50 protein-coding genes and 1 pseudogene (2 of these 51 only partly in view) are annotated in these 56,780 nt (G+C 71.7%); 28 read left to right on the top strand and 23 right to left on the bottom strand.

Going from position 1 to position 56,780, the window contains the following annotated elements:
- On the top strand, nucleotides 1–996 hold the end of the coding sequence (locus ACIBG6_RS14870) for an ATP-binding protein (RefSeq protein WP_399222989.1). Its footprint begins 1,719 nt before the window's first position; the window shows 996 of its 2,715 coding nt (coding positions 1,720–2,715); its start codon lies beyond the left edge, outside the window; the stop codon is at nucleotides 994–996.
- Nucleotides 997–1,106: 110 nt separating this feature from the next.
- On the opposite strand, the gene nucS is transcribed toward ACIBG6_RS14870, so the two are convergent.
- Entirely contained in the window at nucleotides 1,107–1,778 is a 672-nt protein-coding gene (nucS, locus tag ACIBG6_RS14865; RefSeq protein ID WP_329621151.1) for an endonuclease NucS, read from the bottom strand.
- Nucleotides 1,779–2,006: 228 nt separating this feature from the next.
- Between nucS and ACIBG6_RS14860 the strand changes: the two genes are divergently transcribed.
- A complete protein-coding gene (locus ACIBG6_RS14860; RefSeq protein WP_351215273.1) occupies nucleotides 2,007–2,399 on the top strand; it encodes an SCO5389 family protein in 393 nt (130 codons plus the stop codon).
- A gap of 106 nt (nucleotides 2,400–2,505) precedes the next feature.
- Here ACIBG6_RS14860 and ACIBG6_RS14855 read toward each other — a convergent pair whose 3' ends face one another.
- A complete protein-coding gene (locus ACIBG6_RS14855) occupies nucleotides 2,506–3,540 on the bottom strand; it encodes an LLM class flavin-dependent oxidoreductase (protein ID WP_399222988.1) in 1,035 nt (344 codons plus the stop codon).
- Between the two features lie 198 nt (nucleotides 3,541–3,738).
- On the opposite strand from ACIBG6_RS14855, the gene ACIBG6_RS14850 reads away from it, so the two are divergent.
- Nucleotides 3,739–4,071: an ATP/GTP-binding protein gene (locus ACIBG6_RS14850; RefSeq protein WP_317599198.1), complete on the top strand. Its 333-nt coding sequence runs from the start codon at nucleotides 3,739–3,741 to the stop codon at nucleotides 4,069–4,071.
- 18 nt (nucleotides 4,072–4,089) lie between these two features.
- Here the strand turns inward: ACIBG6_RS14850 and ACIBG6_RS14845 are convergent, their stop codons facing one another.
- From ACIBG6_RS14845 to mce, 7 genes are all read right to left on the bottom strand, one after another.
- Entirely contained in the window at nucleotides 4,090–4,923 is an 834-nt protein-coding gene (locus ACIBG6_RS14845) for an ABC transporter permease (protein WP_399222986.1), read from the bottom strand.
- Entirely contained in the window at nucleotides 4,920–6,134 is a 1,215-nt protein-coding gene (locus ACIBG6_RS14840) for an ATP-binding cassette domain-containing protein (RefSeq protein ID WP_399222985.1), read from the bottom strand. The genes ACIBG6_RS14845 and ACIBG6_RS14840 overlap by 4 nt, the downstream gene beginning before the upstream one ends.
- A 132-nt stretch (nucleotides 6,135–6,266) precedes the next feature.
- Entirely contained in the window at nucleotides 6,267–7,046 is a 780-nt protein-coding gene (locus ACIBG6_RS14835; RefSeq protein WP_399222984.1) for an ABC transporter permease, read from the bottom strand.
- Nucleotides 7,047–7,048: 2 nt separating this feature from the next.
- Entirely contained in the window at nucleotides 7,049–8,017 is a 969-nt protein-coding gene (locus tag ACIBG6_RS14830; RefSeq protein WP_399222983.1) for an ABC transporter ATP-binding protein, read from the bottom strand.
- A gap of 77 nt (nucleotides 8,018–8,094) precedes the next feature.
- The gene (locus ACIBG6_RS14825) at nucleotides 8,095–9,030 is read right to left on the bottom strand and encodes a cellulose-binding protein (RefSeq protein WP_399222982.1); all 936 of its coding nucleotides are present in this window, start codon (nucleotides 9,028–9,030) and stop codon (nucleotides 8,095–8,097) included.
- A gap of 114 nt (nucleotides 9,031–9,144) precedes the next feature.
- Nucleotides 9,145–13,677 carry a polarized growth protein Scy gene (scy, locus tag ACIBG6_RS14820; RefSeq protein ID WP_399223364.1) on the bottom strand — a complete coding sequence of 1,511 codons (4,533 nt, stop codon included), beginning with the start codon at nucleotides 13,675–13,677 and terminating at the stop codon, nucleotides 9,145–9,147.
- Between the two features lie 213 nt (nucleotides 13,678–13,890).
- A complete protein-coding gene (gene mce, locus ACIBG6_RS14815; protein WP_024755277.1) occupies nucleotides 13,891–14,343 on the bottom strand; it encodes a methylmalonyl-CoA epimerase in 453 nt (150 codons plus the stop codon).
- A 138-nt stretch (nucleotides 14,344–14,481) separates the two neighbouring features.
- Between mce and ACIBG6_RS14810 the strand changes: the two genes are divergently transcribed.
- Both ACIBG6_RS14810 and meaB read left to right on the top strand, forming a co-directional pair.
- Nucleotides 14,482–15,690, top strand: a complete 1,209-nt coding sequence (locus tag ACIBG6_RS14810) for an acetyl-CoA C-acetyltransferase (protein ID WP_399222981.1) — start codon at nucleotides 14,482–14,484, stop codon at nucleotides 15,688–15,690.
- A gap of 24 nt (nucleotides 15,691–15,714) precedes the next feature.
- Complete coding sequence (gene meaB, locus ACIBG6_RS14805) at nucleotides 15,715–16,671, top strand: methylmalonyl Co-A mutase-associated GTPase MeaB (RefSeq protein WP_399222980.1); 957 nt, start codon at nucleotides 15,715–15,717, stop codon at nucleotides 16,669–16,671.
- Nucleotides 16,672–16,749: 78 nt separating this feature from the next.
- Here the strand turns inward: meaB and ACIBG6_RS14800 are convergent, their stop codons facing one another.
- From ACIBG6_RS14800 to ACIBG6_RS14785, 4 genes are all read right to left on the bottom strand, one after another.
- Nucleotides 16,750–17,226, bottom strand: coding sequence for a MarR family winged helix-turn-helix transcriptional regulator (locus ACIBG6_RS14800; RefSeq protein ID WP_399222979.1), 477 nt, complete (start codon nucleotides 17,224–17,226; stop codon nucleotides 16,750–16,752).
- Nucleotides 17,227–17,331: 105 nt separating this feature from the next.
- A complete protein-coding gene (locus tag ACIBG6_RS14795; protein ID WP_399222978.1) occupies nucleotides 17,332–18,117 on the bottom strand; it encodes an AIM24 family protein in 786 nt (261 codons plus the stop codon).
- Nucleotides 18,114–18,764: an AIM24 family protein gene (locus tag ACIBG6_RS14790; protein ID WP_399222977.1), complete on the bottom strand. Its 651-nt coding sequence runs from the start codon at nucleotides 18,762–18,764 to the stop codon at nucleotides 18,114–18,116. The genes ACIBG6_RS14795 and ACIBG6_RS14790 overlap by 4 nt, the downstream gene beginning before the upstream one ends.
- Entirely contained in the window at nucleotides 18,764–19,402 is a 639-nt protein-coding gene (locus ACIBG6_RS14785; protein WP_399222976.1) for an AIM24 family protein, read from the bottom strand. The genes ACIBG6_RS14790 and ACIBG6_RS14785 overlap by 1 nt, the downstream gene beginning before the upstream one ends.
- A gap of 107 nt (nucleotides 19,403–19,509) precedes the next feature.
- Here ACIBG6_RS14785 and ACIBG6_RS14780 point away from each other — a divergent pair, with 107 nt between their 5' ends.
- The 7 genes from ACIBG6_RS14780 (at nucleotide 19,510) to ACIBG6_RS14750 (ending at nucleotide 26,260) form a co-directional block, all read left to right on the top strand.
- A complete protein-coding gene (locus ACIBG6_RS14780) occupies nucleotides 19,510–19,854 on the top strand; it encodes a DUF3817 domain-containing protein (RefSeq protein ID WP_399222975.1) in 345 nt (114 codons plus the stop codon).
- Entirely contained in the window at nucleotides 19,851–20,144 is a 294-nt protein-coding gene (locus ACIBG6_RS14775; protein WP_382868101.1) for an MTH1187 family thiamine-binding protein, read from the top strand. The genes ACIBG6_RS14780 and ACIBG6_RS14775 overlap by 4 nt, the downstream gene beginning before the upstream one ends.
- Nucleotides 20,145–20,298: 154 nt before the next feature.
- Entirely contained in the window at nucleotides 20,299–21,021 is a 723-nt protein-coding gene (locus ACIBG6_RS14770) for a hypothetical protein (protein ID WP_399222974.1), read from the top strand.
- Nucleotides 21,022–21,053: 32 nt separating this feature from the next.
- Nucleotides 21,054–21,713: a DUF4166 domain-containing protein gene (locus ACIBG6_RS14765; protein WP_399223363.1), complete on the top strand. Its 660-nt coding sequence runs from the start codon at nucleotides 21,054–21,056 to the stop codon at nucleotides 21,711–21,713.
- Complete coding sequence (locus tag ACIBG6_RS14760; RefSeq protein ID WP_399222972.1) at nucleotides 21,710–22,390, top strand: TetR/AcrR family transcriptional regulator; 681 nt, start codon at nucleotides 21,710–21,712, stop codon at nucleotides 22,388–22,390. The genes ACIBG6_RS14765 and ACIBG6_RS14760 overlap by 4 nt, the downstream gene beginning before the upstream one ends.
- 90 nt (nucleotides 22,391–22,480) lie before the next feature.
- Nucleotides 22,481–24,295 (top strand): glycosyltransferase family 2 protein, encoded by a 1,815-nt coding sequence (locus ACIBG6_RS14755; protein WP_399222971.1) that lies wholly within the window; start codon nucleotides 22,481–22,483, stop codon nucleotides 24,293–24,295.
- A gap of 3 nt (nucleotides 24,296–24,298) precedes the next feature.
- Complete coding sequence (locus ACIBG6_RS14750) at nucleotides 24,299–26,260, top strand: galactose oxidase-like domain-containing protein (RefSeq protein WP_399222970.1); 1,962 nt, start codon at nucleotides 24,299–24,301, stop codon at nucleotides 26,258–26,260.
- Nucleotides 26,261–26,278: 18 nt separating this feature from the next.
- On the opposite strand, the gene ACIBG6_RS14745 is transcribed toward ACIBG6_RS14750, so the two are convergent.
- Both ACIBG6_RS14745 and ACIBG6_RS14740 read right to left on the bottom strand, forming a co-directional pair.
- Nucleotides 26,279–27,307, bottom strand: a complete 1,029-nt coding sequence (locus ACIBG6_RS14745) for a glycoside hydrolase family 6 protein (protein ID WP_399223362.1) — start codon at nucleotides 27,305–27,307, stop codon at nucleotides 26,279–26,281.
- 76 nt (nucleotides 27,308–27,383) lie between these two features.
- Complete coding sequence (locus ACIBG6_RS14740; RefSeq protein ID WP_399222969.1) at nucleotides 27,384–28,376, bottom strand: DUF5937 family protein; 993 nt, start codon at nucleotides 28,374–28,376, stop codon at nucleotides 27,384–27,386.
- Nucleotides 28,377–28,466: 90 nt separating this feature from the next.
- Between ACIBG6_RS14740 and ACIBG6_RS14735 the strand changes: the two genes are divergently transcribed.
- From ACIBG6_RS14735 to ACIBG6_RS14720, 4 genes are all read left to right on the top strand, one after another.
- Nucleotides 28,467–29,765 carry an MFS transporter gene (locus ACIBG6_RS14735; RefSeq protein WP_399222967.1) on the top strand — a complete coding sequence of 433 codons (1,299 nt, stop codon included), beginning with the start codon at nucleotides 28,467–28,469 and terminating at the stop codon, nucleotides 29,763–29,765.
- Nucleotides 29,766–29,807: 42 nt separating this feature from the next.
- Nucleotides 29,808–30,317: a MarR family winged helix-turn-helix transcriptional regulator gene (locus ACIBG6_RS14730; RefSeq protein WP_399222966.1), complete on the top strand. Its 510-nt coding sequence runs from the start codon at nucleotides 29,808–29,810 to the stop codon at nucleotides 30,315–30,317.
- A gap of 87 nt (nucleotides 30,318–30,404) precedes the next feature.
- The gene (locus ACIBG6_RS14725; protein WP_399222965.1) at nucleotides 30,405–30,737 is read left to right on the top strand and encodes a DUF3817 domain-containing protein; all 333 of its coding nucleotides are present in this window, start codon (nucleotides 30,405–30,407) and stop codon (nucleotides 30,735–30,737) included.
- An 84-nt stretch (nucleotides 30,738–30,821) separates the two neighbouring features.
- Complete coding sequence (locus tag ACIBG6_RS14720) at nucleotides 30,822–32,522, top strand: methylmalonyl-CoA mutase (protein ID WP_399222964.1); 1,701 nt, start codon at nucleotides 30,822–30,824, stop codon at nucleotides 32,520–32,522.
- Nucleotides 32,523–32,616: 94 nt separating this feature from the next.
- Here the strand turns inward: ACIBG6_RS14720 and ACIBG6_RS14715 are convergent, their stop codons facing one another.
- Nucleotides 32,617–33,249 (bottom strand): TetR/AcrR family transcriptional regulator, encoded by a 633-nt coding sequence (locus ACIBG6_RS14715; protein ID WP_399222963.1) that lies wholly within the window; start codon nucleotides 33,247–33,249, stop codon nucleotides 32,617–32,619.
- Between the two features lie 321 nt (nucleotides 33,250–33,570).
- Here ACIBG6_RS14715 and ACIBG6_RS14710 point away from each other — a divergent pair, with 321 nt between their 5' ends.
- The 4 genes from ACIBG6_RS14710 (at nucleotide 33,571) to ACIBG6_RS14695 (ending at nucleotide 37,865) form a co-directional block, all read left to right on the top strand.
- A complete protein-coding gene (locus ACIBG6_RS14710) occupies nucleotides 33,571–34,548 on the top strand; it encodes a tetratricopeptide repeat protein (protein ID WP_399222962.1) in 978 nt (325 codons plus the stop codon).
- A gap of 606 nt (nucleotides 34,549–35,154) precedes the next feature.
- Complete coding sequence (locus ACIBG6_RS14705; protein WP_399222961.1) at nucleotides 35,155–35,823, top strand: DUF6230 family protein; 669 nt, start codon at nucleotides 35,155–35,157, stop codon at nucleotides 35,821–35,823.
- A gap of 106 nt (nucleotides 35,824–35,929) precedes the next feature.
- On the top strand, nucleotides 35,930–36,499 hold the full coding sequence (locus ACIBG6_RS14700; RefSeq protein WP_399222959.1) for a DUF6114 domain-containing protein: 570 nt from the start codon (nucleotides 35,930–35,932) through the stop codon (nucleotides 36,497–36,499).
- Nucleotides 36,489–37,865, top strand: coding sequence for a hypothetical protein (locus ACIBG6_RS14695; RefSeq protein WP_399222958.1), 1,377 nt, complete (start codon nucleotides 36,489–36,491; stop codon nucleotides 37,863–37,865). The genes ACIBG6_RS14700 and ACIBG6_RS14695 overlap by 11 nt, the downstream gene beginning before the upstream one ends.
- Before the next feature lie 79 nt (nucleotides 37,866–37,944).
- Here the strand turns inward: ACIBG6_RS14695 and pyk are convergent, their stop codons facing one another.
- The 3 genes from pyk to pta form a co-directional block, all read right to left on the bottom strand.
- Entirely contained in the window at nucleotides 37,945–39,375 is a 1,431-nt protein-coding gene (pyk, locus tag ACIBG6_RS14690) for a pyruvate kinase (RefSeq protein WP_399222957.1), read from the bottom strand.
- A gap of 82 nt (nucleotides 39,376–39,457) precedes the next feature.
- The gene (locus tag ACIBG6_RS14685) at nucleotides 39,458–40,702 is read right to left on the bottom strand and encodes an acetate kinase (RefSeq protein WP_399222956.1); all 1,245 of its coding nucleotides are present in this window, start codon (nucleotides 40,700–40,702) and stop codon (nucleotides 39,458–39,460) included.
- Nucleotides 40,699–42,792 carry a phosphate acetyltransferase gene (pta, locus tag ACIBG6_RS14680; protein ID WP_399222955.1) on the bottom strand — a complete coding sequence of 698 codons (2,094 nt, stop codon included), beginning with the start codon at nucleotides 42,790–42,792 and terminating at the stop codon, nucleotides 40,699–40,701. The genes ACIBG6_RS14685 and pta overlap by 4 nt, the downstream gene beginning before the upstream one ends.
- 352 nt (nucleotides 42,793–43,144) lie before the next feature.
- Between pta and ACIBG6_RS14675 the strand changes: the two genes are divergently transcribed.
- The 7 genes from ACIBG6_RS14675 to ACIBG6_RS14645 all read left to right on the top strand — a co-directional run bounded on the left by ACIBG6_RS14675 (nucleotide 43,145) and on the right by ACIBG6_RS14645 (nucleotide 51,342).
- Complete coding sequence (locus ACIBG6_RS14675) at nucleotides 43,145–44,170, top strand: ATP-dependent 6-phosphofructokinase (RefSeq protein ID WP_329621115.1); 1,026 nt, start codon at nucleotides 43,145–43,147, stop codon at nucleotides 44,168–44,170.
- Between the two features lie 274 nt (nucleotides 44,171–44,444).
- A complete protein-coding gene (locus ACIBG6_RS14670; protein ID WP_399222954.1) occupies nucleotides 44,445–45,464 on the top strand; it encodes a helix-turn-helix domain-containing protein in 1,020 nt (339 codons plus the stop codon).
- Nucleotides 45,465–45,890: 426 nt separating this feature from the next.
- Complete coding sequence (locus tag ACIBG6_RS14665) at nucleotides 45,891–46,880, top strand: TauD/TfdA family dioxygenase (protein WP_399222953.1); 990 nt, start codon at nucleotides 45,891–45,893, stop codon at nucleotides 46,878–46,880.
- 69 nt (nucleotides 46,881–46,949) lie between these two features.
- Entirely contained in the window at nucleotides 46,950–47,717 is a 768-nt protein-coding gene (locus ACIBG6_RS14660) for a TSUP family transporter (RefSeq protein WP_317599253.1), read from the top strand.
- A gap of 32 nt (nucleotides 47,718–47,749) precedes the next feature.
- Nucleotides 47,750–48,823 carry an alpha-hydroxy acid oxidase gene (locus ACIBG6_RS14655; protein ID WP_399222952.1) on the top strand — a complete coding sequence of 358 codons (1,074 nt, stop codon included), beginning with the start codon at nucleotides 47,750–47,752 and terminating at the stop codon, nucleotides 48,821–48,823.
- 31 nt (nucleotides 48,824–48,854) lie between these two features.
- Nucleotides 48,855–49,979, top strand: coding sequence for a PLP-dependent aminotransferase family protein (locus ACIBG6_RS14650; protein WP_399222951.1), 1,125 nt, complete (start codon nucleotides 48,855–48,857; stop codon nucleotides 49,977–49,979).
- Nucleotides 49,980–50,031: 52 nt separating this feature from the next.
- The gene (locus ACIBG6_RS14645; protein WP_399222950.1) at nucleotides 50,032–51,342 is read left to right on the top strand and encodes a benzoate/H(+) symporter BenE family transporter; all 1,311 of its coding nucleotides are present in this window, start codon (nucleotides 50,032–50,034) and stop codon (nucleotides 51,340–51,342) included.
- A 26-nt stretch (nucleotides 51,343–51,368) separates the two neighbouring features.
- Here the strand turns inward: ACIBG6_RS14645 and ACIBG6_RS14640 are convergent, their stop codons facing one another.
- The 4 genes and pseudogenes from ACIBG6_RS14640 to ACIBG6_RS14625 all read right to left on the bottom strand — a co-directional run.
- Complete coding sequence (locus tag ACIBG6_RS14640) at nucleotides 51,369–52,109, bottom strand: tyrosine-protein phosphatase (RefSeq protein WP_399222949.1); 741 nt, start codon at nucleotides 52,107–52,109, stop codon at nucleotides 51,369–51,371.
- Nucleotides 52,110–52,217: 108 nt separating this feature from the next.
- Nucleotides 52,218–52,826 (bottom strand): helix-turn-helix domain-containing protein, encoded by a 609-nt coding sequence (locus ACIBG6_RS14635; RefSeq protein ID WP_399223360.1) that lies wholly within the window; start codon nucleotides 52,824–52,826, stop codon nucleotides 52,218–52,220.
- Nucleotides 52,827–52,971: 145 nt separating this feature from the next.
- Nucleotides 52,972–53,667, bottom strand: coding sequence for a response regulator (locus ACIBG6_RS14630; protein WP_399222948.1), 696 nt, complete (start codon nucleotides 53,665–53,667; stop codon nucleotides 52,972–52,974).
- A gap of 620 nt (nucleotides 53,668–54,287) precedes the next feature.
- A pseudogene (locus ACIBG6_RS14625) lies at nucleotides 54,288–55,892 on the bottom strand (ATP-binding protein); the annotation flags it as partial.
- A gap of 151 nt (nucleotides 55,893–56,043) precedes the next feature.
- Here ACIBG6_RS14625 and ACIBG6_RS14620 point away from each other — a divergent pair.
- On the top strand, nucleotides 56,044–56,780 hold the 5' portion of the coding sequence (locus tag ACIBG6_RS14620; protein WP_399222947.1) for a cation:dicarboxylate symporter family transporter. It continues 676 nt past the right edge of the window; 737 of the gene's 1,413 nt are visible here — the first part of the coding sequence; it begins with the start codon at nucleotides 56,044–56,046; the stop codon falls past the right edge of the window.

Below are 56,780 nucleotides of genomic sequence, written 5' to 3'. Positions count from 1 at the left end.
CGCCGGGCGCTCGCCCTCGTCGCCGACCTCTCCGGAGAGCACGGCACCCCGGTCGCTGCCCGCGCCGAGGAGCCCGTCTCGCCGCCGCGCGGCACGCCGGCCGTGCGGCGCACCACCGCCCGGCCTCCGGTCCCGCTGCCGGAGCCGCCCACGGCCCCGCTGCCCGGCGGTCCCGTCCGGGGCCCGGCGGTTCCCCCGGCCTCCGCGATCCCCGCGTTCCCGGACTTCGCCGACGAGGGCCCGACGCTCATCACCCGCCCCGACACCGTCCAGGGCGGCGGCCGCCCGGGCCTCAAGGGGGGCATCCTCACCGGCGCCCGCCGCAACCTCGCCGCCGTCGGCGCGGGCGCGCTCCTGGTGGCCGTCCTCGGCACCGTCGTCACCCTCGGCGCCACCTCCGGCAACGGCGAGGACCCCGCCACGAACCGCGTCACCTCCGACAGCACGGCGACCGAGGACAGCGGCGGCACCGACGACGGCCTCGACGACGAGCCGCCGGCCGAGGGCGAGGCGGGGGAGGGCGGCGAGACGGGCGAACCCGGCGAGACGGGCGATCCCACGCACTCCGGCTCCCCGAGCCCCTCGGGCTCCGACGGCACCTCGCCGTCGAACGCGCCGACGAGCCCCGGCAGCACCGGTTCCCCGAGCTCGTCGGGCACCTCCGAGTCCCCGTCCTCGTCGTCCTCGGCGCCGTCTCCGTCGGACAGCCCGACGGGCACCACCGCCCCCACCACGACCCGGCCGCCGTCGAGCCCGTCGGCCACCTCCGGCGGACCGCGTCCGACGACGTCGAGCCCGACTCCGCCGACGACCCCGCCGACCACCCCGCCCCCGACGACGACCCCGCCGACGACCACGCCCCCGACGACCACGCCGCCGGCGACGACCAGTCCTCCGGCGGAGGAGAACTCCCCGAGCAACTCCGCCTCGGCGACCCTCGGCGGTGGCCCCTCGGTCTCCGACAGCCCCGCCTCCTCGGAGACGACGACCGCCTGACCCGTGTACGGAGACGGGGACGGCCCCGGGCGCGCTCACCGCACCCGGGGCCGTCCCCGTACTCGTACCGCCTCGTGCCGCTCAGGGCCGTTTCGTAGCTCGTGCCGGGCTCAGAAGAGCCGGAGCTTGTCGTCCTCGATGCCGCGCATCGCGTTGTAGTCGAGGACCACGCAGCCGATGCCGCGGTCCGTCGCGAGCACCTTCGCCTGCGGCTTGATCTCCTGCGCCGCGAAGACGCCCTTCACGGGGGCCAGGTGCGGATCGCGGTTGAGCAGCTCCAGGTAGCGGGTCAGCTGCTCGACGCCGTCGATCTCGCCGCGCCGCTTGATCTCCACCGCGACCGTCCCGCCGTCCGCGTCGCGGCACAGGATGTCGACCGGGCCGATCGCCGTCGGGTACTCGCGGCGGATCAGGGTGTACCCCTCGCCGAGGATCTCGATGCGGTCGGCGAGCAGCTCCTGGAGGTGGGCCTCCACGCCGTCCTTGATGAGACCGGGGTCCACACCGAGCTCGTGCGACGAATCGTGGAGGATTTCCTCCATCGTGATGATCAGTTTCTCGCCCGCTTTGTTGATCACGGTCCAGATGCCCGCATCGCCGTCGGCACCCTCCTTGAGCGTGCACGGCGGGGACATCCAGTTGAGCGGTTTGTACGCCCGGTCGTCCGCGTGGATCGAGACGCTCCCGTCGGCCTTGATCAGGATCAGACGGGGCGCGGAGGGCAGGTGGGCCGTGAGTCGACCCGCGTAGTCCACGGAGCAACGGGCAATGACGAGACGCATGGTCGGCAACGCTACAAGACGGGCGCTCTTCCGCGCGATTCGGGCATCATCCTGAGCCGAACACCCGTCGGTTATCAGCCTGTTGTGTTCCCAATCTTCTGGTGCGACCAGGTCTGCGCGCTTACCGTGGAAGCTGGAGGTCGTCGTCCGTGCACGCTGCGTGGCGCACGGCCCGGCCTTCGTCCCTGCCCGCAAGACCCCGTCCGCGGGGTCGCGAGAGGAGAACCCATGTCGCTCGACGTCTCACCGGCACTGTTGGAACAGGCCGAGCGAGGCGAGGTCGACGAAGCCGACTTCGTCGACTGCGTCCGGACCTCCCTGCCCTTCGCATGGGAGATGATCAGTTCTCTGGTGGCTCAGCTGAAGGTCGACGGCGGAGAGTTCGCCGACAACCAGACGCCGCCGCCGAATGAGCAGGCACGTGGTCAGCTGCTGCGCGCGCTCGCGAGCGATGCCATTCGTGGCGCCCTGCAGCGGCACTTCGGGGTGCGTCTCGCCTTCCAGAACTGCCACCGCGTGGCGGTGTTCCCGCTGGACCCGTCGGTGGACGAGCGGCTCGCCCGCTTCACGTCCGTACGGGGGCAGCTGCTCAACCAGTCGCCGGAAATGCGCGACTGCTGAGACATGGTGCTGCCGCTCCGCATCGCGGGAGACGTGGTCGACGCGTGCCGACGCGCGTCGACCGCGCAGAGATGCCGGAGCGGCAGCACAAGCTCTCCGCCGGGCCTCAGACAAGGAGGGGGAGGACCTCGGCGCCGAGCCGCCGGACGTTCTCCTCGGTCGCGGCGAGGTCGCCCGAGCCTTCCGCCAGCAGAGCGAAGCGCGTGATGCCCGTACGCTCCGCCGTCGCCGCGAGCCGGTCGGCCGCCAGCCGGGGGCTGCCCACCGGGTGCAGCCGGCACAGCAGCTCCGTGTACGCCACGGGGTCCCGCATCGCCCGGTGCCGGCCGTCGACCGTCACATGCGCGTCGAGCCCCTGCCTCAGCCAGCCCGGCATCGCCTTCACCAGCGCCTCGGCCGCGTCCGCGCCCCGGTCCGCGAGCTGGACCACCCCCGCCGAGACGTGCCCGGCGCCGATCCGCGCGATCTCGTCCGGGTCCCGCCCGGCCTCCCGCGCACAGCGCGCCCAGGCCGCGACCATCTCGGCCTTGTCCTCGTCGCCGCAGTGCATCCCGAGCAGCATCGGAAGCCCGCGCTCCGCGGCGAGCCGCACGCTCTTCGGCGAGGTGCAGGCCACCACCACCTCGGGACCCGCCTCACCGCCGATCAGCTCGTCGGCGCGGGGTACCACCGCCACCTCGCGGAAAGCGAATCGTTCCCCCTCGGCGCCGACCCGGGGCTCGCCCAGCCATCGCAGCAGCAGGTCGAGCGATTCGGGGAAGCCCCCCTCGTACGCTGCCAGACCCGCGCCGAACACCTCCAGGTCGACCCAGGGACCGCCCCGGCCCACCCCGAGGGTGAACCTGCCGCCCGACGTGAGGTGCAGCAGCGCCGCCTGCTCGCCCAGGGCGACCGGGTGGACGGTCGGCAGCACACTCACCGCCGTGCCCACTCTCAGCCGCCGGGTGCGCCCGAGGAGCAGCGCGGCGAGCGTCACGGCCGACGGGCAGACCCCGTACGGCACGAAGTGGTGCTCGGCGAGCCAGACGGAGTCCAGCCCCGCCTCCTCGGCGACCTCGGCGGTCCGCACCGCCCGGTGCAAGGCCTCTCCCTGTCCCTGGCCCGGGAACTGGGCGGCCAGAACGAACGTACCCACGCGCATCGCCTTCTGCCTCCTTGCGGCCGACGCGTATCTCCCCTCGCACTGGCAACAACGTCTGACACGTGCCAAAGGCAACGGCCGTTCATGAAGTTCTTGCGATTTTCGGCTAAGCCGCCACGGACGGGGCCCGGGGCACCGTGTCGCGGCCCGTAGGCTGGATGGAACGGTCCGTGTTCCCAGACCCCGTGAGGTGTGCCCGTGTCCCCGCGCCACAACCGTTCCCGAGGCGGCGATAAGCCCGAACAGCAGCAGCCGGGCGAACCCGGCGACCGGTACGGCGGGGCGCAGCGCAGCGAGACCTGGCAGGGCGAGGAATGGTACGTCCGCCTCGTCGCCGGAGCGAGCTCGCCCGGCAAGCGCTACCGCTGCCCCGGCTGCGACCAGGAGATCCCGCCCGGCGCCCCGCACGTCGTCGCGTGGCCCGAGTACGGGGGCGTGGACGACCGGCGCCACTGGCACAAGGCCTGCTGGAACGCGAAGGACCGCCGCACCAGCAGGGTGCAGCGGTCCCGGAACGCGCCGAGGTACTGACGTACCAGGGAGCCGTCCTTACACGTCGCGGCTGTTCAGCAGGGCGTAGGCGCCGGCCAGCGCCGCGGCCGCGGCGCCGCCCATGATCAGCAGCGGCTCCCAGCCCGCCGGGCCGCTGTCGCCGAACGGCGGGCGCTCGCTGTACAGCGCGATCATCTGCGAGGGGATCGCGTAGGTGAAGAGCGCCTCCTGCACGGACCTGAGCGCCTCGGAGAACATGAACAGCGCCGCCACCAGCGGGAGCAGCAGCAGGCCGATCATCACGGTGATCGCGCCGGCCGAGTGCCGGATGAGCGTCCCGAGCGCCAGCGACAGCAGACCGAGCAGGGCCAGGTAGGCGCCCGCCCCGACCGTCGCCCGCAGCCACTCGCCGGACGTGGGTTCCCGCGCGTCGACCATGGCGACCTGGGCCACCGCCACCAGCGTCGCGAAGACGGTGGTGACCGTGAAGACCAGCAGGAAGAAGACGATCGCCTTCGCCGTCAGCACCCGCGCACGGGTCGGGCAGGCCGTCAGGGTGGTGCGGATCATGCCGGTGCCGTACTCGGAGGCGATCGTCAGGACCCCGAGCGTGATCACGCAGATCGACGCGGGAAGCATCCCGAAGAAGCCGAAGCCGAGCGCGGACTCCTCGCCCATCGGCGCCTCGGAGGCCGAGGCGATCGCCGCCACCCCCAGGCCGATGGCCAGCATCAGCAGGATCATGACGCCGAGGGTCCAGATCGTCGACCGGACCGAGCGGATCTTCGTCCACTCGGAGGCGAGGGCGTCACCGAGGTGCGCCCTGCGCATCGGGATGGGGGAGACGTAGGAGTGCGACGCCGGAGCGTGGTGGTGGGCGGGGGCGGTCATCGGGCGTCCTTGGTGGTGTCGCTCGGCTGCGGGGTGCCCGGCTGCGGAACGGCCGGAGCGGTCGGCGGCGCGGCCGGAGGGGCCGGCTGCGGCGTGGCGTACGGGCTGGGCGCGGGCGCCTGCGGAGCCCCGGGTACGGGCGCCTGCGGAGCCCCGGCGTACGGGTTCTGTCCGGGCGGCGGCGGGGCGTACCAGCCCTGCTGCGACACCTCGGCGGCCGCCGGCTGCTGCGTCGGCATCCCGTACCCCGGCTGTCCGGGCTGAAGCGGCGCCTGGAGGTGGGCGAGCCGGTCGTCGGTGGAGCGGTAGTCCACCGCGCCCTGCGTCATCCGCATGTACGCCTCCTCCAGGGAGGCCTGGTGCGGGGACAGCTCCCAGAGCCGTACGTCCGCGCCGTGCGCGAGGTCGCTGATCCTCGGCAGGGGCAGACCCGTCACGCGCAGCGCGCCGTCCGGCTCGGACAGCACCTGGCCGCCGGCCTCCATGAGCGCCGCCGTCAGCTTCTCCCGCTGCGCCGGCTCGGTCTGCGGCGTCCGCACCCGGGCGAAGTCCGCGGAGTTCGCCGAGATGAAGTCCGTGACGCTCATGTCCGCGAGCAGCTGCCCCCGGCCGATCACGATCAGGTGGTCCGCCGTCAGCGCCATCTCGCTCATGAGGTGGCTGGAGACGAAGACGGTCCGGCCCTCGGAGGCCAGCTTCTTCATCAGGTTCCGGACCCAGAGGATGCCCTCCGGGTCCAGGCCGTTGACCGGCTCGTCGAAGAGCAGCACCTGCGGGTCGCCGAGAAGCGCCGCCGCGATGCCGAGCCGCTGGCCCATGCCGAGCGAGAAGCCCTTCGAGCGCCGCTTCGCCACGTCCTGGAGGCCGACGACGCCGAGGACCTCGTCGACCCGCTGCGCCGGGATGCCGGCCAGCTGGGCGAGCGACAGCAGGTGGCTGCGCGCGCTCCGGCCGCCGTGCACGGCCTTGGCGTCGAGCAGCGCGCCGACCTGCCGGGGCGCGTTCGGCAGCTGCCGGAAGGGGTGGCCGCCGATCGTCACGTGACCCGCGCTGGGCCGGTCGAGCCCGAGGATCATGCGCATCGTCGTCGACTTCCCGGATCCGTTGGGACCCAGGAAGCCGGTGACCACACCGGGCCTCACCTGGAAGGAAAGGTTGTACACGGCCGTCTTGGCGCCGTAGCGCTTCGTCAGGCCGACTGCCTCGATCATTCTCCAGCCCCATCGACAGGTCGTCGCATCCATGTCGGGGCGTGGCGGCCGTCGGCCGGAGCCCCCCGTATGAATGAGGAGCTTATCCAGCCGTTGACGGTTCCGGCGAAGCGGAAGAGAAGCGAAAGCGACTCAGGCGTCGCGCTTCTTCATCACCAGGTAGCCGCCGAGGAGCGCGGCCACCACCCAGATCAGCATGATCCCGAGCCCGCCCCACGGGCCGTACGGGGCCTCTTCCGTGTTCATGGCGTCCGGGACGACCTGCATGATCTTCGCGCCGGCCTGGTCCGGGAAGTACTTGGCGACCTCCTTCGCCTTCGGCACCGCCGACAGGATCTGGGAGATCAGGAAGAAGAAGGGCACCAGGATGCCGAGCGACAGCATCGAGGAGCGCAGCATCGCGGCCACGCCCATGGAGAACAGCGCGATCAGGCACATGTAGAGACCGGCGCCGATCACCGCCCGCAGCACGTTGTCGTCGCTGATCGAGGCCCGGTGCTCGCCGAGCAGGGCCTGCCCCAGGAAGAAGGAGAGGAAGCTCGTCACGAGGCCCACGAGCAGCGCCAGGCCGCCGGCCACCGCGATCTTCGAGAAGAGGAAGGTCGCGCGCTGCGGTACGGCGGCGAGCGAGGTGCGGATCATGCCGGAGGAGTACTCGGTGCCCACCACCAGGACGCCGAAGACGACCATCGCCAGCTGACCGAGGATCATCCCGGAGAAGCTGACGAAGGTCGGGTCGAAGGTGAGCTGCTCGGCCTGGCTCAGATCGTCGAAGGTGGAGTTGAGGAGCGCGCACAGCGCCGCGCTCATCGCCACGGTGACGAGGAGGGCGCTCGCCAGCGTCCAGACCGTCGACGACACCGTCCGGATCTTGGTCCACTCGGACTGGAGGACCGCGGTTGCCGCTGCCATCTTCAGGCTCCCTCGGAGGTCGAGCCCCACCGGGGGCCGGGCGCCGACACGGCGCCGTGTACGTCGGTGCCGTGCGCGTGGTACTCCACCGCACCGGCCGTCATCTGCATGAACGCTTCTTCGAGGGAGGCGCGCTGCGAGCTCAGCTCGTGCAGGACGAGCTGGTTCGCGGCCGCCAGTTCGCCCAGCTTCTCGGTGGTCGTCCCGTCCACCTCGAGGGTGCCGTTGCCCGCCTCGACCGCCACGAACCCGTTGGCGTGGAGGACGTCCCGCAGGCGCTCCTGCTGCGGTGAACGCAGCCGCACATAACTCCGCGAATTCTGCTGGATGAAATCCGCCATCGACGTGTCGGCCAGCAGCTTTCCCTGCCCGATCACGATCAGATGATCCGCCGTCAGCGCCATTTCACTCATCAGATGGCTGGAGACGAAGATCGTCCGGCCCTCACCGGCCAGCGCCTTCATCAGATTGCGGATCCAGTGAATTCCCTCGGGGTCCAGACCATTGACGGGTTCGTCGAACATCAGGATCTCGGGATCGCCGAGCAGCGCCGAGGCGATACCGAGCCGCTGCCCCATGCCGAGGGAGAAACCCTTCGACTTCTTCCGTGCGACAGGCGTCAGACCCACCAGATCGAGCACCTCGCCGACCCGGCTCTGCGGGATCCGGTTCGACTGCGCGAGGCACAGGAGGTTGTTGTACGCGGAACGCCCGCCGTTCATCGCCTTGGCGTCGAGCAGTGCGCCGATGTACTTGAGCGGCTCTTCGAGGTCCCGGTAGTGCTTGCCGTCGATCCGGACCGTACCGCTGGTCGGGTTGTCGAGATCGAGCATCATCCGCATCGTCGTCGACTTGCCCGCCCCGTTCGGCCCGAGGAAGCCGGTGATGACGCCCGGCCGGACCTGGAAGGAGAGATGGTCGACCGCTGTCTTCGTCCCGTAGCGCTTGGTCAGGCCCTCAAGCTCGATCATGCGTACCAACCTAAGGGCGCACAAAACCCTCCGCCACCGGAATGACGGAGGGTTCAGCGCGGTGCTACCGCTGGGTGTTACCGGGTCTGCTGGGCCGGGACGCCGGCCGGGCGCTCGTCGTCGATCGGGGAGCCGGCCGCCGCGACCGCGGCACCCGTCAGGGTCGCCAGCATCTCGCGGACGTTGGTCAGCTGGGCGTTGATCGAGTCCCGGCGGTTCGTCAGCGCCGCGAGCTCGCGCTCCGATTCGCTGCGGATCCGGTCGGCCTTCGCGTTCGCGTCGGCCACGATGTCCTCGGCCTGGCGCTGCGCGGTCTCCACCGTCTGACGGGCGCGGCGCTCCGCGTCCGTACGCAGCTTCTCGGCCTCCAGGCGGAGCTGCTCGGCGCGGTGCTCGATCTCGGCGAGGCGCTTCTCGGCCTTCGCCTGACGCGAGGCCAGGTCCCGCTCCGACTGCTCGCGGCGCTTCGCCAGGTTGGTCTCGAAGTCCGCGGCGGCCTGGGCGGCCTTGGCGCGGGTCTCCTCGAAGAGGGCGTCCGCCTCCTCGCGCTTCGACTGCGCGTCCTTCTGTGCCTCGCCACGCAGCGAGTTGGCCTCGCCCTGCGCCTTCTCGACGATCCGGACGCCCTCGTCCTCGGCCTTCGACTTCCGCTCGGCCGCGAAGGACTCCGCGTCGTTGCGCACCTGCTGGGCGGCCGACTCGGCCAGCTCGCGGTGCTGCTCGGCCGCGCGACGGGCCTCCTCGCGGAGATCCTTCGCCTCCTCCTCGGCGAGCCGGAGGATCTTCTCGACACGGGCACCGAGGCCGGCGTACGACGGCTCCGCGTCGGTGACCTGCGCCTGGGCGTTCTGCGTTTCGAGGTGGAGTTCCTCGATGCGCTTCTCCAGCGAGGTGATGCGGGACAGCGCGCTGTCACGGTCGGAAACGAGCTTGGTAATGCGGTCGTCCACCTGACCGCGGTCGTAACCGCGCCGCACGAGCTCGAAGCCGAAGGGGGAGGAAGTGTCGCTCATGGGTTTCCTGTCGAATGAGACCGGTGAGGTGTTAGAGGGAATCCTAGGGGCCGAAGCGGCGTGTCATCGAGCGTATGCCCGTTTGATCTGGAGAATGTCCAGCCTTTTGAGTGGCTAGCCGTCCTGGGACTTGCCACTCGAACGAGTGGCCCCCGTCGATGCACCCGCCTTGAGCCCGTCCTTCGCCCCCGCCGACGGCGTCTCGAAAGACTCCAACGCCTCCAGCACGTCCTGGACACGGGAGATCTCGGCATTGATGTCCTCGCGTCGGCGCACGAGCACCTCCAGCTCCCGCTTGCCCTCCGCGACGGTCCTCTCGGCCTCGGCCTCCGCGTCGGCCCGCAGCTGCTCGGCCTCCGCCTTGATGCCCTCGGCCTCCGCGACGAGCGACGCCTTCTTCTGCTCGGCCTCCTTGAGGAGCGCCTCCGCCTTCCGCACCGCCGCGATACGGACCTTGCTCGCCTCGGAACTCGCCTCGGAGACGAGCTCCTTCGCCTTCTCCTCCGCCTCGGTGCGCTGCTCCGTGGCGGCCTTGACCAGCTTGTCGACGCGCTCGCCGGCCGTCTTCATCTGCTCGGCCGTCTCGCGCCGCGCCCGGTCGTGGAGTTCCTCGATCTCACCCTCGACGCGGCCCCGCAGCTCCTCGGACCGGTCCCTTATGGCCGTCGCGTCGCTGCGCGCCCCGACGAGCAGTTCGTCGGCGTCCGTACGGGCCTTCTCCACCAGCGAGTTGCCCTCGACGATCGCCTCGGCGACGATCCGCTCGGCCTCCTTGCGGGCCGCGCCGACCATGGTGTCCGCCTGCGTCTCGGCCTCGGTGGTGGCGCGCAGCGCCTCCTCCTGGGCCTTGGCGATGAGCTGGTCCGCCTGCTCGGCAGCGTCCGAACGCTTCCGCGCGCCGGCGTCCCGGGCCTCGTCCAGCGTCCGGTCCGCCTCCTCGCGGGCCTCCGACCGCATCTGCTCGGCCGCCGCCTCGGCGTCCGCCTTCACCTGCTTCGACTCCGCGCGGATCCGCTCGGCGTCCTGCCGCGCGGCGCCCACCGTCGCGGTCGCCTCGGCCTCCGCCTCGGCCTTGTGGCGCTCGGCCTCCGCGACGGTCCGGCCCGCCTGCTCGGCGGCCTCCGCCGCGACCCGCTCGGCGTCGGCGCGCGCGTCCGCCGTGACCGCGTCGGACAGCTCGCCCGCCTCACGGGTGATCCGCTCGGCCTCGCTCGTCGCCTCGGCGATGAGCGCGTCGGCCTGCTCGGCGGCGTCGGAGCGGCGCTTGTCGGCGGCCTTGCGGGCGTCGTCGAGGACCTGCTCGCCGTCGGCGAGGGCCGCCGTCCGCAGGGCCTGGGCGTGCGCCTCCCCGTCGATCTTGACCTGCTCGGCCTCGGCGCGGAGCCGCCGAGCGTCCCGCTCGGTCGTCTCCATGAGCTCGACCGCCTCGGCGGTGAGCCGCTCGGCCTCGCTCGTCGCCTCGGCGATGAGCGCGTCGGCCTGCTCGGCGGCGTCGGAGCGGCGCTTGTCGGCGGCCCTGCGGGCGTCGTCGAGGACCTGCTCGCCGTCCGCGAGGGCCGCCGTCCGCAGCGCCTCCGCGTGCGCCTCCCCGTCGGCCTTGACCTGCTCGGCCTCGGTACGGAGCCGCCGCGCGTCCTGCTCGGTGCTCTCCAGGAGTTCGGCGGCCTCGGTGGTGAGCCGCTCGGCCTCCGCCGTCGCCTCGGCGGTGACGCGCGCGGCCTCCGCGAGTGCCTCGGCGGTGAGCCGCTCGGCCTCGCTCGTCGCCTCGCCCACGAGGGTGTCGGCCTGCTCGGCGGCGTCGGAGCGCCGCTTGTCGGCGGCCTTGCGGGCGGCGTCGAGGACCTGCTCGGCCTCGGCGCCGATCCGGTCCGCCTCCGCGCGCGCCTCGCCGACCACCGTCTCGGCCTTCTCGGCGGCCTCCGAACGGATCCGGTTCGCGTCGTCCCGGGCGTCCGCCCGCGTACGGGCCGCGTCCTGCTCCGCCGAGGCGAGCGAGTCCGTCACCTCGGTCCGTACCCGCTGCGCGTACTCCGCGGTGTCCGACCGCAGCTTCTCCGACTCGGCGATCGCGTCCCCGACCGTCCGCTCGGCCAGCGCCTTCGCGGCGTCCGACTCCTCCTGGGCGCGCGCCCGGGTGCGGGAGGCGTCCTCGGACGCCCGCTCCCGCTCCTCGTACGCGTCGGTCCGGACCCGGTCCGCCTCCTCCTGCGCCTCGGTGCGCGTCCGCTCGGCCGCGTGCTCGGCGGCGCTGCGCAGTCCGGCGATCTCCTCCTCGGCCTGCTCGCGCAGCCCGGCCACCGAGTCCCGCACCTCCTGGGCGGCTCGCGAGGCGGCGGTGACCATCTCGGTCGCCCGCGCGTCCGCCTCCTCGACCAGGCGCTGCGCCTCGGTCTGGGCGTCCTCGACGCGCTTGCGGGCGGCGGCGAGGAGCTCCTCGGACTGCTCGCGGGCGTGCTCGCGCTCGCGGCCGGCCTCGGAGCGGGCCGACTCCAGCGTCTCCTCGGCCTCGCGGCGGCGCCGGTTGGCCTCCTCCTGCGCGGCGGCCAGTGCCTCGGCGGCCTCGGCGGCGACCCGCTCGGCGGCGGCCGCGGCCTCCGCCCGCACCCGGTCGGCGGTCTCCTGCGCCTCCGACTTCAGGCGCTCGGCCTCCTCGCCGGCCTCCGTGCGGAGCCGTACCGCGGCGTTCTCGGCGTCGGCGCGGGCGGTGGAGGCGTCGGCCGACGCCTCGGTCCGCAGCCGCTCGGCCTCCTGCTCGGCCTGCTCCTGGAGCGTACGGATGCGCTCGGCGGCCTCCGTGCGGAGCCGCTCCGTCTCCTCGGCGGTCTCGCGCCGGATCCGCTCGCTCTCGGCGCGGGCGTCGGTCAGCTCCTGCCCGGCCGCCGCCACCTTCGACTCGGCGTCGGTGTGCAGCCGGGTCAGCTCCTCGGCGGCCTCGGCGCGGCGGGCCTCGGCGGCCCGCTCGGCGTCCGCGCGCAGCCCGGCGGCGGCCGCCTCGGCGGCGTCCTTGACCGCCTCGGCCTGCTCCTCGGACTCGGCGCGCAGCCGCTCGGCCTCGGCGCGGGTGCGCTCCAGGGTCTCCTCGGCCTGCGCGCGGAGCGTCTGGGCGCGCTCCACGGCCTCCGACTTGACCCGCTCGCTCTCGGCGCCGGCCTTGGTGCGGAGCTCCTCGGCGTCCGTACGGGCCTTGGTGAGCAGCTCCTCGGCGGTGCCGGCCGCCTCCTCGATCTGCTGGAGGGCCTCGCGGCGGGCCTCGCCGCGGATCCGCTCGCCCTCCGCGACGGCCTCGGCGCGCAGCTGCTCGGCCTCGCCGCGCAGCCGGCGGGCCTCCTCCTGGAGCTCGACCGTCTTGGCGCGGTACTCCTTGGTGTCGTCCTTCGCCGAACCGAGCAGCTCGTCGGCCTGCTCCTCGACCCGGGCCCGCAGCCGGTCCATCTCGGCCTCGGCCTCGCGGCGGACCCGCTCGGCTTCCTCGGCGGCCTTGCGGGTGGTCTCGCGGGCGTCCTCGGACGCCTTGGTGAGGATCTCCTCGGCGTTGCGCGCGGCCTTGGCGAGCGCGGCGGCGGAGTCCTCGGCCACGGCCGTACGGGCCTTCTCCGAGGCCTCCGTGACGAGCTGCTCGGCCTCGGCGGTCGCCTCGCGGAGCTTCTCCTCGGCCTCGGCCTTGAGGGCCTCGGCGTCCTTGGTGGCCTCGCCGACCAGCCGGGCGATCTCCGCCTTGGCCGTGCGGGTGCGCTGTTCGTTGACGGACTCCGCGGAGGCGAGCTGCTTGGCGGCGGCGTCCTTGGCCTCCGTGAGGGCCTTCTCGGCCTCGGCGCGGGCCAGCCGGAGCTTCTCCTCGGCCTCCTGCATGCGCTGCTCGGCGGCGCGGGACAGCTCGGTGGCCTGGCGGCGGGCCTGGTCCGTCTCGGCGGTGGTCGTCGAGCGGAGCTGCTCGGCGTGGCTCGTGGCCTCCTGGGCCTGGCTGGAGGCGGCGCCGAGGAGTCGCTCGGCGTCCTTGCGGGCGCGCAGCAGGATCGCTTCGGCCTCGGCGCGCGCGGCCTCGGCCTCGCTGCCGACGCGCCGGCTGGTCTCCTCGGCGAGCCGGGTGGCCTCGGCGCGGGCCGCGGCGAGCGACTGCTCGGCCTCGGCGCGGGACTCCTCCATGAGGCGGCGGGCCTGGGACTCCGTACGGGCGCGCAGCTGCTCGGCCCAGGCGACGTTCTCATTGACGTGCGCCTCGACGGTCTGCCGGCGCTCGTTGAGCTCCTGGTCCAGCTGTTGGCGGCGCTGGACCGCTTCGTTGTGCAGCTCGGCCTGGAGCCGGGACTGGTGCTCGGCGTGCTCCTGGAGGATGCGCTGCGTCTGGGCGCGGGCCTCGCGCAGCTCGCGCTCGGCGTCCTGACGGAGCTGCTCGGCCTGCGCCTGCGCGTTGCGCAGCAGCTGCTCGGCCTGGTATCCGATGTCCGCGCTGTCGTACGCGGGCCGGGACGCGATGGTGCGGCGCGCCTCGTGGAGCTTGGCACGCAAGACCTCGACCTGGTAACCGAGGTCCTCGGCGTGCTGGACGGCCTTCTCCCGCTCGGTCTTCAGCCGGTCCATCTCGGCTTCGAACCGGGCGAGATGGTCGTCTTCAGCTCGGTGGCTCTCCTGGCGTTCGTAGCCCCGCACTGCGCGGTCCATCCTTCCCCGAGCTCTCCGAGCAGGGGAGACCCCAACCCTGTCCGCAACTCCAACGAGCACCGTCCTCACCGACTGAGGACGGATCCCGGGGAATCGTGGCAGATCGGACGACCCCGACATCCCGACTTCGGTGCCACGTGGAGCAGCCCCGACCGGCCCCGGCCCGGAGCCGCCCACTCTACCGGGCCAGGAATCCGGAGGTCAGTGCTCCGCTGAGGAGTGGTCAGCGGACGGCTTCGCCGAGGTGACCAGTTCCGTGAGGACGCCGTGGCAGTCCTTGGGGTGCAGGAAGGTGATGCGGGAGCCCATCGAGCCGATGCGCGGCTCGTCGTAGAGGACGCGGACGCCCTTCTCGCGGATGTCGGCGGCGTCGCCGTCGACGTCCGCGGTGCCGAAGGCGATGTGGTGCACGCCCTCGCCGTTCTTGGCGAGCCACTTGCCCACCGCCGAGTCCTCCCGGGTCGGCTCCAGGAGCTGGAGGTAGGAGGCGCCGCCGTCCGAGGTCTCGTTGATCTTGAGCATGGCCTCGCGGACGCCCTGCTCCTCGTTGACCTCGGTGTGGAACACCTCGAATCCGTACGTCGCACGGTAGAACTCGACAGTCTTGTCGAGGTCGAAACAGGCGATCCCGATGTGGTCGATTCGCGTCAGCATGCCCCCTAGTCCATCGCCAGGAGGGCGGTTACGCAACGTGCGCGCGATCACACCGGCTGGCCGGTGACCGGGCAGCGCGCGCCTCAGTACATTGGCGGTAAACCCTCGTTCACTCCTCATCCCTAGGGGCCGTGCCTCATGTCTGGAACGACCGGTACCACCTCAGTGATCGTCGCGGGCGCCCGCACGCCCATGGGTCGCCTCCTCGGCTCGCTCAAGTCCTTCTCGGGCGCGGACCTCGGCGGCTTCGCGATCAAGGCCGCCCTCGACCGTGCGGGCATCGGCGGCGACCAGGTGCAGTACGTGATCATGGGCCAGGTGCTCCAGGCGGGCGCCGGGCAGATCCCCGCACGCCAGGCCGCCGTCAAGGCCGGCATTCCGATGAACGTCCCGGCCCTCACCATCAACAAGGTGTGCCTGTCGGGTCTCGACGCGATCGCGCTCGCCGACCAGCTGATCCGCGCGGGTGAGTTCGACATCGTCGTCGCCGGCGGCCAGGAGTCGATGACCAACGCCCCGCACCTGCTGCCGAAGTCCCGCGAGGGCTTCAAGTACGGCGCGATCGAGATGCTCGACGCGATGGCGTACGACGGTCTCACCGACGCCTTCGAGAACATCGCCATGGGCGAGTCCACGGAGAAGCACAACACCCGCCTGGGCATCAAGCGCCCCGAGCAGGACGAGATCGCCGCCCTCTCGCACCAGCGTGCCGCCGCCGCGCAGAAGAACGGCATCTTCGAAGCCGAGATCACCCCGGTGGAGATCCCGCAGCGCAAGGGCGAGCCGGTCGTCTTCTCCAAGGACGAGGGCATCCGCGCCGAGACCACCGCCGAGTCCCTCGGCAAGCTCCGCCCGGCCTTCGCGAAGGACGGCACCATCACCGCCGGCACCTCCTCGCAGATCTCCGACGGCGCCGCCGCCGTGGTCGTGATGAGCAAGGCCAAGGCCGAGGAGCTGGGCCTGGACTGGATCGCCGAGATCGGCGCCCACGGCAACGTGGCCGGCCCGGACAACTCGCTCCAGTCGCAGCCGTCCAACGCGATCCGGCACGCCCTGAAGAAGGAGGGCCTGACCGCCGAGAACCTCGACCTCATCGAGATCAACGAGGCCTTCGCCGCGGTCGCCGTCCAGTCAATGAAGGACCTCGGCGTTACCCCCGAGAAGGTGAACGTCAACGGCGGCGCCATCGCCCTTGGCCACCCCATCGGCATGTCCGGCGCCCGTGTGGTGCTGCACCTCGCCCTGGAGCTCAAGCGGCGCGGCGGCGGCGTCGGCGCGGCGGCCCTCTGCGGCGGCGGCGGCCAGGGCGACGCGCTGATCATCCGCGTCCCCGGCAACGGCAAGTAGTCCCGCACCTAAGGAGCAGCGCACATGGTGGACGTCCCCGAACTCGTCGCCCAGGCCCGTGAGGGCAGGCCGCGGGCCGTGGCACGGCTGATCTCGCTCGTGGAGGGGGCGTCCCCCCAGCTCCGCGAGGTGATGGCGGCGCTCGCGCCGCTGACGGGCGGCGCCTACGTGGTGGGTCTGACGGGCTCGCCCGGCGTCGGCAAGTCCACGTCGACCTCCGCGCTCGTCTCCGCGTACCGGAAGGCGGGCAAGCGGGTCGGCGTCCTGGCCGTCGACCCGTCCTCCCCGTTCAGCGGGGGAGCGCTGCTGGGCGACCGGGTCCGGATGTCCGAGCACGCCTCCGACCCGGGCGTCTACATCCGCTCCATGGCCACCCGCGGCCACCTGGGCGGTCTCGCCTGGTCGGCGCCGCAGGCCATCCGCGTCCTGGACGCGGCGGGCTGCGAGGTGATCCTCGTGGAGACGGTCGGCGTCGGCCAGTCCGAGGTCGAGATCGCCTCGCAGGCCGACACCTCGGTCGTCCTCCTCGCGCCGGGCATGGGCGACGGGATCCAGGCCGCGAAGGCGGGCATCCTGGAGATCGGCGACCTGTACGTGGTGAACAAGGCCGACCGGGACGGCGCGGACGCCACCGCCCGGGAGCTCAACCACATGCTGGGCCTGGGCGAGGCGCGGTCCGCCGGTGACTGGCGGCCGCCGATCGTCAAGACGGTCGCGGCGCGCGGCGAGGGCATCGACGAGGTCGTGGAGGCCCTGGAGAAGCACCGCGCGTGGATGGAGGAGCACGGGGTGCTGGCGGACCGCCGCCGGTCCCGTGCCGCCCGCGAGGTCGAGACCATCACCATCACGGCCCTGCGCGAGCGCATCGGCGACCTGCACGGCGACCGGCGCCTGGACGCGCTGGCCGAGCGGATCACCGCGGGCGAGCTCGACCCGTACGCGGCCTCCGACGAGCTGGTCGCGAGCCTGACGGGCAACTGAGTCCCCGTACGCGAGAGGGCCTCCCCGGAGTCGGATCCGGGGAGGCCCTTTCGTACGCGTGTATGTCAGGTGTGTCGGTTACGGCTTGCCGCGGCGCCCGCGCAGCTGCTCCGCGATCGGCCTCAGGGACTCGTGGAGGTCACCGAGGGCCTCGGAGCCCATCTGGTCGATGAAGTGCCTGCGCACCGAATCGACGTGGTGCGGGGCGACCTTGCGCATGGTCTCCATGCCGTCGTCCGTGAGGACGGCGTACAGCCCGCGCCGGTCGGACTCGCAGTTCTCGCGCCGTACGAGTCCGGCGTTCTCCATCCGGGTGATCTGGTGGGAGAGCCGGCTCTTCGACTGGAGGGTGGCCGTGGCGAGGTCGCTCATGCGCAGCCGACGGTCCGCCGACTCCGAGAGGTTCACCAGGATCTCGTAGTCGTTCATCGTCAGGCCGAAGGGCTGGAGATCCCTCTCCAGCTGGTGCATCAACATCCTGTTGACGTCCAGGAACGTGCGCCACGCGCACTGCTCGCCGTCGGTGAGCCACGGGGTGGCCGTCTCGGTCTCCATATATGGATTCTACCTAAGAAGTTGAATACTTGACGATGTCTGGGTGTGTGACGCGGCGCGCACCGGCGCAGACGTTCGAGGGCGTCACACTCCGCAGACTACCGCTCACAGCCCGAAGCGCCGCTGGAGGTCGCCGAGCTGGCCGGGAAGGCGCGGTACCGAGCCCGGTACGGCCTGGCCGGAACCGTGCGCTCCGTGCCCGCCCGGCACGCCCGCCTGCGCGGGCGGTCCGCCGATCGCCCGGTCCGGCATGAGCAGCTCCGTCGACTGGAGCAGGACCGTGCCCGCACCGACGAACTCGAACTGGTGCTCCTCGCCCGAGGTGCCGCCGATCCCCGTCAGGGCCCGTACGCCGCCCATCACGCCCGTCATGTAGCCGTGGTCGTAGTGGTGGCACGGCGAGGGACAGTCCGCCCAGCCGACCAGCGCCTGCGGGTCCACCCGCATCGGCGGCTCCATGAAGACCACCGGGCCGTTCGACGCGGCCACGAACTTGCCCGTACCGATCAGCGTCACGAAGCCCGGCACGATCGACTGCTTCAGCGCCAGCGTGGGCTGATAGGCGAGGAGGTTGCCCGAACGGATCGTCAGGTTGCCCTGGTCCAGGTCGAACGAGTTCACGTCGAAGGCCCGGTCCGCGAGCAGCATCTTGCCGCTGCCCTCCGCGACCACCCAGTCGCTCGCGTGCAGCGGCGAATGGAACGACGTACGGACCAGCCGGTCGAGCCGCCCGTGCCCGATGCCGTTGAACTCGATCCGCCCGTAGTAGGCGATCATCTTGCCCTTCTGCAGGAACCACTGGGAGCCCTTGAGCTCCACGCAGAAGGTGTACGCGTTCACGTTGTCGTCCGACGGAAGCGTCGTCGGGTCGTGGATCACCGGGGTGCTCACAGCTTCTCCTCCGAGGCCTGGACGTACACCGCGCCGCTGCCGCTCAGCTCCAGCTGGAACGCCTCGCCCGAGCCGCGCCCCACCATGTCGCGCCAGCCCAGCGCCGTGGAGAGCTTGTTCCGTACGTCGCCGTGGTGCGCCACGTACGCCTGCGGGTCCACGTGGACCGGGCGGCCCGGGGCGATGGGCAGCTCGATGACCCCGCCGTGCGCCATGACGGCCACCGAGCCGTGGCCCTTGAGGGTGGTGGTGAAGAGGCCCTGGCCGGTCACCTGGCCGCGGACCATGCCCATGACCCCGCCCTGCGAACCCATGAACATCGTGCCCTGCTCCAGCGTGCCGTCGAAGGCGAGGAGCCGGTCGGCCTCGACGTACAGGGTGTCGCCCGTCAGCCCGATCACCTGGATGTGGTGGCCGCCGTGCCCGAACATCACCGTGCCGTTGCCCTCGACGCTCATCAGCGGCGTCGCCTCGCCGGCCGCGCGGCGGCCGATCATCGACATCACGCCGCCCTGACCGCCCGCCATGTTCGGCGTGAAAGTGACGTCGCCGCGGTACGCGAGCATCGCCCCGCGCTGACTGAACATCCGCTGCCCGGGGATGACGGTCGCCTCGACCATCTTCGCGTTGATCTCGCGGAACGGCATCAGACGTCGCCCCCGATCGTGTTCCGCTCGCTCGGCTGGACGTACACGAGGCCGTCCCCCTCGAAGCGGATCTGGAAGGCCTCGCCGCCGCCCTCGCCCATGAGGGTGCGGAAGGTCACACCGGACTGGAAGTGCTGCTGGAGGTCGCCCTGGTGGGCGATGTACGCGCCGGGGTCGACCTGGAGCGGGTACTGCGGGGTCACCCGCAGCACGACCGCCGGGCCGTCGGACATGATCGCCGCCTGCCCGGTGCCCTCGACGGTCGTCGTGAAGAGACCGTTGCCCGTCGCGCCGCCGCGCATCCCCGTGAAGGTGGTGCCGGTGCGCAGCCCCGCGTCGGTGCAGAGCAGATTGCTCGCCTCGACCCAGAGCTTCTCGCCGTGCAGGGACACGAGGTTGATCTCGGAGGCCCGGTCGGCGAACCAGCAGGTGCCTTGCCCGCGCACCTCCATCATCTCCATCTGCTCACCCGTGAGCCGGCGGGTGACCATGCCGCGCAGGCCCTCACCGCCACCGCTCATCTTCTTGAACGCCATCTGGCCGTCGTAGGCGACCATAGAGCCGTTCTTCGCCTTGACGGAGTCGCCGGTCACGGAGACCGCGAGCACCTTGCTGCCTTGGAGTCGGAACGTTGCCACCCGCTGAAGGTACTGGGGACCCGGATAAAGAGACAGCAAAGTCGGCGTGCACAATGAACGGGCCCTTGTGCATCCGTTCACAAGATCGAACGAAGGTGACCCCCTCCGTGGACATCAAGACTGCTTCCTCCCTCCACCGGCTCCGGCTCGTCTCCGCGCCGGAGGCCGTCTCGTTCCTGCTTCTGCTCGTCTGCTCGGTGCTCAAGCGGACGACGGACTTCAACGCGGTGCCGGTCATGGGCGCGGTCCACGGCGTGCTGTTCATCCTGTACGTCCTCTTCTGGCTGGACGCCTGGAACCGCACCAAGTGGAGCTTCGGCACCGCCGCGCTCTACTTCGTCCTCTCGGTGCTGCCCTTCGGCGGCTTCTACGCCGAGCGGAAGCTGAAGCGCGAGGCCACCGACGCGGTCGCCGCCTCCCGCACCGGCGCCGGGGACGCGGTGAAGGCGTGATCGTCGCGTTCTCGGTGACTCCCCTGGGTGTGGGGGAGGAGGTCGGCGAATACGTCGCCGACGCCGTCCGGGTCGTCCGCGAGTCCGGGCTTCCGAACCGCACCGACGCCATGTTCACCTCGATCGAGGGCGAGTGGGACGAGGTGATGGACGTCGTGAAGCGCGCCGTCGCCGCCGTCGAGGCCCGCGCGCCGCGCGTCTCGGTCGTCATGAAGGCCGACATCCGGCCCGGCGTGACGGACGGTCTGACCTCGAAGGTCGACACGGTGGAGCGCCACCTCGGCGCCTGACGCCGAAGCGAGACAGTCGAGACCCCCGGTCCTGGTCCAGGGCCGGGGGTTTCTTGTCGTCACCCGGTTGAGCGAGTGCTCAAAATCGGCTACCTTCACTCGCGGGCAGTTTTGAGCGGTTGCTCAAGATGCCGGATGAGCAGGGAGAACAGCGATGGGTCTCTACATCGAGACGCGGGTGCGCGCGGACCTGGAGACGCTCTGGGAGCGCACGCAGGAACCCGGCCGCCACCAGCGCTGGGACCTGAGGTTCACGGAGATCTCCTACCTCCCGCGCGCCGAGGGCGAGCCGCAGCACTTCCGGTACGCGACCCGAGTCCTGCCCTTCCTGGCCGTCGCCGGCACCGGTGTCTCCGCGGGGGAGCGCCACCGGGCCGGCGGCGACCGGGTCTCCGCCCTCCGCTTCTCCTCGCCGCACCCGCTCTCGCTCCTCGCCGAGGGCAGCGGCTACTGGCGCTACGTCCCCACGCCCGACGGCGTCCGCTTCCTCACCGGCTACGACTACCGGCCCCGCTGGGGCCGTCCCGGCCGCGTCGCCGACCGGCTCGTCTTCCGGCCCCTCATGGGCTGGGCCACCGCCTGGTCCTTCGACCGGCTGCGGCTCTGGTGCGAGCGGGGCATCACCCCGGAGCGCTCCCGCAACCGCTGGCTGCGCGAAGTCACCGTCCGGATCCTGCTCGTGGCCGTGCCGTGCGCGGTCGCCTCCCTGCCGCTCGGCGCGCTGTCGCTCGCCGCCGTGCCGCTCACCGTTCTCGGGCTCGCCGCCGCCACCCTCGTACCGCCCTCGCCCCTCACCCCCGCGGCCCGGCGCTGTCTGCGCACCCCGCCCGCCCGCAGCCGGGAGCCCCGACTCCTCGCCACCCTGGAGCAGCCGTGACCGCGAGCCACCCTTCGATCTTCCGCACCGTCATGGGGGACGCCGCCTTCGAGCGGCTCCACCCGGAGCTCCAGCGGCGCTTCTCGGTGGGGCTCGCGAGCGGGGAGCTGTGCGTCGGACGGGGCGTCATGGACCGGATCTGGCACGGCAGGGCCTTCGTGAAGCCGTTCCTCGCGGTCGGCGGACTCCGCAACATCCTGCTGCCCCGCACCGGCCGGGACGTCCCCTTCGTCATCGAGAACGTGCCGTACGCCGACTCGTACGGACGCGAGACCGTCACCTTCGTCCGGACCTTCGCCCTGCCCGGCGGCCCCCGGCGCTTCGACGCCACCATGGTCCACAGCCCCGAGCGGGACTGCGTCCTCGACTACCTCGGCACGCACCAGCACCTCGCCAGCGATCTGCGCCCGACCGCCGAACCCGACGGCTCGCTCCTCATCACCTCCGGCGAACACCGCTTCCGCGAAGGCCCGTTGGACGTGCGCGTCCCCGAGCTTCTCGGCGCCCGGGCCGAGGTCCGCGAGTCCTTCGACGAGCGCACCGGCCGCTTCCGTATCGATGTCCGGGTGGTGAACCGGTACGTCGGCCCGCTCTTCGGGTACGAGGGGTCCTTCACCGCCGAGTACGCCGACGTAGGCTCCCTCGGGGTGCGCGCGGGGCTGCGCCCGGTGCGCGAGGAGGTACGGGCGTGAGCGGGAAGGCTGTCGTCGCGGTGAAAGGCCAGGACGCCCGGAGTCAGGAGACCCGGGACAAGCTGCTCGAAGGCGCCCTGCGCACCCTCGTCGAACAGGGCATCGCCAAGGCCTCCGCGCGGGCGATCGCGACCACCGCCGGAGTCAACCAGGCCTTGGTCTTCTACCACTTCGGCTCCGTCGACGAGCTGCTCGCCGCCGCCTGCCGGCACGGCGCGGAACTGCGGGTCGCCCGCCACCGCGAGCGGCTCCGCTCCGTCGGCAGCCTCTCCGAGCTGCTCGCCTTCGGGCGCGAGATGCACGCCGAGGAGCGGGACGCCGGGCACGTCGCCGTCCTCGGCCAGCTGCTCGCCGGGGCCCAGACGCAGCCCCGGCTCGCCCCGGCCACCGCCGCCGGGCTCGACCTGTGGGTCGCCGAGATCGAGCAGGTCCTCGTCCGGGTCCTCGCCGGGACCCCGCTCGCCGAGTTCACCGACCCCGCCGGGCTCGCCCGCGCGGTCGCCGCCTCCTTCGTCGGCCTCGAACTCTACGAGGGCGTCGACCCGGTCGGCGCGGAGGCCGCGCTCACCGCCCTGGAGCAGCTCGGCGCCCTGATGGCCGCCGTCGAGGAGCTGAACCCGGTCGCCCGGAAGGCCGTCACGTACACACTGCGTCGACAGGGAGGGCGCAGCCGGTAAGGACGCCCACTCGGACTACTCCAGTCGACACGCCGAACGATGTCCCCTTTCGTTGGGGTATCGACCAGTTCGACGACAGCTGGAGGCACCGTGCGGCAGGGAGGCTACGACTACGACACCTACAGCCGACTCGCCGGTCCGCTCACGGAACCGGACCCGGCGGCGTACACGGTGCAGTACCGGAGTCTGCTCGCGAAGGAGCCGCACCGAATACGGGCCGTCCTGCTCATGTGCCTCGCGCCGCTCCTGTCGGCGCTGCTCCTCGCCTATCTCGTCTGGCCGAGCCACTGGACCGTCCGCGAGGGCGGCGATCGCTGGCTTGTCCACCTCGACACCGTGATGCTCGTGTCGATCGGCCTCATCTGCTTCTTCATGCTGGTGAACGTCGCGTCGATCGCCCACGCCACCATGGTCGCCCGCGACCCGATACCCGTCCGTGCCGAGCCGGGCACCCGCGTCGCCTTCCTCACCACGTACGTCCCGGGCAAGGAACCGCTCTCCATGGTCCGCGGCACCCTCGAAGGCGCCGTCCGGCTGCGGCACGACGGGCCGCTGGACGTCTGGCTCCTCGACGAGGGGGACTCCGCCGAGGCCAAGGCGCTCTGCGCCGAGCTCGGCGTACGCCACTTCACCCGCGCCGGCGTCCCCGAGTGGAACCGGCCGAAGGGCGTGCACAAGGCGAAGACCAAGCACGGCAACTACAACGCCTGGCTCGCCATGCACGGAGACGCCTACGACGTCTTCGCCTCCGTCGACACCGACCACGTCCCGCTCCCCGACTTCCTGGAGCGGATGCTCGGCTACTTCCGCGACCCCGACATCGCCTTCGTCGTCGGACCGCAGGTGTACGGCAACTACACCAACATCGTCACCAAGGCCGCCGAGTCGCAGCAGTTCCTCTTCCACGCCCTCATCCAGCGCGCCGGGAACCGGTACCGCGCGCCCATGTTCGTCGGCACGAACAACGTCGTCCGGATCTCCGCCCTCAAGCAGATCGGCGGCCTGTACGACTCCATCACCGAGGACATGGCCACCGGCTTCGAACTGCACCGCAGGAAGAACCCGGGCACCGGCCGCTTCTGGCGCTCCGTCTACACCCCCGACGTGCTCGCCGTCGGCGAGGGCCCCGCCTCCTGGACCGACTTCTTCGCGCAGCAGCTGCGCTGGTCCCGGGGCACGTACGAGACGCTCGTCAAGCAGTTCTGGAAGGCGCCCTTCCGTACTCCGCCGGGCCGCTTCCTCAACTACACGCTGATGCTCGTCTACTACCCGATGACGGCCGTCAACTGGTTCGTGGGCATCCTCAGCGGCGTCCTCTACCTCTGGTTCGGCGCCTCCGGCACCCAGGTCTCCACCTCGGTGTGGCTGATGATCTACAGCGACGCCGTCGCCCTCCAGATCGGGCTCTACCTCTGGAACCGGCGGCACAACGTCTCGCCCCACGAACCCGAGGGCTCCGGCGGCCTCGCCGGCATGGCGATGTCCGCGCTCTCCGCGCCCATCTACCTCAAGTCCCTCGGCTCCGCGGTGCTGCGCACCCGCGGCCGTTTCGTCGTGACCCCCAAGGGCGGCGAGGCCAGCCCCGACCGGATCGCCACCTTCCGTATCCACCTCTTCTGGGCGGCGATCCTCATCGCCTCGCTCGTGGCCTCCGTCCACTACGGCCACACCCACGCGGCCATGCGCACCTGGGCGTCCCTCGCGCTCGTCATCGCCCTGGCCCCGGTCACCCTCTGGGCGTGGACGACGGTACGGGCCCGGCGTATGCAGCGCGTCCGGGACCGCGCGCGGGCCCGTGCCCGCAGCCGCGGCCTCGCCGACGCCCGCGAAGCGGTCACGGTCCTCCCGCCCGCCGTCCCGCCCACCCCGGCCGCACCGGCTCCGACGACGACCGGAGGGAATTGACCCATGGCCCACCGGCCGTCGAAGAAGTTCAAGAAGACCCTGCTCGGCAGCGGGGCCGTCGTGCTTCTCGCCGCGCTCAACGCCCCCGCCGCCGTCTCCTTCGCGGAGGAGAAGTACCACGCGTACAAGATCGCCCAGCCCGGCTACAAGAAGCAGTTCGGCTCCTGGGCGGAGGTGGACGTCCCCGCCGAGTACCGCATCAACGCCATCCACGCGGCCCTCCTGCACACCGGGAAGGTGCTGCTGATCGCCGGCTCGGGCAACGACCAGAAGAACTTCGACGCGGGGACCTTCGAGACCATCCTCTGGGACCCGGCGAAGAACACCTTCAAGAAGATCCCCACCCCGGTGGACTTCTTCTGCTCCGGCCACACGCAGCTCGCCGACGGGCGGCTCCTCGTCGCCGGCGGCACCGCCCGCTACGAGGTCCTCGAAGAGGGGGTGGAGAAGGCCGGCGGCGGCATGCGGGTCAAGAACGAGAGCCCCGACAAGGCGGTCACCCTCAAGAAGGGCACCGTCTTCCGCTCCCCGTCCGGGATCGAGTACCTCTCCACGTTCGACGTCACCGTCCCCAAGGCCAAGCGCGAGTTCGAGATCTCGTACTCCAAGAGCGGCCAGATGAAGCCGTGGAAGACCAAGGTGACGGCGGCGGAGGCGCGGGTCTTCGTCGAGGCGCGGAAGGCGGGCCCGCAGGCCCTCACCACCGAGGCCGCGCAGTACGAGGTCGTCGGCCTCAAGGGCGAGGCGGCCGACGACGTCTACGGGCTCGCGCAGAAGCTCACCACCGAGAAGCAGGACTTCCAGGGCATCAAGGGCGCCTACGAGTTCGACCCCCGGGCCGAGAAGTACATCCCGGTGGCCCCCATGAAGGACGCCCGCTGGTACCCCACCCTCCTCACCCTCGACGACGGCAGGGTCCTCGCCGTCTCCGGGCTCAACGACGTCGGCGACGTCGTCCCCGGCGACAACGAGATCTACGACCCGAAGACCAAGAAGTGGTCCGAGGGCCCCTTCCGCTACTTCCCCACCTACCCCTCCCTCTTCCTCACCCAGGGCGGCAAGGTCCTCTACACCGGCTCCAACGCCGGCTACGGCCCCGCCGAGAAGGGCCGCGAACCCGGCCTGTGGGACCTGAAGAAGAACTCCTTCACCAGGCTCGGCGGACTCACCGACCCCGACCAGCTGGAGACCTCCGCCTCCCTGATGCTGCCGCCCGCCCAGCACCAGAAGGTCATGGTCCTCGGCGGCGGCGGGGTCGGCGAGTCCCCGAAGTCCACCGCCCGCACCTCGATCGTCGACCTCTCCAAGGACAGCCCCGTCTTCACCGACGGGCCCGCGCTCCCGCAGGGCACCCGCTACCTCAGCAGCGTCCTGCTCCCCGACGACACCGTCTTCACCAGCGGCGGATCCGAGCAGTACCGGGGCCGCAGCGGCAGCGACATCCTCAAGGCGCAGTTCTACGACCCGAAGGCCAACGCCTTCACCGAGGCCGCGGAACCCACCGTCGGCCGCAACTACCACTCCGAGGCGCTGCTGCTCCCCGACGGCCGGGTGGCGACCTTCGGCTCCGACCCGCTCTTCGACGACGAGGACAACACCAAGCTCGGTACGTTCGAGCAGCGCATCGAGGTCTTCACCCCGCCCTACCTCCACCAGGCGGGCACGGACCGGCCCGCCCTGGGGGAGGGCCCGCAGGAGCTCGACCAGAACGGCCGCGTCACCTTCAGGGCCGCCGACGCCGGGCGGATCGTCGAGGCCCGGCTGATGCGGCCCAGCGCAGTCACCCACACGACGGACGTCGAACAGCGCTCGGTGGAGGTCGGCCTGACGAAGGCGCAGGACGGGAAGACGGTCACCGTCGACGTACCGCAGGACCGCACGCTCGTGCCGCCCGGCTGGTACATGCTCTTCGTGACGGACGCGGACGGCATCCCGAGCGAGGCGAAGTGGATCCAGGTGGAGTGAGCGCACCCTCCGGGGTGGCTAGGTCTTCGCCCTCCTGGCGAGGCCCAGGGCGTACTCCGGCCACCACGTCCCGGCGGCCGGTCCGCCCCGGCACTGACCGTCCGAGTCGCCGGGGCGCTTGATCCACAGATAGGCGTCGACCAGCTCGTCCCCGGTCCGGTCCGTCGGCGGTACGCCGAGGGCCCGGCCCGGCGGATTGCACCAGGCCTCCGCCCGGTCACCCGGGAGGGGGCCGACGCCGTTGCGGCTGGTGTCCACCGTGAAGTGGGCGCCGCCGAGCAGCCCCGACAGCGTCGAGCCGAAGCCCTTCACCGTGTCGTTCGTCTGGAAGTTGGAGACGTTGAGCGAGAAGCCGTCGGCGCGGGCGACGCCCGCCCGGCGCAGCGGCTCCACCAGCTTGCCCGGGTCGTCGATCCACGCCGGGTTCCCCGCGTCCAGGTAGACCCGGGTGCGCGGCTGCCGCTTGAGCCGCTCGATCGCCTCGGCGAGCAGCCCGTAGCGCTCGTCGTGGTACTGCGCCGGTGTGCAGCCGTCCACGAGGTGCGGCACCGCGTCCGGCTCCAGGACGACGATCGCGGGGGAGTCGCCGATCGCGGAGGCGAAGGAGTCCACCCAGTTCCGGTAGGCCCGCGCGTCGTGCGAGCCGCCCGCCGAGTACATCCCGCAGTCGCGGTGGGGGATGTTGTACGCGACGAAGACCGGGGTCCGGCCCTCGGCCGCCGCGCCCCTGACCGCGCGCGTGACCTCGGGGACGGGGTCGTCCCCGGCCGGCCAGTCCGCGACCGGCCGCTCCGCGATCCGCTTCAGGATCTCGGCGTCCTCGGTCCTGCCCTGCGCCTCGTACGTCCTGACCTGCTTCGCCGCGTCGCTCTCCGGGTCGACCCAGAAGGGCGAACCGGCGGAGGGGGCCGGCGCCTCGCCCGAGGCCTCACCGGCCGCGGAGGGCGGGCCGACCGGAGTCTTCGGGCGCTCGTCCCCGGAGCATCCGGTCAGGAGCAGCGCGGAGACGAGGGTCAGGGCGGCGGCGGTGACGGTGCGGCGGGACATCCGGCCCCCAGGGTCGGGTACGGCGGGGCGTATGGGCACGGGGATCAGGACAATCGGCGCCATCGTCACATGACGGTCAGTCGGTTCCGGGCTGCGACACCGCGATCCCGAGCGGCGTCCGCTCGTACAGCACCTGGTGGCCGTAGCGCCGGGAGGCGAGCAGCCCCGCGTCCCGCAGCACTGACAAGTGCGAGGAGACGGAGGAGGGCGCGAGGCCCAGCCGGTGCGCGAGCGCCGTCGTCCCCGTCGGCTCGTCCAGGGCGCACAGGACGTCCGCCCGGGCACGGCCGAGCAGCCGGGCCAGCACCTCGGGCGTACGCTCCCGGGGCTCGGCCCACAGCCCGCCGATCCCGCGCGCCGGATACGCCACGGTCGGCTGCCACGGCGGATCGAAGCCGCTCACCACATCGGGCCAGGTGAAGACCGACGGCATGAGGACGAGGCCCTGCCCGTCCAGCGGACGGTCGTGCTCCCCTGCGTAGGCGACCTGGAGGGTGGCGGTCTCGGCGGCCCAGGCGAAGGCCGGGTGCAGCTCGCCCAGGAGCCGTTCCAGCCCGCCCTCCGCGAGCCGGCGCGAGTGGTACGCCACGTCCGCCTCCAGGAGCGCCCGCAGCCGGGGCCACTCGGGAGCGATCAGCGTGTCCCAGGCCGCCTCCAGGAGGACGGTCAGCCGCCGCACTCCGTCGGCCGGATCGGCGAGCAGCCGCCGGCCCTCCGCCGTATCGGCCGCCCCCGGGGTCTCGGCGAGCGCCCGCTCGAAGTCGACGCGCGCGAGGGCCGGGTCGGTCTCCCGTACCGCGGCGATCTCCTCGTCGAAGGTGGCGACGGGCCCGATCGGCGGCGGGTAGAGGAAGTCCGGGCTGTGCCCGCGGAGCGGCATGAGGAGCTGGAGCGGCCCGAGGTCGAGATCCCGCGCGGCGCCCGCGATCCGCCGCATCCACGGCAGGTGGTAGCTCTGCTTCCCGGGCCGCGCGAGGACCCGCACGGCGGAGTGCGTCTCCCAGAGCGGCGAGATCGCGAACCGGATCCGCAAGGGGTCGGCCTCGCCGAAGCGCAGGTGGTACGGCACGGGGACCTCTACCTCCGCTCGCCGGACCCGGAACATTCGTGTGGAGCCGAAAGTCTAGGGCGGGGCGCCGGTCGGCGGCACGCTGCGACCATGCCGAAGCCCGCCTCCCAGGGCACGCCGGTGCCCGTCACCCCTGTGCCCGTCACCCCTGCGTCCGCCACCTCCGTGCCCGCCACGCCCGTGCCCGCCGCCCCCATCGACCGCCCCGGGTACCGGGCCGTGTTCCGGGTGCGGGAGTTCCGGTTCGTCTTCGTGGCGCACCTCTTCTCGCTCCTCGGGGTCGTCGTCAGCGAGCTGGCCCTCACCGTGCTCGTCTACGACCTCACCCGCTCCCCGCTCCTCTCCTCCCTCACCTTCGCCCTCGGTTTCCTCCCCTACCTCCTCGGCGGCACCCTCCTCGCCGGTCTCACCGACCGCCTCCCGCCCCGCCGGATCCTCGTCGTCTGCGACCTCGTCTGCGCCGCCTGCGTCGCCGTGATGGTCGTCCCCGCGACCCCCGTCGCCGTCCTGCTCGCCCTGCGCTGCGCCATCGCCGTCGTCTCGCCGGTCTTCAACGGCACCCGGATGGCGACCCTCGCCGACATCCTCGGCGAGGGCGACCTCTTCGTCCTCGGCCGCTCCCTCCTGCGGATCGTCTCGCAGAGCGCCCTCCTCACCGGCTTCGCCGTCGGCGGCGTCCTCCTCACCGTCGTCCCGCCGCGCGGCGCCCTCGCGGTCACCGCCGTCACCTTCCTCGTCTCGGCGCTGGTGCTGCGCCTCGGCACCGCCCGCCGCCCCGCCCGCGCCGCCGCGTCCGCCGGCAGCGGGCTCTCCGGCACCTGGGCCGTCCTGCGGAACCGGCGCGTGCGTGCCCTGATGCTGATGTTCTGGGTGCCGCCGCTCTTCGCCGTCGTACCGGAGGCGCTCGCCGCCCCCTACGCCGACGAGATCGGCGTCTCCACCGCAGCCCTCGGTCTGCTGATGTGCGCGCTGCCGGTCGGCACGATCGCCGGCGAGCTGTTCGCCGGTTCGTTCCTCTCCGCCGCGACCCGCTCCCGGATCGTGCTCCCGCTCGCGGTGACGGGCGTCCTCCCGTATCTCCTGTACGCCCCCGAGCCCGGCGTCGCCCTCGCGGTCGTCGCGCTCTTCCTGGCGGGCGCCACCGGCGCGTACACCCTCGGTCTCGACGCCTGGTTCGTCGTCGCCGTCCCCGAGGAGCAGCGGGGGAGGGCCATGACCCTGATGACGGCGGGCATGATGACCGTCCAGGGGATCGGCATGGCGGGCGCCGGGATCGCGGCCGAGTTCGTCCCCGTGCACACGGTCGTCGCGGGCACGGGCGTCGTCGGCACGCTCTGCCTCCTCGCCGCGGCGGCGGAGCTCAAGGCCTCCGGGGCGACCGAGAAATGAGACGGGGCTGACCGCCCAGTGGCCCATGGGTAAGGTCGACGCGTGCCGAAGCCGCTCAGTCTCCCCTTCGATCCCATCGCCCGCGCCGACGAACTCTGGCAGAGGCGCTGGGGCCCGGTCCCCGCGATGGCCGCGATCACCTCGATCATGCGCGCCCAGCAGATCCTGCTCGCGGAGGTCGACGCCGTCGTCAAGCCGTACGGGCTGACGTTCGCGCGGTACGAGGCCCTGGTCCTGCTCACCTTCTCCAAGGCGGGCGAGCTGCCGATGTCCAAGATCGGCGAGCGGCTGATGGTGCACCCCACCTCGGTGACGAACACGGTGGACCGGCTCGTGAAGTCCGGTCTCGTCGACAAGCGCCCGAACCCCAACGACGGCCGGGGCACCCTCGCGACGATCACCGAGAAGGGGCGCGAGGTGGTCGAGTCCGCGACCCGCGACCTGATGGACATGGAGTTCGGGCTCGGTGCGTACGACGCCGAGGAGTGCGGCGAGATCTTCGCGATGCTCCGCCCGCTGCGGGTGAGCGCGCACGATTTCGACGAGAGCTGAGCCGCGTCGGACGAGTGCCGAGCCGCGCGTCCGGCGAGAGCCGACCCGCGCGAAGATCGCCCGGAACGTGCCGTTACGCTCGACGGCATGAAATCCAGCGTGCTGACCCGTTACCGCGTCATGGCCTACGTGACCGCCGTCATGCTGCTCGTGCTGTGCACCTGCATGATCTTCAAGTACGGGTTCGACATGGGCGAGGACGTGACCTTCGCGGTCTCCCAGGCCCACGGCGTCCTCTACATCATCTACCTCGTCTTCGCCTTCGACCTGGGCTCCAAGGCGAAGTGGCCGTTCGGCAAGCTCCTGTGGGTGCTGCTCTCCGGGACGATTCCCTTCGCCGCCTTCTTCGTCGAGCGCAAGGTCGTCCGCGAGACGTCGCCGCTGGTCACGGACGCTTCCCCGGCCGCAGTCAAGGCCTGACGGGGCCGGTCGGACACCGCCGTACGGATGCGTACGGCGGTCTCCCATCGACATTTACTAGGACGTCCTAGTAAATTCGAGTGCATGGACGCTCACGGCATCGAGGAAGGCCGCCGTCGCTGGCAGGCCCGTTACGACAAGGCCCGCAAGCGGGACGCTGACTTCACCACGCTCTCCGGCGACGCCGTGGAGCCCGTCTACGGGCCCCGGCCCGGCGACACGTACGAGGGGTTCGAACGGATCGGCTGGCCCGGCGAGTACCCCTACACCCGGGGACTCCACGCGACCGGCTACCGGGGCCGGACCTGGACCATCCGCCAGTTCGCGGGCTTCGGTAACGCCGAGCAGACCAACGAGCGGTACAAGATGATCCTGGAGGCCGGCGGCGGCGGCCTCTCCGTCGCCTTCGACATGCCGACCCTCATGGGCCGCGACTCCGACGACCCGAAGGCCCTCGGCGAGGTCGGCCACTGCGGTGTCGCCATCGACTCCGCCGCCGACATGGAGGTCCTCTTCAAGGACATCCCGCTCGGCGACGTCACCACCTCGATGACCATCTCCGGGCCCGCCGTGCCCGTCTTCTGCATGTACCTGGTCGCCGCCGAGCGCCAGGGCGTCGACCCGGCCGTGCTCAACGGCACGCTCCAGACCGACATCTTCAAGGAGTACATCGCGCAGAAGGAGTGGCTCTTCGAGCCCGAGCCCCATCTGCGCCTCATCGGCGACCTGATGGAGCACTGCGCCGAGGGCATCCCCGCGTACAAGCCGCTCTCCGTCTCCGGCTACCACATCCGCGAGGCCGGGGCGACGGCCGCGCAGGAGCTCGCGTACACCCTCGCCGACGGCTTCGGCTACGTGGAGCTGGGCCTCTCGCGCGGCCTCGACGTCGACGTCTTCGCCCCCGGCCTCTCCTTCTTCTTCGACGCGCACCTCGACTTCTTCGAGGAGATCGCCAAGTTCCGCGCCGCCCGCCGGATCTGGGCGCGCTGGATGAAGGAGGTCTACGGCGCCAAGACCGACAAGGCGCAGTGGCTCCGCTTCCACACCCAGACCGCCGGTGTCTCCCTCACCGCCCAGCAGCCGTACAACAACGTCGTCCGTACGGCGGTCGAGGCCCTCTCCGCCGTCCTCGGCGGCACCAACTCCCTCCACACCAACGCCCTCGACGAGACGCTCGCGCTGCCCAGCGCGCAGGCCGCCGAGATCGCGCTCCGCACGCAGCAGGTGCTGATGGAGGAGACGGGCGTGGCCAACGTGGCCGACCCGCTGGGCGGCTCCTGGTACGTCGAGCAGCTCACCGACCGCATCGAGGCCGACGCCGAGCGGATCTTCGACCAGATCAAGGAGCGCGGCCGCCGCGCCCACCCGGACGGGCAGCACCCGATCGGGCCGATGACCTCGGGCATCCTGCGCGGGATCGAGGACGGCTGGTTCACCGGCGAGATCGCCGAGTCCGCCTTCCAGTACCAGCAGTCCCTGGAGAAGGGCGACAAGCGGGTCGTCGGCGTCAACTGCGCCCACGGCTCCGTCACCGGCGACCTGGAGATCCTGCGGGTCAGCCACGAGGTCGAGTGGGAGCAGGTCCGGGTCCTCGGCGAGCGCAAGGCGCGCCGCGACGACGCCAAGGTCCGGGCCTCGCTCGACGCGATGCTCACGGCGGCCCGGGACGGCTCGAACATGATCGTCCCGATGCTGGAGGCCGTACGCGCGGAGGCCACCCTCGGCGAGATCTGCGACGCCCTGCGCGACGAGTGGGGCATCTACACGGAGCCCCCGGGCTTCTAGTCGGCGCGTACGAGTACGGCAAGGGCGGTACGGGGACTCCCGTACCGCCCTTGCCGGCGTACCGAGGTGACGTACTACGCGCGCCGCCCGGCACTCATGGGCCGAGGGCCGCCACCGCGCCGAGGCCGCCCACGAGGAGGGCCGAGAGGCGGGTCACCCACGCCTCGTCGACCGGTTCGGCGCTCACCAGGGCGCGGTGGACGACCGCCCCCGCGATGACGTCGAAGATCAGGTCGTCCGTGGCGTCCACGGCCACCGGATCGCGGTCCGCGGGGAGTTCGCCGCGCTGCTGCGCCCGCCGGCGGCCCGCCAGGACGAGCCGTTTCTGGCGGTCGACTATCGAGGCGCGGATACGCTCGCGCAGCGGTGCGTCGCGGGTCGACTCGGCCACCACGGCCATCAGGGCCGTCTTGGTCTCCGGGCGTTCGAGGAGCGCCGCGAACTGGAGGACGACATGCTCGATGTCGGCCTGGAGGGAACCAAGGTCGGGCAGTTCGAGTTCGTCGAAGAGGACGGCGACGGCGTCCACCACGAGCTCGTTCTTGTTGGCCCAGCGGCGGTAGAGCGTCGTCTTCGCAACCCCGGCGCGGCCGGCGACGTCCCCCATCGTGAGCTTGGACCAGCCGAGGTCGACCAGGGCGGCGCGGGTCGCCTCCAGGATGGCCGTGTCGGCCTCGGTGGAGCGGGGGCGTCCGGTTCGGCTGTTGCGGGGGGTACTGCTGCACATGGACGTCGACCATACCCGTCGGTAGGTACGGCGCCAGAGGCGCGTGATGTGAGGCAGTTCACCGAGCGGATCGCTCCCGCGCCCTCCCCGCCGATCCTCCCGGAGAGTTACGCTACGACCTGTAGCGAAAGGCTTTGAGCGGCCCTAGCGACAACCATGTGCCGGGTGGGGACCCGGCGGAGCACCGGGTGGGGATCCGGTGCGGAACGAAGACGAAGAACCGTGTCGCCCGGGCGTCTCGCACACCGGCGGGAGACCCCCGGGCGCCACGGTTCAGCCATGACTTACCGGTTACGCGCGCGGAAGGGGGAGGATGTACGCATGCAGCCCCGAAACATGTCCATGAGCGGCGTCGTCGACCTCGCCGCGGTGAAGGCGGCCGGAGAGGCCAAGACCAAGGCGGAGCAGGTCCGGGCCGAGGCCGCCCGGCAGGGTGGCCCCGCCGCGGTGCCCCCCTCCGCCCTGGTGATCGACGTCGACGAGGCCGGCTTCGAGCGCGATGTCATCCAGCGCTCCGCCGAGGTCCCGGTCGTCCTCGACTTCTGGGCCGAGTGGTGCGAGCCGTGCAAGCAGCTCGGCCCCCTCCTGGAGCGCCTGGCCGTCGAGTACAACGGCCGCTTCCTGCTCGCGAAGATCGACGTCGACGCCAACCAGATGCTGATGCAGCAGTTCGGCATCCAGGGAATTCCGGCCGTTTTCGCGGTGGTCGCCGGCCAGGCGCTGCCGCTCTTCCAGGGCGCGGTGCCCGAGGCCCAGATCCGGGAGACCCTCGACCAGCTGATCCAGGTCGGCGAGGAGCGCTTCGGTCTGACGGGTATCGCCGTGGCCGGGGGCGCGGACGGCGACGCCGAGGGCTCGGCCGCCGCCGAGCGTCCGGTCGGCCCGTACGACGCCCTCCTCGAAGCGGCCATGTCCGCGCTCGACGCGGGTGACCTGGCCGGCGCCGTCCAGGCGTACAAGAACGTCCTCGCCGACGACCCCGCCCACCCGGAGGCCAAGCTGGGCCTGGCCCAGGCCGAGCTTCTCGCCCGGGTGCAGGACCTCGACCCCGCCGCCGTACGCAAGAACGCGGCGGACGCCCCGGCCGACGTCGCCGCGCAGATCGCCGCCGCCGACCTCGACCTGGTGGGCGGCCATGTCGAGGACGCCTTCGGGCGCCTCGTGGAGACCGTGCGCCGCACGGTGGGCGAGGACAGGGACGCGGCGCGGCTGCGGCTCCTGGAGCTTTTCGAGGTGATCGGCGTCGACGACCCGCGTGTGACGGCGGCCCGCCAGGCCCTGGCCCGGGTGCTTTTCTAGGACCTCGCCCCGGGGTCTTCCCGACCCGCCGGATCGTCCGACGATTTGGCGACACAGCGACAAACAGCGGCCGCGCTTTACCAAAACTTGGTAATCGCGGCCGCTGTTACTTGCAGTAAATCGAACCGAGGATTCTGTCCGGCTTCATCCGGCGATCTGCTGATATTGGGTATCACCCGACCGCACCCTGTGTGCCCGTTCGGCGCCACCCCGCCATGCCCCGGTTATCCACCCGTTACTAGCGAGTAACGAACCCCCTTGTGCGACGGCCCGGAATCGACCACGATCGGCGACGCTCGGTCCGAAACCGCACACCCCCCGGCAACCAACCGGGAACGCGGCGAGGGTCCCCACCGGGCGGGTCGGTGCCCAGGCGCCGGCCGTGGACAGGGGGGTTCCCGCTCTCACCGAACGGGGCCTGTCCAACCCGGCCACGCGCACAGCGTGGCTCATGGTTGTCGCTCGGGGGTGATCGCCGGTGATTCGGACGCGCATCGCGCCGCCTGATGCCTCGGTGCTTCCCTTCCCGAGGACGTAGCTCTTCTCCCATCCCGGGACGGGCCCCCGGCCCTTCCGGAGATGTACGTCCGAGAAGGAGGAATTCTCATGAAGTCCCAGGTTCGTGGCGGTACCAGATGGAAGCGGTTCGCCGTCGTCATGGTCCCGAGCGTGGCCGCGACGGCCGCGATCGGCGTCGGTCTGGCCCAGGGTGCGCTGGCCGCGTCCTTCAGCATCTCCGGCCAGGAATTCAAGGTTAAGGCGAAGAGCCTCGTCGGCGAGGACTTCGTCCAGTACGGCAGCGTCAACGGCGGCAAGGACCTGGAGGGCAACGCGTTCGCCGCCCCGGTCGCCGTCTCGGGCTTCTCGAAGGCCTGGATCACCGACATGTGCCAGTCGGTGGTGACGCCGAAGGTGCCGTTCGTCGGTGACGTCACGCTCCGGCTCACGGCCGGTACCGGCAAGGACAAGGTCTACGCCGAGGACATCTACCTCGATGTCTCCTCGCTCAAGACCAACGCCGAGTTCAAGAACATCGACATCGGCGTCGCTGCCGGTGCGCTGAACGCGGGCCCTGACGGCAAGCCGGTCCCGGGCAAGCCGGGCATCCAGCCCAACACGAAGGCGAACCCGTACGGCTTCGGTCAGCGCGCCGAGGAGGCCGTGCTGAACGACGTCGAGCAGAAGGCGTGGGCGACCACCGCCGCCACCTTCAAGCTCCCGAACCTGAACCTGTCGCTGCACAGGGGCACGTCGCAGGAGTGCTTCAAGGACTGACCCGGTCCGGAGGGTGTGGGCCGTCCCGTACGGCCCCACCCGCTCCGGCCGACGGCACCACCTTCTTCACCTTTCTCAGCAACACCGCTTCCAGGGAGCTGTTTCCATGAGCGCCGAGATCCCCGCCTCCCGCGAAGTCCCCAAGGAGAACCGGTTCAAGGTCTGGCGGCAGACCCGGCCCTTCTGGGCGGGACTGCTCACCATCATCGGCGGCGTACCGATCGCCTATCTCCCGTACGGGGACTTTCGGCTCGGCAACGCCACGCTCGCCATGCAGACGACCGCCGGAGCCGGAGCGCTGATCATCGGCGTCCTGCTCATCACACTCGGTCTGACGATGTGGTTCCAGCCCGTCGTCCGGGTGTTCGCGGGCGTCGCGACGATCGTCCTGGCGCTGGTCTCCATCCCGGTGTCGAACTTCGGCGGTCTGGTCATCGGGTTCCTGTTCTCCCTGATCGGAGGCGGCATGTCCGCCGCGTGGGCGCCCGCGCCCCCGGTCGAGGAGACCGACGACGACGCACAGCACGACGGTCAGCTTGAGGCCTCCGAGGAGGCCGGCGCCGAGCTCGAGACCGAGGTCGTCGTGGCGGCCGGTGTCCCGGAGCAGCGCGAGACGTACGAGTCGGCGACCGAAACGACGGCCGACGCCAATGGCGGGAGGAACAGTGCGGGGTGACGAGACTCAGTCGGCGCTCGCGAAGGAGGGCCCGCGGCACGCGGCCCCGCGCAAGTCGCTGCTGAACAGGATCCAGGGCCCCGCGGGCAAGGCGATGGCGCTGGCCGCCATGCCGACCGCGGTGTTCGTGGGCATGGGCCTCACGCCCAAGCTCGCCCTCGCCGACGAGAAGGACATCCCCTTCGCTCCCGGGCCGTGTGTGACCCGCTCGGACGAGCCGACTCCTGAGGAGACGGCGAAGCCCACGGAGAGCGCGAAGCCGACGGCCACGCCCTCGACGAGCGCGAGCGCGCCGGCGACCCCGAGCGCCACGGCGACGACCGGCCCGACGGCCACGGCCTCGGCCACTGCTTCGGCTACCGCGACCCCGACGCCGACCGCGACGGAGACCGGCCAGGCGACCACGCAGCAGGCGCGGGAGCAGGCGCCGACCGCGACTCCCTCGGCCACGGCGACCGCCACGGCCACCCCCACCCCCACGAAGTCGACGAACCCGCTCGACCCGCTGGGCGTGGGCGACGCGATCAAGGACCTCTTCGACGGCCCGGACCCGACGCCGACGGCCACGACTGCGGCACCGACCACGGCCGCCCCGGTCCAGAAGCCCGCGACCGCCGACGAGCCGACCGCGACCGCTTCACCGAAGCCGACGGCGACCGCGACCGCCCCCGCGAAGGCGACCCCCACCGCCCCCGCTACCGCGCCCGCCACGCCGAAGACGCCCGCAGACCCGACCACCGACCCGGCCGCCGACGCGACCAAGAAGGCGATCGAGAAGGCGGCCGACAAGGCCGGCGTGACCGTCAAGGAGCTTCCGGAGAGCTCCCAGGGCCTCGACCCCAAGAAGGACGAGTCCATACCCGACGGCGCCAAGCCGCGCTTCCCGTGCCCCGAGCTCGACCCCGAGGCGCTCGCGGCGGCCGAACTGGAGCCGGGCATCCCGCTGCTCCCGGACGAGCCGTGGCGCCTGGAGAGCACGCTCCTCACCCTCAAGGGCCTCAAGTACCACGGCATCGTCGAGGTGAAGACCGGCAGCGGCAAGATCAAGAAGGTCCTGAAGTTCACCGCTTCCGGCATCGACATCAAGGACCTCCACCAGCTGACGGTCCACTCCGAGGGCCTTACGGGTCACGTCCGCTCCGACAAGGGCTCGACGTCGACCATCACCGACGGCACGGTGACCATGTACACGGAGGAGCTGAAGGGCAACCTCTTCGGCCTCATCCCGATCACCTTCGGCCCGGAGTCCCCGCCCCCGCTGGACGTCCCCTTCGCCTTCTTCACCCAGGTGAAGCTCAAGCAGGCGGGCCAGTTCGGCGGCACCCTCAAGGTCCCGGGCCTCCGCAACACGATCGAGCCCAGCTGATCTCCGTAGGCGTACGACCGTGGGCCGCACCCCTTCTCCAGGGGTGCGGCCCACGGTCGCATACGGATCAAGCGGGGCGTCAGGCGTGCTCGCCGCCGCCGAGGTGGTGGACGCGGACCATGTTCGTCGTGCCGGGGACGCCGGGGGGCGAGCCGGCGGTGATGATCATGGTGTCGCCCTCGTTGTAGCGCTGGAGCTTCAGGAGCTCGGCGTCCACGAGGTCGACCATCGCGTCCGTGGTCTCCACGAACGGGACCAGGAAGGACTCGACGCCCCAGCTCAGGGTGAGCTGGTTGCGGGTGTTCTCGTCCGTCGTGAAGGCGAGGATCGGCTGCTGCACCCGGTAGCGGGAGAGACGGCGGGCCGTGTCGCCGGACTGGGTGAAGGCGATCAGCGCCTTGCCGCCCAGGAAGTCGGCGATCTCGCAGGCCGCGCGGGCGACGGAGCCGCCCTGGGTGCGCGGCTTCTTGCCCGGGACCAGGGGCTGGAGGCCCTTGGAGAGCAGCTCCTCCTCGGCCGCGGTGACGATCTTCGACATCGTCTTCACGGTCTCGATCGGGTAGGCGCCGACCGAGGACTCGGCCGACAGCATGACCGCGTCCGCGCCGTCCAGGATCGCGTTGGCGACGTCGCTCGCCTCGGCGCGGGTCGGCCGGGAGTTGGTGATCATCGACTCCATCATCTGGGTCGCGACGATGACCGGCTTGGCGTTGCGGCGACACATCTCGACGAGGCGCTTCTGCACCATCGGGACCCGCTCCAGCGGGTACTCGACGGCGAGGTCGCCACGGGCCACCATGACCGCGTCGAAGGCCGCGACGACGGCCTCCATGTTCTCGACGGCCTGCGGCTTCTCGACCTTGGCGATGACGGGGACCCGGCGGCCCTCCTCGTCCATCACCTTGTGGACGTCCTTGACGTCGTCGGCGTCGCGGACGAAGGAGAGGGCGACCATGTCGCAGCCCATGCGGAGCGCGAAGCGGAGGTCGTCGACGTCCTTCTCCGACAGGGCGGGGACGTTGACGGCCGCGCCGGGCAGGTTGATGCCCTTGTGGTCGGAGATGACACCGCCCTCGATGACCACGGTCTTGACCCGCGGGCCGTCGACCTCGACGACCCGCAGCTCGACGTTGCCGTCGTTGATGAGGACCTGGTCGCCCTTGGAGACGTCGCCGGGCAGACCCTTGTAGGTGGTGCCGCAGATGGACTTGTCGCCGGGGACGTCCTCGGTGGTGATGGTGAACTCGTCACCGCGCACCAGCTCGACCGGGCCCTCGGCGAAGGTCTCCAGGCGGATCTTGGGGCCCTGGAGGTCGGCGAGGACGCCGACGGCGTGCCCGGTGTCCGCGGAGACCTGCCGGACGCGGTCGTACCGCTCCTGGTGTTCTGCCTGGGAGCCGTGGCTGAAGTTGAATCGGGCCACGTTCATACCGGCCTCGATGAGAGCCTTCAGCTGCTCATACGAGTCGACGGCGGGGCCCAGCGTGCAGACGATTTTGGAACGGCGCATGAGGCGGATCCTATCGGTTTGTTTCACTGCGGAATATTCCGACTGGCGGAAAGTACAAATGGGCGCGGGCCCGCTCAAGCGTTCACTCGTTCGAGCTCACCGAGCTCTGAACGAGCGCGAAACTCTGCCGCGCGATCTCCAGCTCCTCGTCCGTCGGCACCACGGCGACCGCCACCCGCGCGTAGTCCGGAGAGATCAGCCGCGCCTCGTCGGAACGTACGGCGTTGAGGTCCGCGTCCACGGCGAGACCCAGCTCCTCCAGGCCCGCGATGGCAGCCTCCCGCACCGGGGCCGCGTTCTCGCCGACCCCCGCCGTGAACACCACCGCGTCCACCCGGCCGAGCACCGCGTAGTAGGCGCCGATGTACTTCTTCAGGCGGTGGATGTAGATGTCGAAGGCCAGCGTCGCCGCCTCGTCGCCCTCGTCGACGCGGCGCCGGATCTCCCGCATGTCGTTGTCGCCGCAGAGGCCGACCAGGCCGGACTTCTTGTTGAGGAGGCCATCGATTTCGCTGTCGTCCATGCCCGCCACCCGCTTGAGGTGGAAGGTGACCGCCGGGTCGATGTCGCCCGAGCGGGTGCCCATGACCAGGCCCTCCAGGGGCGTCAGACCCATCGACGTGTCCACGCACCGGCCGCCCGCCACCGCCGAGGCGGAGGCGCCGTTGCCCAGGTGCAGCACGATCACGTTCACCTCCTCGGGCGCCTTGCCGAGCAGCTTCGCCGTCTCGCGCGAGACGTACGCGTGCGAGGTGCCGTGGAAGCCGTACCGCCGGATCCGGTACGCGTCCGCCGTCGCCACGTCGATCGCGTACCGCGCCGCCGACTCCGGCATCGTCGTGTGGAAGGCCGTGTCGAAGACCGCCACCTGCGGCAGGTCGGGGCGCAGGGACATCGCCGTACGGATGCCGATGAGGTTCGCCGGGTTGTGCAGCGGGGCGACCGGCACCAGCCGCTCGACCTCCGCGAGCACCTCGTCGTCGATGACCGTCGGGGCGCTGAACCGCAGCCCGCCGTGCACCACCCGGTGACCGATCGCGGCCAGCTCGGGGGAGTCCAGGCCGAGGCCGTCCGCCGCCAGTTCCTCGGCGACCGCCTTCAGCGCCGCCGCGTGGTCGGGGATCGGACCGTTCTTCTCGCGCTTCGCGCCTCCGCCGCCCTGGAGCGGGGTGTGCACCAGACGGGAGGTCTCCTCGCCGATCCGCTCCACCAGGCCGACCGCGAGCCGGCTGCCGTCCGCCATGTCGAGCAGCTGGTACTTGACCGACGACGAGCCGGAGTTGAGGACGAGGACACGGGTGGGGGTGTGGGTGGGGGTGGCGGTCATGCTTCGAGCTCCTGACCCTGGGAGGGGACCTGGGACTGGATCGCCGTGATGGCGACCGTGTTGACGATGTCGCTGACGAGCGCGCCGCGCGAGAGGTCGTTCACCGGCTTGCGCAGACCCTGGAGCACCGGGCCGACGGCCACGGCGCCGGCCGAACGCTGCACGGCCTTGTAGGTGTTGTTGCCGGTGTTGAGGTCGGGGAAGATCAGCACGGTCGCCTGCCCGGCCACCTCCGACTCCGGCAGCTTCGTGGCGGCGACGGACGGCTCCACCGCCGCGTCGTACTGGATCGGGCCCTCGATCCGCAGCTCCGGGTGCGCCTCGCGGACCAGCTTCGTCGCCTCGCGCACCTTGTCGACGTCCGCGCCGGAGCCCGAGGTGCCGGTGGAGTACGAGAGCATCGCGATCCGCGGCTCCACGCCGAAGCGGGCCGCGGTGGCCGCCGACTGGGCGGCGATGTCCGCGAGCTGCTCGGCGTTCGGGTCGGGGTTGACGGCGCAGTCGCCGTAGACGAGCACCTTGTCGGCGAGGCACATGAAGAAGACCGAGGAGACGATCGACGCGTCCGGCTTCGTCTTGATGATCTCGAAGGCCGGGCGGATCGTCGCCGCCGTGGAGTGCACGGCGCCGGAGACCATGCCGTCGGCCAGCCCCTCCTGCACCATCAGCGTGCCGAAGTAGTTCACGTCCGAGACGACGTCGTACGCGAGCTCGACCGTGACGCCCTTGTGGGCGCGGAGCGCCGCGTACTTCTCGGCGAACGAGTCGCGCAGCTCCGAGGTCTGCGGGTCGATCAGCTGCGTGTCACCCAGGTTCACGCTCAGGTCGGCGGCCTTCTTGCGGATCGTCTCGACGTCGCCGAGCAGCGTCAGGTCGCAGACGTCGCGGCGTATCAGGACGTCGGCGGCGCGCAGTACGCGCTCCTCGGTGCCCTCGGGGAGCACGACCCGGCGCCGGTCGGTCCGCGCCTGTTCGAGCAGCTCGTGCTCGAACATCATCGGGGTGACACGGCCGCTGCGGGCGACCGAGATCCGCTTCAGCAGGTCTGCGGTGTCCACGTGCCGCTCGAACAGGCCGAGGGCCGTCTCCGCCTTGCGCGGGGTGGCGGCGTTGAGCTTGCCCTCCAGGGCGAAGAGCTCGGTGGCGGTCGGGAAGCTGTTGCCCGGTACGGAGATCACCGGGGTGCCGGGCGCGAGCCGGGCCGCCAGGGTCAGGATCTCCGCGCTGGGCCGCTCGTTGAGGGTGAGCAGCACGCCGGCGATCGGCGGGGTGCCGGCCGAGTGCGCGGCGAGCGCGCCGACGACCAGGTCGGCCCGGTCCCCGGGGGTGACGACGAGACAGCCCGGGGTCAGCGCGTTGAGGAAGTTCGGCAGCATCGCACCGCCGAAGACGAAGTCCAGGGCGTCGCGCGCGAGGCCCGCGTCGTCGCCGAGGACGACGGAGGCGCCGAGCGCGTGGGTGATCTGGGAGACGGTGGGCGCGGCGAGCGCCGGCTCGTCCGGCAGGACGTAACAGGGCACGGGCAGCCGGGCGGAGAGCCGCTCGGCGATGATCTCCCGGTCCTCGCCCGCGACCCGGTTGACGACCATCGCGAGGACGTCGCAGCCGAGTCCGTCGTACGCCCGGAAGGCGTTGCGGGCCTCGGCCCGTACGGACTCCGACGGCTGGCCCTTGCCGCCGACCACCGGGATGACGGAGGCGCCGAACTCGTTGGCCAGGCGGGCGTTGAGGGCGAGCTCGTCGGGGAGCTGCGTGGCCGCGAAGTCGGTACCGAGGACGAGGACGACCTCGTACGCGCGGGCGACGGCGTGGAAACGGTCGACGATCTGCGAGACCAGCTCGTCGGTGCCCCGCTCGGCCTGGAGGTCCGAGGCCTCGTGATAGTCCATGCCGTAGACCGTCGAAGGGTCCTGCGAGAGCCGGTAGCGGGTCCGCAGCAGATCGAAGAGCCGGTCGGGGCCGTCGTGCACCAGCGGGCGGAACACCCCCACCCGGTCCACCTGACGAGTGAGGAGCTCCATGACTCCCAGCTCGACTACCTGGCGGCCGTCACCGCGGTCGATCCCGGTCACGTACACGCTGCGCGTCACGCCGTGGTCTCCTGTCCAGTCCTGCGGAACGGGGCCCTCCGGGGGGACCGGGGCGGGCGGTGCCCCCGGGAGGGCCCCGCCACCGGCGCGGTCCGTGCGTCAATCTGCGGTCCTCGGAAAGCCCCGAAAGGGCGGCATTACCCCCTTGACAATACCCCCGCCACTGGTTAAGTCGCCCGCCGGACGAAGGGCCCGGGACCCCGGGACGAAAGGCCTCCGGGAAGGCCCCGGGAGGGCCCCGGGAGGGCTCCGCGAGGGACGCGCGGAGCCGCGGCGAGCGCCCCCGTCAGGTCCGCCGTGTGAGAATTGCCGTGGCTCATCTGGACCGCGACCGAGCAGGAGACACAGCACGATGCGCATCGGAGTTCTCACCGCAGGCGGCGACTGCCCCGGCCTGAACGCAGTGATCCGGTCGGTCGTGCACCGGGCGCTGACCGGCCACGACGACGAAGTCATCGGCTTCGAGGACGGGTTCAAGGGCCTGCTCGACGGCCACTACCGGCCCCTCGACCTCAACAACGTCAGCGGCATCCTGGCCCGCGGCGGCACGATCCTCGGCTCCGCGCGCCTGGAGCGCAACCGGCTGGCCGAGGCCGCCGAGTCGGCCCCCGATCTGGCCAGGCAGTACGGCATCGACGTCCTCATCCCGATCGGCGGCGAGGGCACCCTGACCGCCGCCCGGATGCTCTCCGACGCGGGCATGCCCGTCGTCGGCGTCCCGAAGACGATCGACAACGACATCTCCTCCACGGACCGCACCTTCGGCTTCGACACCGCCGTCGGTGTCGCCACCGAGGCCATGGACCGGCTGAAGACCACCGCCGAGTCCCACCAGCGGGTGATGGTCGTCGAGGTGATGGGCCGCCACGCCGGCTGGATCGCGCTGGAGTCCGGCATGGCCGGCGGCGCGCACGGCATCTGCCTCCCCGAGCGCCCCTTCCAGGTCGACGACCTCGTCAAGATGGTCGAGGAGCGCTTCGCCCGCGGTAAGAAGTTCGCCGTCATCTGCGTCGCCGAGGGCGCCCATCCGGCCGAGGGCTCGATGGAGTACAAGAAGGGCGAGATCGACCAGTTCGGTCACGAGCGCTTCCAGGGCATCGGCAATCAGCTCGCCGTCGAGCTGGAGCGGCGCCTCGGCAAGGAGGCCCGCCCGGTCATCCTCGGCCACGTCCAGCGCGGCGGCACGCCGACCGCGTACGACCGGGTGCTCGCCACCCGCTTCGGCTGGCACGCGGTGGAGGCGGCGCACCGCGGCGACTTCGGCCGGATGACGGCGCTGCGCGGCACGAACGTCGAGATGGTGCCGCTGGCCGAGGCCGTGACGCGGCTCAAGACGGTCCCCGACGACCGCATCCGTGAGGCCGAGTCGGTCTTCTGACCTGCCCTCCGGATCCGGCGGTCTTCCGACCGTCCTTCCGAACGTCCTTCCGGCCGGGACCTCCGTCCCGACCTGTCCCGGATCGGCTCCGGGACACCGGACACACCCGAGTGGCCCCGACCCTCCCCCCGTGGAGGGTCGGGGCCACTCGTCGGTGACCGGCATCGCCATCGGAAATGCCGAGTTCCACTCTTGAGCCGGAGCGCGAGATCAACAAGGCTTGAGGCTTGTCCCGGACATGTCCCAACCCTGTCCGGCGGAAGGGGAGGCGCGGATGAGGCCGGCGGAACGGGCACCCGACCCGAGGGAGGTACGGAACGCCGCGGAGTTCGTCGCGTGCCTCCAGGCGCTCAAGGACTGGTCCGGCCTGACGTACCGCGAACTCGCGGGCCGGGCCGAGGCGCGCGGCGAGGTCCTGCCCCGGTCCACCGTCGCCAACATGCTGGCCCGCGCCACCGTCCCCCGCGAGGAGCTCCTGGTCACCTTCGTCCGCGCGTGCGGGGTGGAGCCGGGCGGCCTTGAGGAGTGGCAGGCGGTACGGAAGGAGCTCGCGGTACGGGGGGTGTACGAGCCCGACGCCGCCGATCCGGTGGAGGGAGCCGATCCGGTGGAGGCAGCCGATCCGGTGGAGGGAGCCCGCCCCTCGGTCGTCTGGCCCGCGGGCCCGACGGAGTCCCCGGACGGCGCCCCCGACGCGCGGCGGCCCGGACCCCGGTCCCGGATACGGCGCGCCCTCGTCGCGACGGTGGCGCTGACCGGCCTCGTGCTCGCCGGCGTCAGCGTCGTCGCCGTCCTGCGGGACGGGCACGGCGCCCACCCGCCCCGTACCCTCACCGCGCCATCCGCCGGGGACGTACGCATCCGGGTGATCGGCCAGGACCTGTGCCTCGGCGAGCGGCGCGGCTCGCGCTCCGGGCAGATCCACCAGGTGCCGTGCGCCGACGCGAAGGTGCCGCTCTACTCGCTGAAGGAGACGGGCGGCGGTCGGTGGAGGATCATTTCGGACCACCCGGACTACGGCCCCGGCTGCTCCGGCATACCCTCCGGCGGCCGGATACCCGATGCCGCGTACGAGGACTCCGAGTGCGGCGACCCGAGCCGGGTGGAGGAGTTCGCCCTGGAGCCGTACGGCACCCCCGTCGAGGGCTACCGGATCGTCCCGGCAGGCTCCGCCACGTCCGGCAGCTGCGTCACCGTCGTCGGTGACCGCTCGGCGGACTGGGCACGACTGGCCCAGGCCCCGTGCGCGCCGGACGCGGCGGGCCAGCTCTTCAGCTTCGACCGCAGAAGGTAGGGGTTCCGGCCGAAGGTGTGGCCAGGCGATGTCGGTCTGTGACCCCCTTCACAGTGCCCAGGACACCCCGTTTTCCCTGGTTCGGTGGCGCGAAATGACCTTCGTGGGGCTCACGCGAATGCCGGCGCATGTACCTCACAGACCCGTAGCGGGACAATCCGGACGTTAACCTTCCGGACACCTGGCGCCATAGAGGCAGCTCAAGCGGGTGGATCGGCAGGGCCAACCCCGCCTACGCCCCTTACTGGGCGGTATGGATTGTGGTGATTTCTCGACTCAAGTGAGATTCATGCGGCATCTCCCCGAATGTCGGACCCGTTAACAGGGGGAGTCGCTGTCCGAAATCGATTGTTGACGGAAAGATCGTCAGCGGGATACGTTTTTCGCCGTAATGCCAAAACCCGCAGTTTAAATCGGCGAGGAATTATGGGAATAATTGCCCAGGAACTCAATGAATACCGATTAAGCGAGTCGGAGGCGGCGAAAGTCGGCGCGCTGTCGGGGGTCGCCGCGCGGTTGTCGGACTCGATCCCCATCGTTCTTTCGGGTCTCCTCCTGGATCTTCCCGACGGGATGCGCAAGACGTTTCTCGACTTCGGTGCGGACGTGGAATCCAACGGATACTGCCTGCTTCGGGGAGTCCCTATCGGGGAGTTGCCGAACACGCCGCAGTCCCATGACCCGCACATTCTCGACGAGCACCCGACCAACGGAACCCTGATGCTCGTCGCGGACCTCCTGGGCTCGCTGACCGGCTATCAGGACGAGAAGTCGGGGGCGCTCTTCCACGATGTGCATCCCGTGCGCGGCGAGGAGGGCCGGATCGAGAACAGCGGGTCGGTCGCCTTCGATTGGCACACGGAGAACGTGCACCACCCGCTCCGCCCGGACTACCTGGGCCTGCTCTGCCTGCGGCAGGACCACGAGCAGGTCGCCGCGACGCGCGTCTCGTCCGTCCGGAACGCGCTGCCCCTGCTGACGGACGAGCAGGTGGAGGAGCTGCGGAGGCCGCAGTTCCACAGCCTGTACCCGACCTCGTTCACGCGGGACATGCCGGGGCCCCGCCCTTCCGCGGGCCCTCACCCGGTGATCTTCGGTCCGGCGGACCGGCCGTTCATGCGCTTCAACTCGCACAACACCCAGAGCGACCGGCCGGAGGCGCGGGAGGCGCTGTCGGCGCTCGCCGCGGCGCTGGAGGTGGTCGGCCGCGACCTGGTGCTCGAGCCGGGCGATCTCGTCGTCCTGGACAACCACGTCGTGGTGCACGGCCGCACCGCGTTCACGCCCCGTTACGACGGGCGTGACCGCTGGCTGCGCCGGTTCTACTCCCTGCGCAGCACCCCGTTGTGGGCCCAGCGCATGATGCGACACCCGCGAGTACTGCCCGCGATGACGGAGATCCGCGGGGTCGTCTGACCCGGCCGGTACCGCCCAGCAGGGCCTGTGGTCCCGGGAACCGGGGCCATCCCACGTGAATGAGGAAGAGTGGAACTGTACGAGGTGCTCGGCCTGCTCGTCGCCGCGACGGCAGCCGGCTGGGTGGATGCTGTAGTCGGCGGCGGCGGGGTACTGCTCATCCCGGTACTCCTGTTGTCCTTCCCCCAGTATTCGCCCGCGGTGGCGCTGGGCACGAACAAGATCGCGGCGGTCATGGGCACCGCGACCGCCGCGTACATGTACCAGCGGCGCACGAAGCTGGACCGCTCGGTCCTGTTGCCGGCCGCCGGGCTCGCGGTCCCGTTCGGCGCCGTCGGCGCCCTGTCCGCGTCGAGTGTCCCCGCGAGCTATTTCCGGCCCGTCATCATGGGCCTGCTCATCACGGTGGCGCTCTTCGTGGCCTTCAGGCCCGGTTTCGGGGTGCAGCAGCGGAATATCGTCGTCACCCCTCGCCGCCGCCTCGTGGCGATTCTCCTCGCGGGCGTCGGAATCGGTTTCTACGACGGAGTCTTCGGGCCCGGCGTCGGCACTTTCCTCATCATCTCCTTCACCACGCTCCTCGCGACGCAGTTCCTGGAGAGCGCGGCCATGGCGAAGGTCATCAACGCGTCCTCCAACCTGGGCGCCCTCGCGGTCTTCGCCTGGCAGGGAAACGTCCTGTGGGCTCTCGGTCTGGGAATGGCCTTGGGAAACATCACCGGCGCGATGATCGGATCGCGCACCGCAATGAAGAGAGGATCCGGCTTCGTCCGGATCGTGCTGGTCGTCGTGGTCACCGGAATGGTGATCAAGATGGGATTCGACCAGTTCGCATAAAGAGAAACACCTTCGAAGACGGAAGAGGAATCATGGCAAGGGAATTATCCGGGCTGCTGACGCTGACCGACTTCGAGCACGCGGCCGAATCCGTACTCGACGCCGCTTCCTGGGCGTACGTGGCGGGCGGCGCCGACACTCAGCTCACGGTCCGTGGCAACACCGAAGCCTTCGACCAGGTCTGGCTGCGCCCGCGGGCCCTCGGCGGGACGGGTGTACAGCCCGACACCACGGTGACCGTGTTCGGGCAGGAGCTCGCGCTGCCGGTCCTGCTCGCCCCGACCAGCCCCCAGCGGCTCCTCCACGACGACGCCGAGCTCGCCACCGCCCGAGCGGCCGAGTCCGCGGGCACCGTCGCGATCGTCAGCACCGACAGCCACCACGCCTTCCCCGAGATCGCCGGCTCCGTCAAGAACGGCTCCTGGTTCCAGCTCTACGCCTACCGCTCCCGGGACGACATCGCCGCGACGATCGCCCTGGCCGAGGACGCCGGCGCGACCGCGCTCGTGGTCACGGTCGACGCCAGCTACGCGGCCCGCCGCATCAGCACCAAGCGAGCGGGCTTCCGCACCCCCGCCCACGTCGACTTCGGCAACCTGCGCGCGCTGGGCGTGCTCACCGGTGAGATCCCGGACGGCGCCCGCATCGAGCGGTACCCGTTGACCTGGGACGACCTCGCATGGATCCGGACCCTCACGCGCCTCCCGCTCGTGGTCAAGGGCATCCTGCGGGCCGAGGACGCCGAACGGTGCGTCGGCCTCGGCGTGGACGGCGTCATCGTCTCCAACCACGGCGGCCGTCAGCTCGACGGCGCGATGCCCAGCCTGGTCGCCCTGGAGCAGGTGGCGGCAGCGGTCTCCGGCCGCGCCGTGGTCCTCATGGACGGGGGCATCCGCTCCGGCGTCCACGTCGTCAAGGCCCTCGCGCTCGGCGCGGACGCGGTGTGCATCGGCCGCCCCTACCTGTGGGGTCTCGGCCTCGCCGGCCAGCAGGGCGTCGAAGCGGTTCTCGATCTCCTCAAGAGCGAGATCGAGGACACGCTGCTCCAGGTCGGCTCGGACTCCATCGCCGATCTGGGCGCCGACTTCGCGGTCAACGCCCGCTGAGCCCCCCACCCCCACGCAAGGAGAACCATCCGTGACCGTCCAGACCGTCCACTTCTCGCGGGGCATCCCTCCGCTCGAAGCGATCCCCTCCGCCACCATCGCCGAGCTGACCCGGGAGATCCTCAGCTCCGAGTCCGACCGGGTCTTCCAGTACGCGCCCATCGGCCATCACACCGGCGATCGTGAACTCCGCGACGAGCTCGGCGCGTTCCACTCGGTCGACCCCGACCGGATCTTCGTCACCAACGGCTCCCTCCAGGCCCTCGACCTGCTCGCGGCCCACCTCCTCAAGGACGCCCCGCGCACGTCGGTGCTGGCCGAAGCGCCGACGTACGACCGCGCGGTCCAGATATTCGAGCGGCACGGGGGCCAGGTGACCGGGGTGCCGCTGCGGCACGACGGTCTCGACCTGGACATCCTGCGGGACCGACTGCGCGCGGAGGTACCCGCGTTCGTCTATGTGATCCCCGACTTCCAGAACCCCAGCGGTGTGACCACGAGTGAGGAGAAGCGGCGCGAACTCGTGGGGCTCTCCGCCGAGTTCGGGTTCACCATCCTGGAGGACATCCCGTACCGGGAACTCCGCTTCGACGGCGACGCGCCCACGCTCCTCAGCGAACTCGCGGAATCCGTCCCCGGCGCCCGCGTGCTGACCATGGGCTCGCTCAGCAAGATGCTGAGCCCCGGACTGCGGGTCGGCTACGTCATCGCTCCGCCCGGCGTCCCGAGGGCCCTGGCGGCGCTCGCCGAGAGCACGTACCTGTCACCGGCCCCCCTGCTCCAGACGGTGGCCGCCCGGGCCTTCGCGAGCGGCTTGGTGCGCCAGAACATCGAGGACGTCCGGAAGCTGCTGCGGCCGCGCCACGACACCGCCGTCGAGGCGGTGCGGAAGGCCCTCGGCGACGTCGCGCTGTGCGTGCCCGAGGGCGGCTACTACCTCAGCGTGCACCTTCCGGTCCTGACCACGGAGGAGAAGTTCCTCGCCGCGGCGGCCGGTGCGGGCCTCGCCCTCACGCGGGGCTCGGCCTTCTACCCCGCCGAGTCGGCGCCCCCCGCCGGCACGGTGTTCCTCCGGCTCCCGTTCATGTCACTCGGCGGCGAGGAGTTCACCGAGGGCGTCGAGCGGCTCGCCGCCGTCGCGCAGCGCGCGGAGTAGCGGGCGAGGCGCGAGGCGCGCGGCGAGAAGGACGAGGCGGGGAAAGGGCACGATGACCACGGCCGAGCAGAGCACCGAGGGCGCCGCCGAGGGCGACGCCGAGGAGGAGGACGGGGCGGGAGGACGCCGAGGAGTCCTGCGGGACGCCTCGCTCTCCGCCGTCCTCGCGGGGCTCATCACCGTCGTGGTCTCGTGCTCCGGCCCCCTGCTCGTCGTCCTGGCGGCAGCGGCCGCCGGTCACCTCAGCGACGAGCGGACCGCGTCCTGGGTGTGGGCGGCGTGCGTGGGCAGCGGCCTGACCTGCGCCGTGCTCAGCTGGTGGACCCGCATGCCGGTGATCACCGCGTTCTCGACGCCGGGCGCCGCGGTCCTCGTCGGCAGCCTCGGGGACTACTCCTACCCCGAGGCCGTCGGCGCCTTCCTGGTCAGCGGCCTCCTCATGGCCCTGGTCGGGGTGACCGGAGTCTTCGGGTGGGCCATGCGGCGCGTACCGCCCGGGATCACGGCGGGCATGCTCGCAGGGGTCCTGTTCTCCTTCGGGGCCGGTCTGTTCTCGGCCCTGGACGGCGCCCCTCTCCCGGTCCTCGCGTCCCTCGCCACCTACCTGGCCGTCAAGCAGAGGTCCCCGAGATACGCGGTGGCCTGGGCGCTTCTCGCTGCCGTGCTCGCCACCGCCGTCGTGCCGGGCATCCACGCCGCGTCCGTCGACATCGACTGGACCCTTCCCGTGTTCACGGCACCGGAGTTCAGCGGTCCGGCGATCGTGGGGATCGCCGTCCCGCTGGCCGTGGTCACGATGGCCTCGCAGAACGCCCCCGGCCTCGGCGTGCTGGCCGCCTGCGGGTACCGCCCCGACGACCGGCTGCTCATCACCGCCACCGGACTCACCTCCACGGCGCTCGCCCCACTCGGCGGACACGCCGTGAACCTGGCGGCCATCACGGCCGCGATCAGCACGGGCGAAGAGGCACACCGCGACCCGCGACGCCGCTACGTGGCCGGCCTGGCCTGCGGCTTCTTCTACCTGCTGACCGGTGTCTGCGGAGCCGCCCTCGTGGGCCTCTTCGCCGCGCTGCCCTCCGCACTCGTCGCCGTCATCGCCGGGACGGCGCTCCTCGGCACGTTCTCCACGAGCCTCGCGCAGACGGTGGCCGACGAACAGGGCCGGGACGCGGCGGTGGTCACCTTCCTCACCACCGCGTCCGGCGTCACCCTCGGCGGCATCGGATCGGCGTGCTGGGGCCTGGCCCTGGGACTGGCGACGCACGCGGCGCTCACCGCCCGCAGGAGGCGCGGGACCCCGGCGGACGAGCCGGGGGCGCTCGACGGAGGGGCGAGCACGGCGAGTACCAAGAGCCCCTAGTCCGGCGGATCAGGGCCGGACAGGCCCTAGGCGGGGTCCACCAGCCGGGTCCTGAGGGCCGTCACCACCGCCGGGTCGAGCCCGACGGGGCCGGTGACGTACGCGTACACCGAGCCGTACCGCTCGCGCAGGTCCGCGAGGAACAGCCGGATGATCTCGGCCGGCGCCCGGCCGTACCCGGGCCAGCGGAGCTCGCGGCCCGGGTGCCCGGCCCGCCAGTCGGCGATCAACCGCTCCGTGGCCAGCTCCGTGAGCGCGAAGTCCCCGAGGATCTCCTCGTCGGAGACGTCGAGGAGCGCGAGGACGAGCGCCGCGATGATCCCCGTGCGGTCCTTGCCGGAGGCGCAGTGGAAGACCAGCGGGCCGTCGGCCGAGGCGATGACCTCGAGCGCGGTGCGGATCTCTTCCGCACCGTCCTCGGCGACCTCGGCGAACCGGTCGGCCAGGTAGCGCCACGGATCGAGGTCCGGGTCGATCTCCGCCTGGTCGTACGGCCGGTGCTCGATGGACAGGTTGTGCCAGGCGGCCTCCTCGGTCTCCGGCAGGCGGCCCTTGGCGTCGATCTCCCACGGGTAGCGCAGGTCGATCACGGTGGCCACGCGCAGCGCGCGGAAGCGGGCGAGGTCGTCGGGTCCGGCTCCCGCGAGCTTGGCCAGGGAGTCGGAGCGGTAGAGGGTCTCCCACCGCACGGTCCCGCCGTCGGCGGTGCGATAGCCGCCCAGGTCACGGAAGTTGTGGAGTCGTTCGAAGGGTATGTGTCGTCTCACGGCGGCCAATCTACGGCCCTGCCGTGCTGGGCCGGCGTCGACTCCGGCTCACCGCCGTGCCGGGCCGGCATCGATTACCGGCTCACCGCCGTGCCGGGTCGGCCGGCGCTACTGGCCCACCGCCGCCCAGAAGTGCCCGGTGATCTCGTCCAGGTACGCGCGTCCCTCGTCGCCCGTCGCCCCCGAGGCTCCCCAGCTGCTGGTCGCCGCCATCCGCCCGTGGTACTCCGTGTGCAGGCGCTGGAGCGCCGACTCCACGGCCCGCTTGGGCAGCGGCACCATCTTCACTGTCGGTTTCACGTACGCCTGCCAGCGGGTGGTGGCGGCGTCCCGCAGCAGCTCGGCGAGGCTGTCGTCGCCGCCGGTCGCCGTGATCAGCGCGCGCGGGCCGAGGCCGAGGACCTCCGCGAGGGTGGCCGTCTGGCGTTCGGTGCCGCGCCAGCGGCCTTCGTCCTCCATCCGCTGGTACGCGTGGGCCGCCACGCCGACCTGCCGGGCCAGCTCCTCCGCGGCGAGCCCGCGGGCCATCCGGTGCTCGCGCAGGGTCGTGGCGGCGGCGATGAGCTCGGCCGGGGCGCACCACAGGACGCCCGCGAGGGCGGTGAGCTCCTGTTCGGTCGGGAGGAGACGGCCGCGTTCCCAGGCGACGACGGTGTCGGGGTCGACGAACAGGCCGTACTGGGCGCGGAGGCCGTAGGCGACGTGTCCCGGGGCCATGCCGAGGCCTTCGCGCAGACGCCGCGCGGCCAGGGCGTTGAAGGGGGGAGAGGGTTGGTGCACCCGGTCACCGTAGGTGCGGAGGGTGACGCGTGGCTACGGTTCGTTCCCCCAACGTGCGACGTCGTAGGAACGTGGGAACCGGTCAGTAACGGCCGGCCGGGCCGTCGAGCCAGCGGTACTGGAGCTCGGGCCGCCCGATCTGACCGTACTGCGGGGCGCGCACGGCCCGGCCCTCGGTCACCAGATGCTCCAGGTAGCGGCGGGCGGTGATCCGCGAGATCCCGACCGCCGAGCCCGCCTCGGCGGCGGTGACCCCGGCCGGGGTGTCCCTGAGGGTACGGGTGACCGCCTCCAGGGTCGGGGCGCTGAGCCCCTTCGGCAGCGTGGCGGGGTGCGGGGCCCGGAGCGTGGCGAGCGCCCGGTCCACCTCGTCCTGCCCGGAGGCCTCTCCGGCGGACGCCCGGAATTCCGCGTACCGCGCGAGCCGGTCCCGGAGCGTGGCGAAGGCGAAGGGCTTCAGGACGTACTGGACGACGCCGAGGGACACGCCCTCGCGGACGACGGCGAGATCGCGGGCGGAGGTCACGGCGATCACGTCGGCGGAGTGCCCGGCGGCGCGGAGCGCGCGCAGCAGGTGCAGTCCGTGGCCGTCGGGCAGGTAGAGGTCGAGAAGGATCAGGTCGACCGGGGTCCGGTCGAGCACCCGCACGGCGGCGGCCCGGGAGTGGGCGACCCCGACGACGGTGAAGCCGTCGACCCGCCCGGCGTAGAGCGCGTGGGCGTCGGCGGCGACGGGGTCGTCCTCGACGACGAGGACGCGGAGGGGCTGCGTACTCACGGGGTCACCTCGGGTCCGATCGGGGCGGTCGCGGTGCCGGTGCCGGTGCCGGTGCCGGTGGCGGCGCCCGTGTCGCGGTCCGTCAGGGCGCCGACCGCGGCTCCGTCCGCAGCGGCGCGCGAAGCGCCGCCGGAAGCCACCGGCCCGGCGTCGCGGGCCTGCGGGGACGAGACGCCCTCGGCCGCGACCCCGGCCGAAGCAGATGGGCCGCTCGTGCCGGCCGTTCCTGCCTCCGTCGGAGCACCGGCGGCCCCGGCCGCCTCCCGCCGCGCGCCGATGGGCGCAGCCGGGTCGCCCTCGGCCTGGTCCCCGGCCGAAGCAGATGGGCCGCTCGTGCCGGCCGTTCCTGCCTTCGTCGGAGCACCGGCGGCCCCGGCCGCCTCCCGCCGCGCGCCGATGGGCGCAGCCGGTTCGCCCTCGGCCTGGTCCCCGGCCGAAGCCGATGGGCCGCTCGTGCCGGCCGTTCCTGCCTTCGTCGGAGCACCGGCGGCCCCGGCCGCGTCCCACCGCGCGCCGATGGGCGCAGCCGGGTCGCCCTCGGCCTGGTCCCCGGCCGAAGCCGATGGGCCGCTCGCGGCCGCCGCCTCCCGCCGTGTACCGGCGGACCCGGCCCCCTGCGCAGCCGGGGCGTCCTCCCGGGGCAGCGGCAGTCGTACGGTGAACTCCGCGCCGCCCTCCGTCGCGTCCGCCAGCTCCAGGGTGCCGGCGGCGCGGGAGACCGCCTGGACCACGAGGGCCAGGCCGAGGCCGCGGCCCGGGCCGCGGGTCGACCAGCCGCGGCCGAGGACCGCCTCCCGGTCGGCCGGGCGGACGCCGGGGCCGCTGTCCCCGACCCGCAGCAGCAGCTCGCCGTCGCCCGCCCGGGCGGCGACCGTGACCGTCACGCGCGCGTGCGGCGTGCCGCCCACCGCCTCCACGGCGTTGTCGATGAGGTTGCCCAGGATCGTGACCAGGTCGCGGGAGGGCAGGGCGGCCGGCACCCGGCCGTCGTCGATCCGGCTGTCCTCGGTCAGCACCAGCTCCACGCCCCGCTCGTTGGCCTGCGCCGCCTTGCCGAGCAGCAGCGCCGCCAGGACCGGCTCGCCGACCGCGTCGACGACCCGGTCGGTGAGCGCCTGCGCGAGCTCCAGCTCCGCCGTCGCGAACTCCACCGCCTCCGCCACCCGCCCCAGCTCGATGAGCGAGACGACGGTGTGCAGCCGGTTCGCCGCCTCGTGGGCCTGGGAGCGGAGCGCCTGTGTGAACCCCCGCTCGGAGTCCAACTCCCCGGAAAGCGCTTGGAGTTCCGTGCGGTCCCGGAGCGTGACGACGGTGCCGCGCCGCTCCCCGCCCACCACTGGGCGGGTGCTGACCACGAGCACCCGGTCGGCCGTCAGATGGGTCTCGTCCACCCGCGGCTCGGAGGAGAGCAGCGCGCCCGTGAGCGGTGCGGGCAGGCCGAGTTCGGCGGCCGGGCGGCCGACGACCCCTTCGTCCAGGCCGAGCAACTCCCGTGCCCCGTCGTTGATGAGGGCGATCCGCCGCCGTCCGTCGAGCATCACGAGCCCTTCGCGTACGGCGTGCAGCGCGGCCTCGTGGTAGTCGTGCATCCGGCTCAGCTCGGCCGCGTTCATGCCGTGCGTGTGGCGGCGCAGCCGGGCGTTGACGACGTACGTCCCCGCGCCGCCCAGCGCGAGCGCCGCGCCCGCCATGCCGAGGAGCGCGGTCACCTGTTCCCGTACCTGCTCGCTGATCCTCTCGATCGTGATGCCCGCGCTGACGAGGGCGACGACCTGACCGTCCTCGTCGTACACGGGCGCCACCGTCCGCACGGACGGGCCGAGCACCCCCAGGTGCGTCTCGGAGAAGGTCCGCCCCCGCACCGCCTCCTCGATGTGGCCGAGGTACGTCCGGCCGATCTGGTCCGGCTCCGGATGCGTCCAGCGGGTCCCGTCCGGCGCCATGATCACCACGAAGGCGACGTCCGCGTGGCGGCGCAGCGACTCCGTGTACGGCTGGAGCACCGCCGTCGGGTCGGCCGAGCGGGCCGCGGCCACCACGGAGGGGGAGTGGGCGACGGCCGCGGCGGTCGCCGTGGACTGCCGCCGCGCGGTCTCCTCGGCCTGGGCGAGGTCCGTGACGTACGCGAAGACCGCGCAGCCCGCCACGACGACGGCCACGAGTACGACCTGCATCGCGAAGAGCTGACCGGCCAGGCTGCGGGGGCGGGGACGGGGGAAACGCATGCGGGTAAGTGTGCACGGCGGAATTTGCGCGGGGTCATTGCGTTCCCGAATCGTTCTCTTCCCCCGGCCTGCCCGTCCGCCCCTCTCCGGACCGGTCCGATGTTTCGGTCGTGAACGAAACGTACGCAACCGTGACCCCGGTCACAGGCTGATGGATAGTCGCGGAGTCCACCGGGACGTGGACACCCATCAGCGCGAGGAGGACCCCGTGGCCGCACGTCGGGACCGTACCCACTATCTGTATCTGGCCGTCATCGGCGCCGTACTGCTCGGCATCGCGGTCGGCTTCCTGGCGCCGGGAGTCGCCGTCGAGCTCAAGCCGCTGGGCACCGGCTTCGTCAATCTGATCAAGATGATGATCTCGCCGATCATCTTCTGCACGATCGTCCTCGGCGTCGGATCGGTCCGTAAGGCCGCGAAGGTCGGCGCCGTCGGCGGGCTCGCCCTCGGCTACTTCCTCGTGATGTCGACCGTCGCACTCGCGATCGGCCTGCTCGTCGGCAACCTCCTGGAGCCCGGTTCCGGCCTCCACCTCACCAAGGAGATCGCCGAGGCCGGCGCCAAGCAGGCCGAGGGCGCGAGCGAGTCCACGCCGGAGTTCCTGCTCGGGATCATCCCCACCACCCTCGTCTCCGCCTTCACGGAGGGCGAGGTCCTCCAGACGCTCCTCGTCGCGCTGCTCGCGGGCTTCGCGCTCCAGGCGATGGGCGCCGCCGGCGAGCCGGTGCTGCGCGGGATCGGCCACATCCAGCGGCTCGTCTTCCGCATCCTCGCGATGATCATGTGGGTGGCCCCGGTCGGCGCGTTCGGCGCGATCGCCGCCGTCGTCGGCGCGACCGGCGTCGACGCCCTCAAGTCCCTCGCCGTCATCATGATCGGCTTCTACCT

Origin of the sequence: Streptomyces sp. NPDC050842 (genome assembly GCF_044456565.1) — a bacterium.
Taxonomy (GTDB): Bacteria; Actinomycetota; Actinomycetes; order Streptomycetales; family Streptomycetaceae; genus Streptomyces.
Note: the sequence above shows the minus strand (reverse complement) of the source record. Positions and strands in the feature narration are given on the sequence as shown.

Coding starts and splice junctions, on each gene's coding strand:
- nucS (WP_329621151.1), bottom strand. CDS start 1,778: ATGCGTCTCGTCATTGCCCGTTGCTCCGTGGACTACGCGGGTCGACTC.
- ACIBG6_RS14860 (WP_351215273.1), top strand. CDS start 2,007: ATGTCGCTCGACGTCTCACCGGCACTGTTGGAACAGGCCGAGCGAGGC.
- ACIBG6_RS14855 (WP_399222988.1), bottom strand. CDS start 3,540: ATGCGCGTGGGTACGTTCGTTCTGGCCGCCCAGTTCCCGGGCCAGGGA.
- ACIBG6_RS14845 (WP_399222986.1), bottom strand. CDS start 4,923: ATGACCGCCCCCGCCCACCACCACGCTCCGGCGTCGCACTCCTACGTC.
- ACIBG6_RS14840 (WP_399222985.1), bottom strand. CDS start 6,134: ATGATCGAGGCAGTCGGCCTGACGAAGCGCTACGGCGCCAAGACGGCC.
- ACIBG6_RS14835 (WP_399222984.1), bottom strand. CDS start 7,046: ATGGCAGCGGCAACCGCGGTCCTCCAGTCCGAGTGGACCAAGATCCGG.
- ACIBG6_RS14830 (WP_399222983.1), bottom strand. CDS start 8,017: ATGATCGAGCTTGAGGGCCTGACCAAGCGCTACGGGACGAAGACAGCG.
- ACIBG6_RS14825 (WP_399222982.1), bottom strand. CDS start 9,030: ATGAGCGACACTTCCTCCCCCTTCGGCTTCGAGCTCGTGCGGCGCGGT.
- mce (WP_024755277.1), bottom strand. CDS start 14,343: ATGCTGACGCGAATCGACCACATCGGGATCGCCTGTTTCGACCTCGAC.
- ACIBG6_RS14810 (WP_399222981.1), top strand. CDS start 14,482: ATGTCTGGAACGACCGGTACCACCTCAGTGATCGTCGCGGGCGCCCGC.
- meaB (WP_399222980.1), top strand. CDS start 15,715: ATGGTGGACGTCCCCGAACTCGTCGCCCAGGCCCGTGAGGGCAGGCCG.
- ACIBG6_RS14800 (WP_399222979.1), bottom strand. CDS start 17,226: ATGGAGACCGAGACGGCCACCCCGTGGCTCACCGACGGCGAGCAGTGC.
- ACIBG6_RS14790 (WP_399222977.1), bottom strand. CDS start 18,764: ATGCCGTTCCGCGAGATCAACGCGAAGATGGTCGAGGCGACCGTCATC.
- ACIBG6_RS14770 (WP_399222974.1), top strand. CDS start 20,299: ATGGGTCTCTACATCGAGACGCGGGTGCGCGCGGACCTGGAGACGCTC.
- ACIBG6_RS14765 (WP_399223363.1), top strand. CDS start 21,054: ATGGGGGACGCCGCCTTCGAGCGGCTCCACCCGGAGCTCCAGCGGCGC.
- ACIBG6_RS14750 (WP_399222970.1), top strand. CDS start 24,299: ATGGCCCACCGGCCGTCGAAGAAGTTCAAGAAGACCCTGCTCGGCAGC.
- ACIBG6_RS14745 (WP_399223362.1), bottom strand. CDS start 27,307: ATGTCCCGCCGCACCGTCACCGCCGCCGCCCTGACCCTCGTCTCCGCG.
- ACIBG6_RS14735 (WP_399222967.1), top strand. CDS start 28,467: ATGCCGAAGCCCGCCTCCCAGGGCACGCCGGTGCCCGTCACCCCTGTG.
- ACIBG6_RS14725 (WP_399222965.1), top strand. CDS start 30,405: ATGAAATCCAGCGTGCTGACCCGTTACCGCGTCATGGCCTACGTGACC.
- ACIBG6_RS14720 (WP_399222964.1), top strand. CDS start 30,822: ATGGACGCTCACGGCATCGAGGAAGGCCGCCGTCGCTGGCAGGCCCGT.
- ACIBG6_RS14715 (WP_399222963.1), bottom strand. CDS start 33,249: ATGTGCAGCAGTACCCCCCGCAACAGCCGAACCGGACGCCCCCGCTCC.
- ACIBG6_RS14710 (WP_399222962.1), top strand. CDS start 33,571: ATGCAGCCCCGAAACATGTCCATGAGCGGCGTCGTCGACCTCGCCGCG.
- ACIBG6_RS14705 (WP_399222961.1), top strand. CDS start 35,155: ATGAAGTCCCAGGTTCGTGGCGGTACCAGATGGAAGCGGTTCGCCGTC.
- ACIBG6_RS14700 (WP_399222959.1), top strand. CDS start 35,930: ATGAGCGCCGAGATCCCCGCCTCCCGCGAAGTCCCCAAGGAGAACCGG.
- pyk (WP_399222957.1), bottom strand. CDS start 39,375: ATGCGCCGTTCCAAAATCGTCTGCACGCTGGGCCCCGCCGTCGACTCG.
- ACIBG6_RS14685 (WP_399222956.1), bottom strand. CDS start 40,702: ATGACCGCCACCCCCACCCACACCCCCACCCGTGTCCTCGTCCTCAAC.
- ACIBG6_RS14675 (WP_329621115.1), top strand. CDS start 43,145: ATGCGCATCGGAGTTCTCACCGCAGGCGGCGACTGCCCCGGCCTGAAC.
- ACIBG6_RS14670 (WP_399222954.1), top strand. CDS start 44,445: ATGAGGCCGGCGGAACGGGCACCCGACCCGAGGGAGGTACGGAACGCC.
- ACIBG6_RS14665 (WP_399222953.1), top strand. CDS start 45,891: ATGGGAATAATTGCCCAGGAACTCAATGAATACCGATTAAGCGAGTCG.
- ACIBG6_RS14655 (WP_399222952.1), top strand. CDS start 47,750: ATGGCAAGGGAATTATCCGGGCTGCTGACGCTGACCGACTTCGAGCAC.
- ACIBG6_RS14645 (WP_399222950.1), top strand. CDS start 50,032: ATGACCACGGCCGAGCAGAGCACCGAGGGCGCCGCCGAGGGCGACGCC.
- ACIBG6_RS14635 (WP_399223360.1), bottom strand. CDS start 52,826: ATGGCCCCGGGACACGTCGCCTACGGCCTCCGCGCCCAGTACGGCCTG.